Genomic DNA, 56,117 nt, shown 5'->3' with positions numbered 1-56,117 from the left:
GAGCGCTCGGCGACCGGTACGGGCGCAAGCGGGTGCTGCTGGCCGGGCTGGCGATCTTCGGCGCCGCGGCCGCGGGAGCGATGTTCGTGTCCTCCCCGGAGCCTCTCATCGTGCTGCGCGCGGTGATGGGGATCGGCGCGGCCGGTGTCATGCCCGTGACCCTGTCGATCATCACGACGACCTTCCCGCCGGACGAGCGCGGCCGCGCTGTCGGGGTCTGGGTCGGTGTTGCGGGCGGTGGCGCCGTGCTCGGCCTGTTCGCGTCCGGCGTCCTGCTCGAGCTCTTCGCCTGGAGCTCCTTCTTCGCGCTCAACGTCACCCTCGCTGTGCTGGCGATCATCGGCACCCTTGTCGTCGTGCCGTCGTCGCGGGATGCCCACCCGCCCCGGATGGACGTTCGCGGCTCCCTCGCGTCCCTGGTCGGTCTGGTCGCTCTGGTGTTCGCGATCATCGAGGGACCAGACCGGGGCTGGACCAGTGCCATCACCCTGGGCACGTTCGCGCTCAGCGCCGTCTCGCTCGTCGGCTTCGTCCGCTGGGAGCTGAGGAACCCTGAGCCGATGCTCGACATGCGGCTCTTTCGCCTGCCGGGCTTCAGGACGGGGACTCTCGCCATCACCACGCAGTTCTTCGCCAGCTTCGGGTTCTTCTACATCGTCCTGCAGTACCTGCAGTACATCGCCGGACGGTCGCCGCTCGGGGCTGCCGTCGCCCTCCTGCCGCTCCCGGCCGTCCTGATCCCGGTGGCTCGCACCGCCCCGCGCCTCGCGGACCGGTTCGGCCTCAACAGGGTCGTCGCCCTCGGTCTGACGCTCAGCGCATCGGGGATGCTGGTGATGACCACCCTGGACCTCGAGCTCGTCTACTGGCACCTCGCCGTCGGTCTGGTGCTCTTCGCGGCCGGCATGGGGCTGGCCGGGACGCCCTCGACGACCGCCGTCGTCTCGTCGCTGCCGGCGTCGAAGCAGGGCGTGGGCTCGGCGGTGAACGACACCTCGCGCGAGCTCGGCAGCGCGTTGGGCATCGCGATCCTCGGCACGATCCTGAACGGTGCCTACCGCAGCGGCCTCACGGACGCGGTCGCGGGGCTGCCCGCCGCTGTTGCTGACCGCGCGCAGTCGTCCATCGCGTTCACCCGCCTCGGCGCCGACCAGCTTGCCCAGCTCGGCACGGCCGGGCATCGTCTCGTCGTCGCCGCCCAGCATGCCTTCGTCGATGCGACCAGCGCCGCCTTCCTCACCGCTGCTGGCATCCTCGTCGTCGCCGCGGTCTACGTGGCGCTCCGCGGACCGAGGCATGGGTCGCGCGGCGGCCCCGACGACGAGCGGTCCGACCAGGCAGACATGCTGTTGCCCGTGAGCGGGCCGATCCTGCCCTGACGCGGGCCGGCGGCACTGCAGGCCTGGCGTCAGCGCGTCCGCGCGGCTCGCACGACGAGGGCCAGTCCGACGAGCGCGACGACCGGGCCGATGACCGCCCAGAGGGTGACGCCCGTCATCGGGCTCCCCGCGAGGTAGCCGAGGCCCTGGACCGTGAACACCGCACCCGCGACGACGAGCACCGCGCCGAGGGCGATACCGACTGCCTTGCTCACGGGCTCCTCCGGGGGACGACGACGTGCGGCCGAGTCAGGCTGCCGACCCAGTCTCGTGCCGTGCGCGGGCACGCGCCACACGCCGACGACGGCCCGGTCGGATGACCGGGCCGCCGTCGGCGTCAGGGACCTACACGTCGACGGCGGCGAGGTAGCCGGCGTTGACGGCCTCCCCGACCTTCGCGGGAGTGACACAGTCGCCGACCGCGCGCACGCCGGCCCGCCCGGCCAGCCAGGGAGTCGGCGAGGCTCGTCGCCGGCCGCACGCCGAACGCGGCGACGAGGTGTCGGCCTCGACCCGGGTCTCACCGTCGGGGCCGACCGAACCCTCGTGCGCGTCGGGCTCGATCCCGCCCCGACCCCCGCCGGCTGAGTCGCGGAGAGCGGCCGGGTGACCGACCTGTCGGTCGAAATGTAAAAGATCCTTGACTTGATGTCGCCTGTGTCATACGTTCCTCATGTCAAACATCTCTGACATGGGAGCACCGATGACGTTCGACGAGAAGAACACCTGGATCTACGGCGTCGTCGCCCTCGTGGCGTACGGCGGGTACGTCGCGACGGTGCTCCTGCGGGCGCACGGGGCCTCCGTCGTCGACGTCGCCTACATCGCGCCGCTGCTGTGGTCCGTCGGTGCGGCGGTCGTCGCGGCTGTGCTCGGCAAGGTCGTCGTCGCGGCGCGCTGGCCGCAGGAGGCCGACCAGCGGGACGACCGCGACCGGGAGATCGACCGGTTCGGTGAGCACGTCGGCCAGTCGTTCCTGGTCGTCGGCCTCGTCGCGGCCCTCGTCCTGGCGATGCGCGAGCTCGACCCGTTCTGGATCGCCAACGCGGCGTACCTCGCGTTCGTCCTCTCGGCCGCCGTCGGGTCCGCCGCAAAGATCGCCGCCTACCGCGGGGGATTCCAGCCGTGGTGAAGCCGACACGGATCACCAACTCGATCCGGGCGCTGCGGTTCGCGCACGGGGAGATGACGCAGGCCGAGCTGGCCCGTCGCACCGGGGTCACCCGCCAGACGGTCATCGCGATCGAGCAGGGCCGGTACTCGCCGTCCCTCGAGCTGGCCTTTCAGATCGCCAGCGCGTTCGGCGTCCCGCTCGACGCCGTCTTCCGGTACCCCGACGACTCCGAGGAGCACTCATGAAGGCCATCGTCCAGGACACCTACGGATCCGCCGACGTCCTGCGCCTGGACGACGTCGACCCGCCGTCGGTGGGGCCCGACGACGTGCTCATCCGCGTGCGCGCCGCCGGCGTCGACGCGGGGGTCTGGCACCTGATGGCCGGTCGGCCGTTCCTGATGCGGGCTATGGGCTTCGGTCTGCGTGCACCCCGGGCGCGCACGCGGGGCCTCGAGGTCGCCGGCGTCGTCGAGGCCGTCGGCGCCCAGGTGACGGAGCTGCACCCCGGCGACCGCGTGTTCGGCACCTGCAACGGCTCGTTCGCGCAGTACGCGACAGCGCGACCGGGCAGCCTCGCCCTGCTGCCGCCCACGGTCTCCTTCGAGCAGGCGGCCGTCGTCCCCGTGTCGGGCGTCACCGCCCTGCAGGCGCTGCGCGACGCCGGGAAGGTCCAGGCCGGGCAGAGGGTTCTCGTCATCGGTGCCGGCGGAGGAGTCGGGTCGTTCGCCGTCCAGCTCGCCACGGCATTCGGCGCGGAGGTCACCGGCGTGTGCAGCACGGCCAAGGTGGACCTCGTCCGCTCGCTCGGGGCCGACGACGTCATCGACTACACGAGCGAGGAGATCACGGCGACGGGACGCCGCTACGACCTCGTCCTCGACACCGCCGGCAACCGCCCGCTGTCGCTGCTGCGCCAGGTCCTCGCACCGCACGGGACCCTCGTCGTCGTCGGCGGCGAGAACGGTGGGCGGTGGCTCGGCGGGATCCAGCGCTCGCTGGGGGCGGTCCTGCTGTCGCCGTTCGTCCGCCACACGCTCCGAGGGCTGTTCTCGACCGTGCGTCCCGACGACCTGAGCCTGCTCGCCGGTCTCATCGCGAGCGGCCAGGTCACCCCGGTGGTCGGCGCGACCTACCCGCTGGACCGGGCCGCCGATGCCGTGCGGCACCAGCACGAGGGCCACGCCGTGGGCAAGGTCGTGCTGACCGTGCCTGACGACGCGGCCGTCACCGCAGGGGGCGCCTGACGCAGGTGCGACGGGCGCAGGTGCGACCGGCCGAGGTGCGACCGGCACTGCATGCGGACTAGTTCGCCGACAGCCCGGGGATGAAGACGTCGAGGTAGTCGGCCGTGTTCTCCCAGTCGGTGACCGCGTGGCACGGGACGCCGAGAGCCTTGACGGGGTAGTCGTTGCCGACCTCGTCGAGCCGGTCGCCCACGAAGTGCATCTCCTGCAGGTCGATCCCCGTCATCTCGGCGAGCCGCGACATGCCGTAGGCCTTGTCGATGCCCTTGCGCGTGATGTCGACGGACGTCGACCCGCCCGAGCGCACCTCGAGGTCGGGCAGCTGGGCGGCGACCGCCTCGCGCAGCGACGTCTTCTTGGAGCCGGTCGGGTCCCAGGCGGTCTTCGCGGCCACCGGTGCGGCCTGCCCGAGCGCCGAGAACGTGATCTGGCTGCCGCGGTCCTCGAGGATCGGTCCCCAGGTCTCGGACTCCCACAGCCCGAGGGCCTGCGCGGACTCGGTCACGGCGGCCAGCGCCCGGGACTTCTCGTCCTCGGTGAGGTTCTGCGCGTACACCTGGTCCCACGACTCGCCGGTGTGCCGGAAGTACTGCGTGCCGCAGGTGGGCATGAGGTGCAGCCGCGCGAGCTGGGCGGGCGTCGCCGCGCCGAGGCGGTCGACGACCTGCATCTGGAACTGGCCGAACTGACCGCCCGAGATCACGCACACCTCGACGACATCGAGCAGGCGCACCAGCAGGTCCGCCATGCGCGGGTCGAGGGGGGACTTCGAGGGGGCCAGCGTGTCGTCGAGGTCGAACGCGACGAGCCGAGGTGCGGGGGACAGGGCGAGCCTCCAGGAGGTGCGGCGGGCATCCGAGCCGTGCGGTGCAGGGTGGCTCGAGGGTCCGCGCGACGCGGACAGCCCTCTCATTCTCTCAGACGTTGCGCGCGGGGCCGAAGCTTCGGCACGACGAGCACGACAGACCGTGCGGCGACCCAGCCGATGAGACCCGTCGCTCCGGCCACCACGACCCAGCTCCACACGCGGTATCCGGCCGGCTCGGTCAGCACGAGCCACCGCAGGGCGAACGTCGCGCTCGACGCGGCCGTGAAGGTGAGCGCCCAGAAGCTCAGGCCGAAGGTCAGCCGGGCGTAGCGCGGGACGAGGAACACCTGCACGAGCATGAGCACGACGAACGTGCCCAGCAGCAGCTCCTCGACGACGTCCACCGTGCCGCCGTTGAGCGCGAACCAGGCGTTGCCGGCGACCGCGGGCGGGGCGCTGAGGATGGCCAGGGTGGGCACGAGCGCGTCGGGCAGCGGCGGGCGGAACGCGAGGCGCGCGAGGATCACGGTGCCGACGATGATCCAGAAGAGGATGCCGACCGCCCACGCACCGACGGCGATGTGGCGTGCGCCCACGACGGCGAGCGACTGGCCCGAGATGAGCGCGGCCGCCACGGTGGGGAGCAGGTGGCCGCCGTGCACGGCGTCGAGGGCACCGCCGCCCTGGAGGGCCACCGCGAGGAACCAGGCAGCGAAGACGACGGCGACCACGGCCATGGTCCACACGACGATCTCGCCGGCACGGGGTGCCGATGCGACGAGCCGCCCGCCGAGCAGCAGCCCCACGATCGCGAACAGCGCCGCGAACGGGCCGGCGGCAGGGTGGCGCAGGTCGGCGAGGATCGCGCGGGGGCCGCCGGGACGGGCGAGGTACCGGGCCGTCGTCACGACCCACGTCACGGTGGCGACGAGCCACAGTGCCGCGCCGACGGCCGCGGGTGCACCCAGGCTGTGCGCCGCAGCGGTCCACGTGCCGGCGAGCCCCGACAGTCCGAACGCGGGGCCGAAGGCGCTGAGCGGGACGCGCACGGGGCGCAGCGTGCTGGTGGTCACGACAGGAGCCTCGCACAACGGCGGTGGCGGACTTGGCGCGCGCTTACCCCGAGGAGACGGTCCGCGGCTCGGCCTGCGCTTCGGCCTGCTGGTCGGCCTGCGCTTCGGCCTGCGGCTCGACGTGGACGAACGTCTCGGTGCCGGGCAGCACCTCGTCGATGTCCGCCTCGAGCTGCACCGTCAGGTCGTGCGCCGCCTGGACGGTCCAGCCCGCGGGGACCGTCACGACGGCGAACACGAACCGCTGCCGACCGGACTCCACGGTGCGCAGCGGCGCGAACGTCACGCCACGCTCCGTGCGGTACCGCTCCAGCACGGTGTCGATCTGCGCGCGCTCGTGCTCGGGGAGGGTCGCGCTGAGCAGTCCGCTGACGGACCCGCGCAGCAGGCGGTAGCCCGTCCAGAGGATGTTCACCCCGACCGCGAGCGCCACGATGGGGTCGAGCGGCTGCCAGCCCGTCAGGGCGACCAGGGCGATCCCGACGAGCACGCCGACCGACGTCCACACGTCGGTCAGGAGGTGCTTGCCATCCGCGACGAGGGTCGCCGAGCGGTGCGCCCGGCCCACACGGTGCAGCGTCACGCCGACGGCGAGGTTGACCAGAGAGGCGACCGTCGACAGCGCCAGGCCGACCCCGGGCTTGAGCACAGGGGCTGGCGCGAGGAGCCGCTGGATCGACGTCCACACGATCGCGGTCGCGGCGACGAAGATCATCGCCCCCTCGACGAGCGCGGACAGGTACTCGGCCTTGCCGTGGCCGAAGTGGTGGCTCGCGTCGGACGGCCGCGCGGCGACCCGCAGCGCGAAGAGTGCCACGACCGCGGCGACGAGGTTGACGCCGGACTCCATCGCGTCGGACAGGAACCCGACCGACCCGGTGATGACCGCCGCGCCGACCTTGAGGGCGATGGTCACGACCGCAGCCGCCAGCGAGAGCAGCATGAAGCGGAACAGCAGCCTGTCCTCCTGTGGACCGCCCGGTCGGGTCTGACCCGTCATGCGGCACGCTCCTCGGCCAGTGCGCGTCGGTGGCTGAACCGGTCGACCAGGCGCAGGACCAGCTTGCGGAGCTCGCTGACCCAGAGCACGGTGCTCGCCATCGCCACGCACACGAGCCACTGGTTGCCGGTGAGCGGCGCGGTCGTGAACGCGTGGTTGAGGACGGGCAGGTGGACGACGGCGACCTGGAGCGCCGCCGACAGGGCGATCGCCCCCCACAGCCACGCGTTCGCGAACAGCCGGTGGAAGGCCGTCGCGGTCTCGGAGCGCGCGTTGAGGACGTTGAAGAGCTGGGCGAGCACGAGGACGGTGAAGCCGGCGGTCCGCGCGTTGGTCAGCGAATGGGTGCCCTCGATGAGCCCGCCGGCGACGAACAGGTCGATGGTGAGCAGCGTGACCGCCGCCATGACGACACCCAGGAGGATGACGCCGCCCCACATGCGGCCGTCGATGGCTCGGTCCTGGAGCGACCGCGGCGGGCGGCTCATCACGTCCTCGGTCTCGTTGTCGACACCCATCGCCAGCGCGGGTGCGCTGTCGGTGAGCAGGTTGATCCACAGGATCTGGGTCGCGAGCAGGGGGAGGGCGACGGTGCCGTCGACGTGGGCCAGCCCGAGGACCCCGGCGAGGATGACCCCGAAGAAGACCGTGAGGACCTCGCCCATGTTCGAGGACAGCAGGTAGCGCAGGAACTTCTTGATGTTGAGGAAGATGCCGCGGCCCTCGCGGACGGCCTGGACGATGGTCGCGAAGTTGTCGTCGGCGAGGATCATGTTCGCCGCCTCCTTCGTGACCTCGGTGCCGGTCACACCCATCGCGACCCCGATGTCGGCGGACTTCAGCGCCGGGGCGTCGTTGACCCCGTCGCCGGTCATGGCCACGACGTGGTGGTCGGCCTGGAGGGCGTCGACGATGCGCAGCTTGTGCTGCGGGGTCACCCGGGCGTAGACGGACCGGTGGCGCACTGTCTCGCGCAGCTGGTCCGCATCGAGCCGGTCCAGCTCGAGACCGGTCACCGCGACGTGCTCGCGCTCGACGATGCCGAGGTCGCGCGCGATGCGGCTCGCCGTGCGGGGATGGTCGCCGGTGATCATGATGACCCGGACGCCGGCCCGGTGGGCCTCGGCGACGGCGAGGGCTGCCTCGGCGCGGGGCGGGTCGATGATGCCTGCCGTGCCCGCGTAGACCAGTCCTCGTTCCAGGGAGTCGTCGAGGGCCGGCGGCGCCCAGACGTCGAGCGGCCGGTAGGCCACACCGAGGGTGCGGAACGCCTTGTCGGACAGGCGCTCGACATCGCGCAGGATCCGGGCCCTGCCGTCCACGTCGAGCAGCACGTGGCGATCGGCGACCTGCACGTGCGAGCACCGGTCGAGCAGCACGTCCGGGGCGCCCTTGGTCACCACGGCGAGCCGGCCGGCGCGCTGGGCGTCGGCCTCGAGGCTCGTCATCATCTTGCGCTCGGACGTGAACGGGATCTCACCCTGGCGCTGGAACCGTCCGGCGCGGTCGTCCTGCGTGCCCAGCTTGATCTCGGCCACCATGAAGGCGGCCTCCGTCGGGTCGCCCTGGATGACCCACTCGCCGTCCTCCTCGCGCAGCGTGGCGTTGTTCGCGAGGCTGCCGCCGCCGAGCACCAGCGCGGTCTCGGTCCACAGGTCGCTCCCGGCCAGGAGCGCGACGCCGTCGTGGAGCACCTGGCCGTCGGGCCGGTACCCGGCGCCCGTGACCGTGACCTCGCCCGACGCGGTGACGACGCAGCCGATCGTCATCTCGCCCTTGGTCAGGGTCCCGGTCTTGTCCGAGCAGATCACCGACGCCGAGCCCAGGGTCTCGACCGACGACAGGTTCTTGACGATCGCGTGCCGGGTCGCCATCCGCTGCACGCCGAGCGCGAGCACGACGGTGAGGATCGTGGGCAGTCCCTCGGGCACCGCTGCGACGGCGAGCGAGACCCCCAGGAGCAGAGCCGTGACGACGTCGCCCAGCGAGTGGACGCCGAAGACCAGGAAGATCGTCCCGATCACCACGATCGCGATCGCGATCACCGCGAGGCCGAGCACCCGCCCCACGTGGGAGATCTCCCGCTGCAGCGGGGTCGGGCCCTCGTGGGTGGCGTGCAGCAGGTCCGCGATCTGACCCATCTGGGTCGCCATCCCGGTGCCGGTCACGACCGCCCGACCGACACCCTGGGTGACCGCGGTGCCGTTGAAGACCATGTCGAACCGGTCGCCGAGCGCGGCGGGTTCGGTCAGCGTCCGGGCGTCCTTCAGGACGGGTTCGCTCTCCCCGGTGAGCGAGGACTCGGCGATCCTCAGGGTGGCCGCGGAGATGAGCCGGGCGTCCGCGGCGACGGTGTCGCCCTCGGCCAGGACCAGCACGTCCCCGGGCACCAGCTCGCGGGTCGGGAGCCGCACCTGGATGCCGTCGCGCACGACGGTCGCGGTGGTCGCGGTCATCCGCGCCAGCGCTGCGACCGCGTTCTCCGCCCGGGCCTGCTGCACGTAGCCGAGGACCGCGTTCGCCACGACGATGACCGCGATCACCAGGGCGTCGAACGGCAGCCCGTCGGCCCCCTCGACCCACCAGGCGACGACCGAGATGACGATCGCCGCCAGCAGCAGGTAGATCAGCGGGTCGCGGAACTGGGCGACGAGCTTGCGCCACGACGGCACCGGCTTCGCGGTCGCGATCTCGTTCGGGCCCACCGTGGCCAGGCGCTGGGCGGCCTCGTCCGACGACAGGCCCCGGTCGGAGTCGGACCGCACCCGGCGCAGCACCGTCCGCGCGTCCACGAGCGAGGGATCGGTCTCGAGACTGGCGCTCGCCATGCCGACCACTCTGCCACCGGCAGCGTCGACCCGGGCGGCGGTTGCCCGCCGCGACTAACTTGCTGACATGGGGACCTGCTCGCGCCGGGCCGGCATGCCGGGATGAGGGCGCCATGAGCGGGCGACGGAACAGGTACCGGGAGATCGTCGAGACGATGACCCGGTACGGGTGGGGCTTCCTGCTCGGCGCGGTCGGCCCGGGGCTGCGGTCCTCGCTCGGGGCAGGGGCGCACCCGCGTCGCAGCACCTGACGCAGCCCGAGCGGGTGCGCGCCATGGCGGAGGAGCTGGGACCCACGTTCGTCAAGCTCGGGCAGATCCTCTCGACCCGCGCGGACCTGCTGCCGCCCGCGTACGTGGCGGAGCTCGCCAAGCTGCAGGACGCCGCGACGCCCGTGCCGGTCGAGGCGGTGCGCGAGGTGATCCGCGACGAGCTCGGCGAGGACGCTGACCAGGCCTTCGCGGCGTTCGACGACGTCCCCCTCGCGAGCGCGTCCATCGGACAGGCGCACGCCGCGCTGATCGACGACGTCGAGGTCGTCGCGAAGATCCGTCGTCCGGGCGCCGTCGAGAGCGTCACGCAGGACCTCGAGATCCTGCGGGAGCTCGCCGAGATCGCCAGCCGGACCTGGGCGCCGGCGCGCGAGCACGACGTGGTCGAGGAGTTCAGCGAGACGATGCGGGCCGAGCTCGACTACCTCCAGGAGGCGCGCCACGCGGAGCGCTTCGCCGAGCAGCTCGCGGGCGACCCGAGGATCCACATCCCCGTGGTCGCCTGGGAGCGCACGACGTCCCGGGTGCTGACCCTCGAGCGCGTGCGCGGCATCAAGGTCAACGACATCGCCGCGCTCGACGCGGCGGGGATCGACCGCAAGGACCTCGCGGTGCGCTCGGCCGACCTCCTGTGCACGATGATCTTCGAGGCCGGCTACTTCCATGCCGACCCCCACCCGGGGAACCTGTTCGTCGAGGCCGACGGCAGGATCGGGCTCATCGACTTCGGCATGGTCGGTGTCCTCGACGACGCGCTGCGCACCCAGCTGGTCCGCGTGCTGGTCGCCGTGACCCGCAAGGACGCCGACCGGCTGACCCGGGCGGTCCTTGACATGTGCGGGCAGGCGCGCCCCCGTGACCGCGACGCGCTGCGGTCCTCGCTCGACCGGCTTGTCCGGCACCACGCAGCCCGTCCGCTCGCCGAGATCCCGACCGCAGAGCTCGTCGCCGAGGTCATCGCGGTGCTGCGTGCCCACCACCTCCAGCTGCCGCGGGAGATGGCCCTGCTGCTCAAGGTGCTCGTCATGGTCGACGGGCTCGGCCGCCAGCTCGACCCCGAGTTCGACCTGTGGGGCATCCTGACGCCCTTCATCCGCCGCCTCGTGGTCGAGAGCTTCGCGCCGGACGCCCTCGCCCGCTCGCTCAGGGCGATCCTGACCGACGCCCTCCAGCTCGGTGCCGACGCCCCGACCACCTGCGCCGGGCGCTCGCGGTCCTCGAGCAGGGCGGCTTCGACGTGCACCTGCGGACCGACGAGCTCAGGCCCCTGGTCACGCAGCTCGAGCGGATCGGCAACCGGCTCGTCGCGGGCACGATCGCCGCCGCGCTGATCGGGGGGGTCGGCCACGTCGTCAGCGGCCGACTCGCGGCAGTACCGCTCGTGGGAGGAGCCGTTGGTGCGCACCGGGTTCGCGGCGCTCGGCGCGCTCGGCGCCTACCTCGTCGGCTCGAGCCTGCGGAGCAGGGGTGGCCGGACGCTGCGCTGAGGGCCGGTCAGCCCACGATGGGAGGTGCTGACCCGCGCGGCGACCCGTGGTCCGCGGTCGCCTCGAGCATGTCGAGCGCCTCGATCGCCAGGTCGCGACCGAGCTGGATCATCTCGGTGGCCAGGTGGAAGTCCATCGTCCGGCACGCGTCGCTCGGCACGGTGACCAGCACGTCGGGCGGGTAGCCGGAGAGCCGGTACCGCGTCAGGACGCTCTGCATCGCCTCGAGCGACAGGTTCATGACGTCGACCGTCCGCAGCCCGGGCGGGAACGGCGGCACGAGATCCACGGGTTCGATCGGCGGCATGACGACCGGCGGCGAGCCGTGTCCCGGGACCCGATGGCCGGCCTGGAACCGCGGCAGCTCGAACTCGCGGACCTGACCGACGGTGCGGCGGACCCGGCCCAGCAGCTCCTCGGCAGGGCGGAACGCCGCGTACTCGTGCCCCGGGCTACCGGTCCGTTCCCCGCCGAGCGACACCGCCACGGTCAGGTCGGCGTGCGCCGCCGTGAGGGCCGCGACGGGGACGGGGTTGATCATCCCGCCGTCGGCGAGCAGGCGGCCGCCGATCATCACCGGGGTGAAGAAGCCCGGCAGCGCGATCGACGCCCGGATGGCCGCGTCCATGCGGCCATGCTGGAACCAGACCTCCCGGCGGGCGAGCAGGTCGGTCGCCACGGCGGTGAAGGGGATCGCCAGGTTCTCGATCAGCGCCGTGCCGAGCAGCTCGCTGACCCGGGCCAGGATCTTGTCCCCACGGATGGCACCCGGGCCCTTGATCGAGAGGTCAAGCAGGCGCAGGACGTCGCGATGGGTGACGGTGCGAGCCCATTCGGCGTACGGGCCGAGGGTGCCCGCGGCGTGGAGGCCTCCCACGAGGGCCCCCATCGAGGAGCCCGCGACGCTGACGATGTCGTAGCCGCGCTCCTCCAGGACCGCGATGACGCCGATGTGGGCGTACCCGCGCGCACCGCCGCTGCCGAGGGCGAGGGCGACGCGTTGTCCGGGTGCCACGACATCGACACTACGACCCCACGACAACCCGGGCAGGTGTTCCGGTCGCTCCCGGTCGGAGCCCCGAATCACTCACGATCGGCCCCGCGTGGCCGACGGGAAGGACGGTTAACTCATGCAGGTCTCCAGGGAGTACTCATGGCCGGCTCGACACAGCGCGGCTCGCAGCCGACGACGACCTCTCAGCGCAGCGGCGGGTTCGTCGGCTGGCTCTCGGACGCCTCCTTCCTGACGAAGCTCATGCTGACGGTCGGCTGGTCCATCGTGCCGCTGGTCGTCGTGGCCGTGCGGGCGGGCCTCGACGCGATCACGACCTCCGTCGCGGTGTTCGGCGTCGTCATGCCGATCGGCGTGGGCATCTGGATGGCCGGACGGGTCAGCCGCTCGCTCGGGCGCGTCCAGTACGTCGCCGAGGGGCTGGCGTCGGGCGACCTGACCCGGAGCACCGGCCTGGACCGCGACGACGAGATCGGTCAGGCAGCCTCGTCGATCGACCGCGCCACGGAGGCGCTGCGCGACACGATGGCCCAGCTCATGCAGACCGCGCACGGGATGGCGTCGACCGCGCAGGACATGTCGGCGTCGTCGGCGCAGGTGTCGGCGGGGTCGGCGGAGACGAGTGTGCAGGCGGGGGTGGTGGCGGCTGCTGCGGAGCAGGTGAGCCGGAATGTGCAGACGGTGGCGGCGGGGGCGGAGCAGATGGGTGCCTCGATCCGGGAGATCGCGCAGAACGCGAATGAGGCGGCGAAGGTCGCGAATCAGGCGACGGGGGTGGCGGCGGCGACGAATGTGACGGTGATGAAGCTGGGGACGTCGTCGCAGGAGATCGGGAACGTGGTGAAGGTGATCACGGGGATCGCGGCGCAGACGAACTTGTTGGCGTTGAACGCGACGATCGAGGCGGCGCGGGCGGGGGAGGCCGGGAAGGGGTTCGCGGTGGTGGCGGGGGAGGTCAAGGAGCTGGCGTCGGAGACGGCGCGGGCGACGGAGGACATTGCGCGGCGGGTGGAGGCGATCCAGGTGGACACGGCGGGGGCGGTGGCGGCGATCGGGCAGATCTCGGCGATCATCGCGTCGATCAACGACTACCAGCTGACGATTGCTTCGGCGGTGGAGGAGCAGACGGCCACGACGAACGAGATGTCTCGGGGGGTGCAGGAGGCGGCGATGGGGTCCAGTGAGATCGCGTCGAACATCACCGGGGTCGCCACGTCCGCGGACGCCTCCGCACACGTGCTGGGGCAGATGGGGGACTCGGTGACCGAGCTCGCCCGCCTCTCCGCCGACCTCCGCACCCGCGTCGCAGCGTTCACCATCTGATCCCGGCGGCCGCTGCTCTCGGCGGTCGCTGGTCCTGTCAGGCCGGTGGCGGCATCGCCTGCGCGAGGTAGCCGACGGCGCCGTCGACCGTCACGATGCGGTTGTAGTCGCGCTCCGGCACCTCGACCCCGGTCGCCTGGAACAGCCCGATGGCCAGGTTCAGGATGTCCATCGAGTCCAGGTCGAGCTGGTCGCGCAGGTCCTCGCCCGGGTCGACGCTCGTCAGGTCCACCTCCGGCGCGACCTCGCCGAGGACACGCAGGACCGTCGCGTGCAGTGCGTTCTCGTCCATCACAGCTCCTCCGGTGCCTGCAGCAGGCGGTCGAGCGCGGTGAGGAAGACGGCACCGCCACGGTGCGGTCGGCCTGCTGCTGCGCGTCCTCGACCAGCTGCCGGCACGTCTCGACGTCCGCGGCCAGAGCGGCGAAGACGGGCGCCAGCTCGGCCTTGTGCCCTCGTCGACGGCCGGGACGCCGACCGGGCCCGCGGGACCGGGAGCTCCGACCGGCCGGAACCGGTCGAGGATGCTCAGACGCGCCATGGCATCTCCCCGAGTCACGAGTCCCTTCGGACTCTACGCGCGACGCTGCGCGACGCCAGCGGTCCGCCCGGTCGACCGAGCGGACCGCCGGCGCCGCGACCGGGGCGTCAGGCCGGCTGCACCGTGTAGACGACGGTCTGCACGCGGATCATGCCGTCGGCGAAGATGAACGTGTCGACGCCGTTCTCGACCTTGCGGCCACCGCCGGTCGCCTTCCAGCCGAGGTACAGCACGTCGTCGGCGAACACGGTCTCCAGCTCCCACTGCGCCTGCGGGACGTCGCTGAGCAGCTGGATGAAGACCTGCCGTGCGCCGTCCTTGCCGCGGTACACCTTGCCCTGCACGATGAGGATCGCGTCGTCGGCGTAGTCGGAGATGATCCCCTCGAGGTCCTCGCCGCCCAGCGTCTGGCCGTGGTGCGCAAAGACCTCTTCGGGTGTCCTCGTGGTCGTCATGACGTTCCCTTCACTCGATCGGGACTGACGGAGCGGCCGGGCTGCCGGCTGGCTCAAGTTTCCTCCGATTGCCCCCCTTGTCCATGCCAAGTCGGGTCAAATCTCGGTACGGTCTGACGAGTGGACGACGACGGCGTCGTCCCGCTGTCGGGAGGCGTCATGAAGGCGGTTCGGCTGCACCAGTACGAGGTCCGGCCCCTGGTCGAGGACGTCCCTGAGCCCGTCATCACCCATCCCTTCGACGTCGTGGTCCGGGTCGGCGGCGCGGGCCTGTGCCGCACCGACCTGCACATCGTCGAGGGTCAGTGGGCGGCCAAGAGCAACGTGGCGCTCCCGTACACGCTCGGCCACGAGAACGCCGGCTGGGTGCACGCGGTGGGCTCCGCCGTCGAGCACGTGCAGGTCGGCGACGCGGTGATCCTGCACCCGCTGGCCACGTGCGGCTTCTGCCGGGCCTGCCGGGCCGGGGACGACGTGCACTGCGAGGCGCAGGCGTTCCCGGGCATCGACACCGACGGCGGCATGGCCGAGCTGATCAAGACCTCGGCGCGCTCCGTGGTCAAGCTCGGCAAGGGCGTCGAGCCGGCTGCGGTCGCGGCGCTCGCCGACGCGGGCCTGACGGCGTACCACGCGGTCAAGAAGGCGGTCCCGCTGCTCCATCCCGGCACGACGTGCGTCGTGATGGGTGCCGGCGGGCTCGGCCACCTCGGCATCCAGGCGCTGCGGGCCATGAGTGCCACCCGGATCGTCGTGCTCGACCGCAACGAGGAGGCGCTCGCCCTGACGCGCGCCTGGGGGGCGGACGTGACGGTCGTCGCGGACGGCTCGCACGTCGCCACGGTCCTCGAGCTGACCGACGGCAAGGGCGCCGAGGTCGTGCTGGACTTCGTCGGGGAGCGCGGCGCCGAGCACGACAGCTGGGCGATGACGCGGCGGGCCGGCAGCGACTTCGTCATCGGGTACGGGGGGACCGTCGACATCCCGACCATCGACGTCATCTCGACCGAGCGCAACGTCGTCGGGAACCTCGTGGGCAGCTACAACGACCTGGTCGAGCTCATGGTGCTCGCCGCCGACGGCAAGGTCGAGATGCTCACGCAGACCTACCCGCTCGACGCGGTCAACGACGCGATGGACGACCTCGATGCGGGCCGCCTGCGTGGCCGCGGGATCCTGGTCCCCTAGGGCGTGTTGATCAAGAGGTTTCGGGGGTAGTTCGGGGACCCTTGATCGGTGGCGCGTCGCGAGATCTCTGACGAGGTGTGGGTTGTCCTGGAGCCGCTGATGCCGGCGGTGTCGGGGCGGTCGCGTCCGTGGACGGATCACCGTCTGGCGGTCGAGGGCATGGTGTGGAAGTACCGCACCGGTGCGCCGTGGCGGGACGTGCCGGAGCGGTTCGGGAAGTGGAACTCGATCTACAAGCGGTTTACGCGCTGGGCCGCCGACGGCACCTGGGTCGGGCTTGTGGCCGAGGTGCAGCGTCAGTCCGACGCGGCAGGAAGGCTGGAGTGGGTGGTCTCGATCGACTCGACGATCACGCGTGTCCACCAGCACGGCGCGACCCTGGCGCGGGACACAGGGGGCGTCGGCGAATCACAAGAATCCGTGGGCCGAACCGCCTGACCACGCGATCGGTCGCTCCCGCGGCGGCCTGACCTGCAAGGTTCACCTTGTCGCCGACGGCAAGGGCCGCCCGCTGAGCTGGGTGCTCACCGGTGGGAACGTCAACGACACCACGATGATGGCCGCCGTGCTGGACCAGGTCCGCGTCCCACGGGCCGGGGCCGGGCGCCCACGCACCCGCCCGGACCGGGTCCTGGCCGACAAGGGCTACCCCTCCAAGGCGAACCGTGCCTGGCTGCGTTCCCGCGGGATCGCCGCGACGATCCCCGAACGAAACGACCAGATCGCCCACCGCCGCAAAAAGCCCGGACGGCCGATCGACTTCGGCCCAGACCAGCGCCTGCGCTACCGGGGCCGCAACGTCGTCGAACGGTGTTTCAACAAGCTCAAGCAATGGCGCGGGATCGCGATGCGCACCGACAAGAGCGCCCGCAGCTACCGTGCCGCGATCCACCTCGCCGCCACCCTGACCCGAGAATGTCCGGAAGCGGGCGCGCGACCGCTCCGGGCGGAGCCCGGATGGTCGTTGATGGGGAGGGGCTGTCAGGCGACGGGGTCGAGGACGACGGTGTGGCCGAGGGCCTCGAGCTGGTTGACCAGGCGGCGGGTGCGGGCTTGTTCGGCCGCGTGGTCGGTGAGCCAGCCCGGTCCGAGGTCGACGTAGGTCTGGTCACGGACCAGCATCCAGTAAGCCGAGACGAGGATGGAGTGCGCGACCGCGACCGCGGCACGGTTGTGCCCGCGCCGAGAGGTCAGGTGCGCGAACTGGCTGGCGAGATAGGTGTCCTTCGTGTGGGAGGCAGACTGCGCGGCCTCGACGAGCATCGAGGTCAAGAACCTGTTCCCGTGCCGGGTGCCGACCGGTTGGCGACGCCCGGCGGACTCGTGCATCGCGGGTGCGACCCCCGCCCAGGAAGCCAGGTGTCCGGGGCTGGGGAACCGAGACATGTCCCCACCGGTCTCGGCGATGACCGTCCAGGCGACCAACCGCCCGACCCCCGGGATGGTGGTCAGCAGGTCGATCTCGTGCGCCCAGGGAGCCATCGCGACCTCCAGGTGCAAATCCAGGTCGGCGAGGGCTTGCTCGGTCGCGGCGATCCGGGCCAGCAGCTGACCGACGATCAGTGCGTGGTGGTCATCGAAGTGCCCGGTCAGGGCCTCGACCAGGTCGGGGATCTTGCGGCGCAGCTTGGTGCGCGCCAGGTCGGCCATCACCACCGGATCGCGCTGCCCGTCGACCAACGCGGACAGCATCGCCCGTGAGGACGTCCCGGTGATGTTCGACGCGACCGCGGAGATCTTGATCGAGGCGTCCTCCAACAACTTCTCCAGCCGGCCGGCATCACGGGTCCGGTCGCTTTGCAGCTGCAACCGGTAGCGGGTCAGGTTCCGCAGCCGGCGCACCGGGGCCTCGGGGACGAACGACGGGGCGACCAGGCCATGCTCGAGGAGCTGGGCGATCCACTCCGCGTCCCGCACGTCGGACTTGCGTCCCGGCACGGCCTTGATGTGCGCCGCGTTCAGCAGCCAGGTCGTCATCCGCTCTTCGAGGCAGTACAGCACCGGCTTCCAGTACGTCGAGGTCGACTCCATCGCCGCCAGCTCGACCCCGCACTCGACCAGCCAGTCGGCCATCAACCCCAGCGACCGGGTCATCGTGCGGAACGTGCGCGTCTCGGAGACCCGCCTGCCCCCGGGCCCGGGCATGCGCACACAGACCACGACGATCTTCTTGCCGATGTCCAGACCAGCGACCCGCTCAACCAGCACTTCCATCACGACCACCTCCGAGAGCTCGGCGACAGGCGCCGCCCGGAGGGGCCCTTGCGGTCGGAGACAGACCCGCGTGCTCAACGGCAACAATGCGACACACCCCGAGCCCCCGCGTCGTACTCATCTGCGGGCTCAACCGCACCAGAGTCATGCGACGTCGCCGGGCGACCCCACCATTCTCATCTCACCGACCGAACGACCAAGCCCGTGCCCCTTACTCATCTGGATCAAGACCGACTTGATCAACACGCCCTAGGGGCGACGACGGGTCACGGGCTCGGGCCTCCCCTAGCATCGGTGCCATGAGCGCTGACGGACTGGCCCGAGCCCGGCACAAGATGAAGGACGCGGGGGTGCCGCCCACGGCGGTCGACGCGTTCACCCGGTTCTACGGGCTGCTCGAGTCCGGCGAGACGGGCCTCATCGCGGAGCGCGACATCACGCCCCTGACCCGCGTGCCCCACCTCGCGGACCTCGACGTCGACGAGAAGGCCGGTCGCCGGGCGCTGGCGGTCACGGCCGTCATCAAGCTCAACGGCGGGCTCGGCACGTCGATGGGCATGGACCGCGCCAAGTCGCTGCTACGGGTCCGCGGCGAACGGACGTTCCTCGACCTCATCGCCGAGCAGGTGCTCGTCGCGCGCGCGACCACCGGCGCGCGGCTGCCGCTCGTCCTGATGAACAGCTTCCGCACCCGGGACGACACGCTGGCCGCCCTGGCCGCGTACCCGGACCTGCGCGTCGACGGGCTGCCGCTCGACTTCACGCAGAACCAGGAGCCCAAGCTCCGCGCCGACGACCTGACCCCGGTCGAGTGGCCGGCCGACCCGGACCTCGAGTGGTGCCCGCCCGGCCACGGCGACCTGTACACCGCGCTGCACGCGTCGGGCACGCTGACCGCGCTGGTCGAGGCGGGCTTCCGGTACGCGACCGTCTCGAACTCCGACAACCTCGGGGCGGCGCCCGACGCGCGGATCGCCGGCTGGTTCGCCGGCACGGGTGCGCCCTTCGCGGCCGAGGTCGCCCGGCGCACCCCGGCGGACCGCAAGGGTGGCCACCTCGTCGTGCGCGCGGCGGACGGTCGCATCGTGCTGCGCGAGACCGCCCAGACGCGGCCCGAGGACGCCGACGCCGCCGCGGACATCGAGACCCACCCCTTCTTCAACACCAACAACCTGTGGCTCGACCTGCGCGCGCTCGCGGCCGAGCTCGAGCGCAGCGGCGGCGTGCTCGACCTGCCGCTGATCCGCAACGACAAGACCGTCGACCCCACCGACCCGGCCTCGACCCCGGTCGTCCAGATCGAGTCCGCGATGGGTGCGGCCATCGAGGTGTTCGACGGCGCGGTCGTGCTCGAGGTCGACCGGTCGCGGTTCCTCCCGGTCAAGACGACGAACGACCTGCTGGTGCTGCGCTCCGACGTGTACCGGCTGACCGAGGACCAGCGGCTCGTCGCGACCGTCGACGCGCCGTACGTCGACCTCGACCCGGCCCACTTCAAGACGATCGGGGCGTTCGACCAGCGGCTGCCCGCGGCGCCGTCGCTCGTCGGCGCGACGTCGCTGCGCGTGCGGGGCGACTGGACGTTCGGCCGCGACGTGGCCGTCGTGGGCGACGCGGTGCTCACCGACGGCGGGGCGCCGTCGACGGTCCCTGACGGCGCGCGGGTGGGCCCGACCGGCATCGCCTGACGACGCCGACGGACCCACCCGGACCTGCCCGGACCGGCTCAGTTCATGTACGACCCGCCGTTGACGTCCAGCGTCGTGCCCGTGATGTACGCGGCCTCGTCGGACGCGAGGAACGCGATCGCGTACGCGACGTCCTCGACCTCGCCGAGCCGGCCGAGCGGGATGCCCGCCGCCGAGTAGGCGGTGCCCTCGGTCATCTTGGTGCGGATGACGCTCGGTGCGACGGCGTTGACGGTGATCGCGAACGGTCCGCCGAGCTTGGCGAGCGACTTCGTGGCCGCCACGACGCCGCCCTTCGAGGCGGCGTACTCGACGCCCGAGGCGATGCCGCCGATGCGCGCGGCGACCGATGCGACGTTGACGATCCGGCCGTAGCCGCGCGGCTTCATGAGTGTGAACGCCTCGCGGGCGCACAGGAACGTGCCGCGCAGGTTGATGTCGCACGTCAGGTCCCACGCCGCGGCGTCGGACTGCTCGATGGTCGACGTGCGCATGATGCCGGCGCCGTTGACGAGCACGTCGAGGCGACCCATGCGCTCGATGGCGGTCGTGAAGAGCGCTGCGATGGACTCGGGGTCGGAGACGTCGACGCGGGTCGCGGTGACGGCGCACGAGGTCGCTGCGGTGATCTCGGCCGCGGTCTGGGCGGCGAGGTCGGCGTTGATGTCTCCGATGACGATGGCGGCGGCGCCACGCTCGGCCATGAGCTGGGCCGTGCGCTTGCTGATGCCGTCGGCGCCGCCGGTGATGACGATGGTCCGTCCGTCGAACTGGGACATGTCGGGTTACCTCTCAGGTGGGTGGGAAGGGGGAGCGTCAGTGCGTGACGGCGACGGCGTCGGCGTCGGGCAGCTCGACGGGCGCGGCGACGGGGGTGACGGCGAGCGACTCGCGGCGCGCGGCGCGCATGAGGACCACGGTGATGGCGACGCCGAGGAGGCCGATGACGACCGCGCCGATGTAGGCGTTGCGGTACCCGATGGTCTCGTCGAAGAACGACCCGGTCAGCCGCGGCCCGACGAACCCGCCGATCGCGTAGCCCAGGAACATGAGCCCGTAGTTGATCCCCAGGTGGGCGATGCCGAACGAGTGACCCGTGAGCGGCGGGAAGATCACGAGGATGCCGCCGAACGCGAAGCCGAGGGCGACGACGCAGACGACGAACAGCGCCACGCCGTGCGCGACGGTCAGGGTGAGCATCGCGGCGATCGTCACGCCCAGGCTGATCAGCAGCGACGGGTAGCCGCCGAGGCGGTCGAAGATCGCGCCGAAGCTCAGCCGGCCGCAGAAGTTCGCGACGGTCGAGATCGACACGACGAGCGCCCCGAAGGCCGCTGCGGTCATGCCGCCGACAGCGCCGATCTGGAACTGGGCGATGCCGGAGATGGAGGTGACCATCATCGTGCCGGCGGCCGCCGCGCAGGCGAACGCGGCGATCAGGCCCCCGAACCGCGGCGTCGCGACCATCTGGCGCCAGGTCAGCTGGTGGCCCGCGGACGTGACGGCCTGCGCCGGCGTCGGGGTCCAGCCAGCAGGGCGGTAGCCGGCCGGGGGAGCCGTCACGAGCCAGCCGCAGGCCGCGATGGCGACGAAGAACACGATGCCGAGGGTGCGCAGGGTGGTGCCGACGTCGGTCGCGTCGAGCAGCCGGACGGTCGCGGGGGCGAGCAGCGCCGGGCCGATCGCGGCGGCGGCCAGGAGCATCCCGGACGCCTTGCCGCGGATGTCCGGGAACCACTTCAGCGTGGTGGCGAGCGCCGGGTTGTAGACGATGCCGCAGCCGGAGCCGGCGATGACCCCGAAGGTCAGGTACATCATCGCGGGCGTCGTGGCGTAGCCGGTGAGGAACCAGCCGAGCCCGAACAGGGCGCCGCCGAGGTACATGAGCTTCTGGGCGCCGTACGTGTCGGCGAAGCGTCCGGAGAAGATCCCGCAGACCGCGAGGCACAGCGTGTACAGCGAGAACGCCAGCGCCGTCTGGGACGACGTCCAGCCGTTGGCCTTGCCGAGCGGGCCGACGAGGACGCTGAACACGGCGACGGCGGCGATGAAGAAGGTGATGACCCACGCGCCGGCGAAGACGATCCATCGGTTGCGGGGGGCGGGTGCGGACGTGGAGGACATGTGCCACGACTCCTGGGACACGGGGCGGCGACGGCTGCGCCGCAGTCGCCATGGATGGTGAGATTCACTATCTGAAATGCAATAGTGCCATCTGAAGTGTAGGAGGGCATGGTTCGGCCGGGATGGGACCTAGGTACCGTCAGCCGCCGCCCGGGAGCGGGCGGCTCGCGCGTCGTGCCTCGCGCTGCATGATCTCGAGGATGCGCTCGGCGTTCGCGCGGTACCGGTCCACCGGGGCGTGCACCGACAGGCAGGCCACCGCGATGCCGCCGGCCCAGATCGGCACCGAGACGCCGTGCGCGCCCGTGACGAACTCCTCGTCGTCGTGCGCGACGTGGGTCTCGCGGATCGTCGCGAGCTCGGCTTCGAAGACCTGCGGGTCGGTGATGCTGCGCGGGGTGATCGGGGTCAGGGTCATGCCGCGCATCGCGGCCTCGCGCACGTCGGGCCGGGCGAGGGCGAGCATCAGCTTGCCGGTCGCCCGGGCGTGCAGCCCGTCCGACGACCCGAGCGGCGAGGCGACCACCTGCAGGCTGTGGCTGCTCGGTGCGGACGCGACGAGCACGACCCGCCCGGCCCGCCACGTCCCGAGGTAGCTGGTCTCACCGGTCTCGCGCGCGACGGCGTTCATGGCGTCGCGGTAGGCGGCCGGCGGCCGCGATGAGGCAGCCACCCGGTAGGCGATGACGGCGGCGAGCGGGCCGAGCACGTAGCGGTGCGCGTCGTCCTTCTCGAGCAGCCCCTCGGCGGCGAGGGTCCGGAGCAGGTTGTGCGCGGTCGGGACCGTCAGGTCGAAGCGGGCCGCGAGCTCCTTGGCGCTGAGGCCGTCCGGTGCAGCGGCGATCTCCAGGAGCAGGCGGGCAGCACGCTCGACCGACTGGATCGTCGTCCCCGGCCGCTCGCTCGTCACGGCGCCATGCTAGGTCCCGACGCCGGGCGGGCCGCTCCGCCGGGCCGCGTCCGCCTCGACCGACCGACGGCCGGGGCGGACGCGGGGACCGTCAGGGAACGATGACCGCGCGTCCCCGCAGCGTGCCCTCGTGGAGCCGCTCGTACGCGCGAGGGGCGTCGTCGAGCGAGAAGACCTCGGTCTCGACGCGGATGGAGCCGGAGCGGGCGAGCTCGAGCACCTCGAACAGCTCGGACCGCGAGCCCCAGTACGGCGAGCGGACGGAGGCGTCGTACGGCGTGGCGAGCACGCCCGCGTTGGCCCTCCCACCGCCGACGCCCACCAGGACGTGGTCCCCGTCGACCCGGATGACCGACTGACCGAGGTCGATCGTCGGCTGCACGACGACGAAGTCGAAGACCGCGTCGGCGCCCTTGCCACCCGTCAGCGTCCTGATCGTGCTGGCCGCGGCGTCGTCGGACGCCGCGACGTGGTGCGCGCCGACGTCCCGCGCGAGCGCGAGCTTGTCGTCGTTGACGTCGAGCGCGATCACAGTCGCAGACGTCAGGGCCCGCAGGATCTGGATCGCCACGTGACCGAGTCCGCCGGCCCCGATGACGACGGCGGTCGACCCGGGCACGAGCTTGCTGAGCGAGCCCTTGATCGCGTGGTACGGCGTCAGGCCCGCATCGGTCAACGACACGTTGGCCACGGGGTCGAGGTCACCCAGGGGCACCAGGTGGCGGGCATCGTCCACGATCATGTACTCGGCCATCGAGCCTGGGGCGCCGAGCCCGGGAGGGGCGATGCCCTCGGCGGCGGCGTTCTCGCAGTAGTTCTCCTTGCCCTGCGCGCACGCGTAGCAGTGGCCGCAGCCCCAGGGTCCGTACACCGCGACCGACTCGCCGACCTGCAGGCCGTGCGCGCCGTCGCCGAGCTTGTCGACGATGCCGGCGCCCTCGTGGCCGAGGGTCAGCGGCAGGCCGTAGATGTACTGCTCCGCGGTCAGCCCCATGATGAATGCGTCCGAGTGGCACACGCCGGCGGCGGTGACCTTGAGCCTGATCTCACCCGGTCCGGGCTCGGGGTGTCGACGGTGACGACCTCGGGGGGCGATCCGATCGTGCGGTACTGCAGCGCCTTCATGGTCTTCCCTTCCTTGAGGGATGCGACTCCTGTGCCGGCGTCCCGGCTCTGCCCACTCTGCTCCGTCTCGGTCGCCGAACCCGTCTGGACCGGCGACTTCGCCCGAACGGCTCCCGCCCGCGGCAGGGTGCACCGGCGGCAGGGGGCACCGGCGGCGGGGGTCACCGGCGGCGCCGAAGCGGCTCAGTGAGAAGGCGCCGCGGCCTCCATGGCCGCCTGGGCCTCGACCGCGATCGCTCGCATCGCCTGCTCGGCGCGCGCGGCGTCGCCCGCGGCCACGGCCTCGGCGACGTCGCCGTGGAGGCGGATCGCGCCGGGTTCGGGGTGCGCCGGCATGAGGTCGTGATGCGTCCGGCCGGCGAGGACCTCGCTGACGACCGAGGACAGAGCGGCGAACATGTCGTTCCCTGAGGCGGCGAGCAGGATGCAGTGGAAGCGGATGTCGTGCTGGAGGTAGGCCTCGAGGTCGCCCTGACGGCCGGTCATCGACATCCCGATGACGGCCGCCGTGAGCTCGCCGCACTGCGCGGGGGTCGCATGGGCGGCGGCCAGGGCGGCCGCGACGGGTTCGACCCCTCGGCGCAGCTCGCTCAGGGTGCGCAGCTGGCTCGCCCGGTCGGGCCCCGCGAGCCGCCACCGGACGAGGCGCGGGTCGAACGCGTTCCACGAGGAGCGGGGCCTGACGGTGACGCCGACGTGTCGCCGGGTCGTGACGACCTGCAGCGACTCGAGCACCTTGACGACGTCGCGGGCCACCGTCCTCGAGACGCCGAACTGCTGCGAGATCTGGTCGATCGTGATCACGTCGCCCTCGGCGAGCTCACCCGCCACCAGGGCTGGACCGAGCTGTGAGAGCACGCGCTCGTGCAGGCCGCTCGCCGTCTCCGTCGCCGTCACGTGCTCATTCTGCCGGACGCGCGCGTCGACTTCGACCACAGATCACATCTTTGACCGGACTGATTTGATTTCGTAGTACCAATGACGCATCCTCCATCGGAGGGCGCTGGGATCAGCGCCAAGACCTCAGAGCTGAGGAGAGCGAGCATGGACGAAGAAGCCACCAGGCGGCCGCCGCTGGTCGTGGTCATGGGCGTGGCGGGCTCGGGCAAGACGACCGTCGGCCAGGCTCTCGCCGAGAGGCTCGGAGTGGAGTTCGCCGACGCCGACGCCTTCCACAGCGAGGCCAACATCGCGAAGATGGCCTCGGGCCACCCTCTCAATGACAGCGACCGCGCGCCGTGGCTCGTCGCCATCGGCGCCTGGCTCGCCGACCACGACGAGCAGGGGGGCGTCGTGGGCTGCTCCGCCCTGCGCCGTCGTTACCGCGACGTGCTCCGCACCGCAGCACCTCGTCTGCAGCTGCTGCACCTCGACGGCGACCCGGCCGTGCTGACGCAGCGCATCTCCGAACGGCCCGGGCACTTCATGCCCGCCTCGCTCATCGCGTCCCAGCTCGAGACGCTCGAGCCGCTCGAGGCGGACGAGCCCGGCCGCGCGGCCGACCTGACCGCTCCCGTCGACGACATCGTCAACGACTTCATCACCCGCCTCGACCCCACAGGAGCACGCCCATGAGATCGACCGCCCTGGCCGCAGCCGCCCAGGCGCTGACGGACGCCGGCAGCACCCAGCTCATTCTTGCTGCGCTGCTCGGCATCGCCGTCATCGTCGTGCTCATCACGAAGTTCAAGCTCCACCCGTTCCTGTCCCTGACGATCGGCTCGATCAGCGTCGGGGCGCTCGCGGGGATGCAGCTCAAGGACACCCTGACCAGCTTCGGCACCGGTGTCGGAGCCACCGTCGCGGGCGTCGGCACGCTGATCGCCCTGGGCGCGATGTTCGGCCGGCTGCTCGCCGACTCGGGCGGTGCGGACCAGATCGTCGACACGATCATCCGGCGTGCCACGACGCGGACGCTGCCCTGGGCGATGGCCCTGGTCGGCGCCCTGATCGGCCTGCCGATGTTCTTCGAGATCGGGCTCGTCCTGCTGATCCCGGTCATCCTGCTCGTCTCCCGCCGGTCGGGCCTGCCCCTCATGAAGATCGGCATCCCGGCCCTCGCAGGTCTGTCGGTGATGCACGGGCTCGTGCCGCCGCACCCCGGTCCGCTCGTGGCAATCGCGGCGCTCAACGCCAACCTGGGCATCACCATGGCGCTCGGCGTGCTCGTCGCGATCCCCGTCGTCGTCCTCGCCGGCCCGGTTCTCGCGAGGTACGTGGCCCGCTGGGTCCCCGTCGCCGCGCCGGCCCTGTTCGTCACGAGCGGCGCTCCCGCCTCGGCTGCGGTGCGTGCGGACGGTCGGACGGGCGGCAGCGCGGGCACCGGCACGGCCGTCGAGACCCTCGCCCCGGAGGCCGAGGTCGTCACCCGCCGACCGAGCTTCGCGACGACCCTGTCCACGGTTCTGCTCCCCGTCGTCCTGATGATGGGCAAGGCGCTCGTCGACATCTTCCTGCCCGACACGAGCAGCCTGCGCATGGCTCTCGACTTCATCGGGACGCCGCTCGTCGCGCTGCTGCTGGCCGTGCTGGTCGCGATGTTCACCTTCGGTGTCGGGTCGGGCATGGACCGCAAGGAGATCGCCGCCTCGCTCGAGAAGTCCCTGCCGCCGATCGCCGGGATCCTCCTGATCGTCGGTGCGGGTGGCGGGTTCAAGCAGACCCTGATCGACACCGGGATCGGCGGGGTGCTGGCCAAGGCCATCGCCGGCAGCAGCGTGTCGCCGCTCATCCTGGCCTGGGTGGTCGCCGTGCTGATCCGCCTCGCGACGGGGTCGGCCACCGTCGCCACCGTCACGGCGTCCGGGATCCTCGCGCCCGTCGCCCTGACCCTCTCGACCGGGGAGACCTCGCTGCTCGTGCTCGCCATCGGCTCGGGGTCGCTGTTCTTCAGCCACGTCAACGACGCGGGCTTCTGGCTCGTCAAGGAGTACTTCGGCCTGAGCGTCGGGGAGACGATCCGCAGCTGGTCGGTCATGGAGACGGTCATCTCGGTGGCCGGCCTCGTGCTGGTGCTGCTGCTCGGCATCGTCGTCTGAGCCCTCCGATCGCCTGAGAGGCCCGCGTCCGGCAGCACGCCGGACGCGGGCCTCTCCGCTCGGAGCCCCAGCCGACAGATGCGGCGGAGGCAAGGGCCGAACGTCCCTGGCTGCGACCTCGCCGCGGATTAGCGTGAAGAGCGTGTGACGCCGGCAACGCCGGCTCGACAAGCGAGTCGAGCGCCCGACGCGCGTCCTTCGGAGGTCAACGATGACCGTGTATGCACCCCCCGGAACCGCCGACAGCATCGTCGACGTGCATCCCCGCTACGAGAACTTCATCGGGGGCAAGTGGGTGGCGCCTCGCGCCGGCGAGTACATGGACGACCTCACGCCCGTGACCGGCAAGCTCATCTGCCAGGTGCCGAAGTCCGACGCGTCCGACGTCGAGGACGCCCTCGACGCCGCGCACGAGGCCTTCGTGACCTGGGGCAAGACCACGCTGACCGAGCGGGCAGCGGTCCTCAACAAGATCGCCGACCTGATCGACATGCACCGCGAGGAGCTGGCCGTCGCGGAGACGTGGGAGAACGGCAAGCCCGTCCGCGAGACCCTCGGGGCCGACATCCCGCTCGCCGCCGACCACTTCCGGTACTTCGCCGCCGCGACCCGCGCGTGGGAGGGCACGAGCACCGAGATCGACGCCAAGACCGTCTCGTACGAGTTCCACGAGCCGCTCGGCGTCGTCGCCCAGATCATCCCGTTCAACTTCCCGCTGCTCATGGCCGCGTGGAAGATCGCCCCGGCGCTCGCGGCCGGCAACTGCACGATCGTCAAGCCTGCGTCGCCGACCCCGTGGTCGATCCTCAAGCTCATGGAGATCATCGGCGACGCCGTCCCGGCGGGCGTGATCAACATCCTCACGGGTCCCGGCGCCTCGATGGGCAAGGCGCTCGCGACGAGCCCGCGGATCGCGAAGATCGGGTTCACCGGTGAGACCACGACCGGCAAGCTGATGATGCAGTACGCGGCCGAGAACATCATCCCGGTCACCGCCGAGCTCGGTGGCAAGAGCCCGAACATCTTCTTCAGCGACGTCATGGCGCGCGACGACGCGTTCCTCGACAAGGCCGTCGAGGGCCTCGTGCTCTTCGCGTTCAACAAGGGCGAGGTCTGCACGTGCCCGTCCCGCGCGCTCGTCCAGGCCGACATCTACGACGCGTTCATGGAGCGGGTCCTGGGGCGCATGAAGGCGATCAAGCAGGGCAACCCGCTCGACACCGAGACGATGGTCGGCCCGCAGGTGTCGATCACGCAGCTCACGAAGATCGCGGGCTACGTCGACATCGGCCGCGGCGAGGGCTGCGAGGTCCTCGCGGGTGGGGCGCCGGCCACGATGGACGCGCCGTACGACGGCGGGTACTACTACCAGCCGACGATCCTCAAGGGTGAGAACTCGATGCGGGTCTTCCAGGAGGAGATCTTCGGGCCGGTGCTCGCGGTCACGACGTTCACCGACGAGGCGGACGCGCTCCGGATCGCCAACGACACGAAGTACGGCCTCGGCGCCGGTGTGTGGACGCGCGACGGCAACCGCGCGTACCGCATGGGCCGCGGGATCCAGGCCGGTCGCGTGTGGACCAACTGCTACCACAACTACCCGGCCGGAGCGGCGTTCGGCGGGTACAAGATGTCGGGCATCGGCCGCGAGAACCACAAGATGATGCTCGAGGAGTACAGCCAGAACAAGAACCTGCTCGTCAGCTACGACGAGGAGGCGATGGGTCTGTTCTGACCCCGTTCGCACGGCGTGGGCCCTTCCGCAGCACGTCGCGGGAGGGCCCACGCCCACGTGCCGCTCCATGTCCCTGCCGGTAAGGTCAGGCGATCCGCTGAACGACGAGGAGTCGCCCATGTGCAGTCCTGCCCGCTGCCCGCGTTGCGGCAAGGTCACCTGGACGGGCTGCGGCCTGCACGTCGACGAGGTGATGGCGAGCGTCCCGCCCGCGGAGCGGTGCACCTGCCGCTGACCGACGCGCGGGCATACCCGGCGCCGCGACGCCGGAGCCCCGATTCGCACACTGGCCGATTCACACACGGGCCGGCGCGCGACCCCGCCGACGCCTGACGGCTGTCGGTCGTGAGAATCTGGTCCCGCCTCGCCGCGAGGTCCACCCGGCCCGGGTGGTGCGGCCTGGCTCGGAACGGAAGGCTTCGCCATGCCCCTGCGCGCGTCGAGCTCATCGTCGGTCGACAAGCCGAGCGCACCGTGAGGGCGGCGCGGCTGCACGGACCGGGCGACGTCCGCGTCGCCGACGAGCCGGCCCCGGTGCCGACCGCCGGTGAGACGCTCGTCCGCGTGACGGCGGTGGGCCTGTGCGGGTCCGACCTGCACTGGTTCAGCGAGGGCAACATCGGTGACGCCACGCTGTCGTCGCCGCTCGTGCTCGGTCACGAGTTCGCGGGAGTGATCCAGGGAGGTCCGCACGACGGTGTCCGCGTCGCCGTGGACCCTGCCTGGCCGTGCGGCGAGTGCGAGGAGTGCCTCGAGGGCAACCGCAACCTGTGCCCGTCGGTGGTCTTCGCGGGGCACGGGACGAACGACGGCGGGCTTCGGGAGCTGGTCGCGTGGCCGACCTCCCTGCTCCACCGGGTGCCGGACTCCCTCAGTGACGCGGACGCGGCCATGCTCGAGCCGCTCGGCGTCGCGATGCATGCGATGGACCTCGCGGGCCTGCGCCTCGGGGGCACCGTCGCGGTCGTCGGCTGCGGGCCGATCGGGCTGTGCGTCGTCCAGCTCGCACGCGCGGCGGGAGCCACGCAGGTGATCGCCGTCGAGCCGCTCGAGCACCGGCGCCAGGCGGCCGCCGCGGTGGGCGCCGACCTGGTCCTGGACCCGGGGGCCGACGACGTCCTCGACCGCATCGACCGGGCGACGAACGGGCGCGGCGTCGACGTCGCGCTCGAGGTGGCCGGCAACGACGACGCCGTCCGCCTCGCGGTCGTCGCGGCCCGGCCCGGCGGGACGGTCGTCCTGGCGGGGATCCCGGCCACGGAGAGCACGTCGTTCCCCGCGGCCGTCGCGCGGCGCAAGGGCCTCACGATCAAGATGTCCCGCCGCATGAAGGAGATGTACCCGCGGGCGACCGCCGTCGTCGTGCGCGGTCTGGTGGACGTCCGGTCCCTCGTGTCGCACACGCTGCCGCTCGAGCAGAGCCTCGAGGCGTTCCGCGCCGCCGACGAGCGGGTCGGTCTCAAGGTGATCGTGACACCGTCCGCATGACGCGCGACGCCGGCCTGGTCGTCGCGGTCGACTGCTCGACGACGGCAGCCAAGGCAGTCATCCACGACCCCGCGGGCCAGGTCGTCGCCCAGGCCGCGCGACCTCTGCAGCTGCAGCAGCCGCGCGCGTCGTGGCACGAGCAGGACGCCGAGGAGTGGTGGTCGGCGACCCGGGACGCCGTGGCCGCGGCCGTCGCCGCCCTGCCGGACCCGGCACTGGTGCGGGCCGTCTGCCTGACGCACCAGCGCGAGTCGTTCGTGTGCCTCGACGCCGCGGGCCGACCGCTGCGCCCGGCGATCCTGTGGCTCGACGGGCGTGCCCACGAGGAGATCGCCGCGCTCGGCACCGCGCGCGTGCACGAGCTGTCCGGCAAGCCGCCGGACACGACCCCCGCGATCTACAAGCTCGCGTGGCTGGCCCGGCACGAGCCCGACGTGCTGCGCGACGCCGACCGGGTCGGCGACGTGCAGGCGTACCTGTCGTGGCGGCTCAGCGGGCGCTGGGCCACGAGCCCCGGGTCGGCCGACACCCTCGGCCTGTTCGACCTCCAACGCCTCGACTACTCGCCCGAGCTGCTCGAGCTGGCCGGGGTGCGCCCGGGTCAGCTGCCCGAGCTGGTGCCGGCCGGTCAGCCGATCGGGATGATCACGGCGGACGTCGCGGCGGCACTCGGCCTGCCCGGACCCGTGCCGCTCGTCGCGGGCATCGGCGACGGTCAGGCCGCGGGCCTCGCGCTGGGCGCGACGGTCCCCGGGGTCGCCTACCTCAACCTCGGCACGTCGATGGTGCTCGGGGTGCACTCGGCGACCTACCGGTGGGACCCGGCGTTCCGCACGCTCGCCGGTGCGCAGCCGGGTGCGTACACGCTCGAGACCGTCCTCAACGCGGCGGCGTACGTCGCCACGTGGTGCCGCGAGCAGTTCGGCGAGACGGGGGTCGACGGCGTCGTCGGCAGCGGTCTCGAGGCCGCCGCGGCGGACCTGCCGTGCGGGGCCGAGGGGCTGCTCACGCTGCCGTACTGGAACGCGGCGCAGACCCCGTACTGGGACCCGCTCGCCCGCGGCGCGGTCGTCGGCTGGCACGGCCGGCACACCCGGGCGCACCTGTACCGCTCGATCCTCGAGGGGGTCGGTTTCGAGCTGCGCCTGCACCTCGAGCGGCTCGAGGAGGTCACCGGGCAGCCGGTCACGACGATCCGGATGGTCGGGGGCGGCGCGCGCAGCCCGCTGTGGGTGCGCCTCGTCAGCGACATCACGGGTCGCCCGGTGCGGGTCTGCTCCGACGGCGAGGTGAGCGCGGCCGGTGCGGCCCTGCTGGCGCGCGGCTACCTGGACGGTCGGGGTCGCGCGCCCGACGACCGGCCCGCGGCGGAGGTGATCGCCGAGCCCGCCGGCTACGACGTGACGCCCGACGCGTCGACGGCCACGGCGTACGGCGCGCTCTACGCCGTGTACCGCACGCTGTACCCCCAGCTGAAGTCCGTCTTCGCGGACCTGGCCGGGGCGGCGGCCGTCAGCGCCGCGGGTGGTCCCGGTAGTAGTCCCGCCAGATCAGCCGGTGCACCGGGACCCAGCGAGGGATCGAGCGCAGACCGGGGATGAACGGGACGAGGACGAGCCCGAGGGTCAGCAGCATCATCAGGCCCCAGACGAGGGCGTCGGCGTTCTCGGACGTCGAGAACGGCGGGACCTGGTACCAGAACGTGTACAGCCACATCCAGGGCTGACCGGGGTAGTTGCCGGTCTCGTTCATCATTCCCCACTGGTCGCCGCCGAGGTTCCGGGCCCGGGCCTGGTCCTCGAGGTACGCACCGTCGGCGAGCAGCAGGAGCGACCTCGTCTGGTCGCCCCCGTAGAAGTTGCCGGACGACGTGAGCGCGCCCTCGAGCCCCCCGGTCTGGGCGAACGTGAGGAAGCTCGCGGTGATGACCGGCACAGGACCGTAGTCACCGGTCGCCACGGCGGAGGGGTCGCCGTCGGGTGCCTGGGCGAGCGCGTCGCTGTAGTCGGTGGCCCACTGCGTGCGCTGGTCGGCGTCGGCGGACTGCCACGTGGCGAGCGCGTCGGTGAGCGTGCTGTTGTCGGTGACGCCCCCGAGAGGGGTCAGCACCAGGTCCTGGGCCGAGTCCAGCGGGATCGTGACGCCGGCCCACTTCTGAAGGGTGAGGGGTCCGAGCGAGGCGCCGTCCGCCGCCGTGTTGTACGGCGGTCCGAAGCCCGCGCTCGTCGTCGTGCCCGCGAGCTCGCCCGCGGCCGTCGCGACGACGTCGTTCGGGGCAGCGTTCGCCCAGTCGCGCATCGTGATGGCCTTCTCGTCCGGGGAGGAGAAGGCCGCGGCGAGGCCGACGGTGAGCAGCGTCACGACGATCAGCGCGACGACGAACTCCTTGACCAGGTCGTAGGGGCGCGCGGCGAAGCCGTGGGAGTCGGGGGTGCTGCGTCGGCCCGTGCGGGTGACGCGGCGGGGTTCGGTCGACGTCGTCATGGTGCGACCTCCTCCTCGTCGGCGTCGATCGGCGGCACGATGCCGTGGCGGCGGACGAGGACGACGTGCAGGACGACGATCACGCCGAGCACCAGCGGCAGCAGCACGACGTGCCACAGCAGCATCTGGGCCGGGTTCAGCACGTTGAAGAACGCGCCGACCCCCACCGAGTTGAGTCCGTCCTTGGCCTGCGTGCTGATCCATTGCGAGGCGAAGTTCGACTGCGACAGGTATCCGGTGAAAGCGGTCCCGATGGATCCGACGAACGCGACGACGCCGGTCATCCACGTCAGGGCCCGGTTGCCGCGCCACGCGGCCATCCAGAACTTGCCCCACAGGTGGATGACCATGAATGCGAAGAACAGCTCGACGCTCCACAGGTGGAGCGAGTTCACGAACCGGCCCAGGCTCGAGACGTGCCACCACGTGACTCCGCCGAGGGTGAGCAGGACGCCCGAGGCGACGACCACCACCAGCGCGGCGAGAGTCAGGACGCCGAAGACGTAGATCCACGACGACATGTAGGCGGGCTGCCGGTCGGGCAGCGCCTGCCCGGGCGGGACGACGTGCGAGAGGCGCTCCCGGAGGCGCGCCGTCCAGCTCGTCGGCGTCGCGGCGGGCGGCCGGCCCGCGTGCACGGCGGTCATGAGTCGCGGCCCGAGGAGTCGTGGTGGCGCCGCCCGGGGAAGGGCAGGACGAGGGCGAGGACGAACACCAGGACCATCGCCGCGATGATGATCAGGTTGGTGACGGAGATCTGGATGGCACCCGAGCTGACGTACCGCCCGGCGCCGTCGGCGAGCAGGATCGTGGGACGCATGGGTCACCTCTCGGAAGGACGATCCGCCCTCTGCGGGCGCGGCATCGAAAACCGAACAATGTGACGGTAACCCCGTTATCGGGAATACGCTCGGGCGGGTCTCGTCCGCGGAAGAAGAATGCTGTGAGCCGCGCGTGAGGCGGCTGTGAAATGCGGCGGAGCGACGCGGCGGTAGCGTCGTCCTGTGAGGTCAGCCGAGTACGACGCGTTCGGTCCGTGGATCATGCCCGTGACGGTCCGCGAGGAGATTCCGCCGCTGTACCGGGCGCACGGGTTCGACCTCGCCGGCGCGCGGCTCGTGCTCAAGCTCCCGCGCAACGTCGCTCGCCGCGACGCGACGCCGTCGATGGACCTCTACGACCACCTCGTGATCGTGGACGACGCAGCGCTGACAGTCCTCAGCCGCCGACCCGGCGGGTACGACGAGCGGGTGATCCCGCACGACGCGATCTGCGCGATCGACTACGGCACCGACCTGCTCGACGGGTGGATCACGGTGCAGAGCGTGGGTGCGGGCGGACCGGCGGCGCTGACGCTCTCCTATGTGGGGACGTCGCAGGACGTCGTCGAGGGGCTCGTGTCGCTGGTCCGCTCGCTGTACCGGTCCGAGCCCGACCCCGACGGCGACGGGTCGACGGGCCGTGCCGCGGGCGGCGCCGCTGCCCTGCCGCCGCTCGGGCAGCGCGACCTGGGGGACAAGGACATCGCGCTCGTGACGCACCAGCTCGCGGTGCTCCGTGCCGAGCCCAGCATGCGGCTGCTCGGCTACCACCGCCGACAGCTCCTCGCGGCCCGCGAGGGCGGGGGACTGCGCCGGCTCATCCGCCTCGTGCGCCCGGTCGTGCTCCACGCCGTGGTCGTGTGCGGCGACGACTCCGAGCTGCAGGTCCTGCACCGCCGGGACTGGGTGACCCGCGGCCGACACCCCGAGTACTCGCTCGCGTGCACGGTGCTGCTGCTCGCCCGCGTCGACCGCGCGGTGCTCGCCGATGACCCGCGCAACGCAGGGGTCCGGGTGCTCACGCTGCACTGCGGCCGCTCCGCCCTCGAGCTCGTCGTCCCCGCCGGGTCGTCGACCGAGAACGCCCTGGTCGCGCAGCTCGGGGACCGGCTGGCGCGCTGACGGTCCGAGCGTGGGGCCGGTCACCACGACCGTCCGAAGGAACATCGGCGGCGGCACGGGGGTTGGGCACGGCATGACAACACTGGGACTCATCGGCAGCGGACACATCGGCAGCGCCCTGGCGCGCCTCGCCGTCGCGCACGGATATGACGTGATCGTGTCCAACTCACGCGGACCGGAGACCCTCACGGATCTTGTGGACGAGCTCGGCGACCGGGCGCGCGCCGGCACCGCGCACGAGGCGGCCGACGGTGGCGACGTCGTCGTGGTGACGGTCCCGCTCAAGGCGTACCTGCAGGTCCCGGTCGAGCCGCTCGCGGGCAAGATCGTGATCGACACCAACAACTACTACTCGCAGCGCGACGGGCACCTGCCCGAGCTCGACGCGAACTCCACGACCTCGGCCGAGCTGCTGCAGACGCACCTGCCGACCTCCCGCGTGGTCAAGGCGTTCAACAACATCCGCTTCGACGACCTCGCGGTCGACGGCACCCCCGCCGGGACCCCCGGGCGCCGCGCGCTGCCGGTCGCGGGCGACGACGTCGAGGCCAAGGACCGGGTCGTCGCTCTGCTCGACCAGTTCGGGTACGACGTCGTGGACGCCGGACCCCTCGCGGAGGGCTGGCGCTTCCAGCCGGACACGCCCGCGTACGTCCAGCGGTACGACGCGGACACGCTGCGCGAGGCACTCGCGGCCGCCGCGCGCGCCTGACACCTGCGCATCTGCCCCGCACGGCGACGTTCGCCGTGCGGGGCAGATGGCAGAATCCGCGGCATGCCACCCGACGAGCTCTGGTTCGACCGCCCGGCGACGGAGTGGCTCGAGGCGCTGCCGCTGGGCAACGGCCGCACCGGGCTCATGGTGCACGGCGGCGTCGCGGTCGAGCACCTGCAGGTGAACGACGCGACGGCGTGGTCGGGGAGCCCGCGCAGCGAGCACGCGGGCCACGTCGTCGAACGGTCCGCGGCCGCCGCGGCGATCGCCGCAGCCCGGGCCGCGGTGCTCGCCGCGGACTTCGACGAGGCGGCCCGCCAGGTGCAGCTGCTGCAGCACCGGCACACCCAGTCGTACCTGCCGCTCGCCGACGTGCGCGTGACGTCGAAGGTCAGCGGCAGCGCAGGAGTCGCGGACGGTGCCGAGGGGAGCGAGCCCGTCGTCACCGGGTATCGGCGCAGCCTGGACCTGGCCACAGCGACGTGCACGGTGACCTACCAGGTCGACGGCCACGACGTCAGCCGTCGGGTCATCGTGAGCCACCGCCACGGGGTCGCGGTGCTCGAGATCACGACCGACCACCCTGCCGGGCTCGACCTGACCATCGCGGCGACCTCGCTGCTGCGCGTCACCGGCACCGGGGCCGACCCGGGCGGGGCCTGGATGACGCTGCGCATGCCCTCGGACGTGTCGACCGACTCGGGTGACGCCGAGCCCCTGACGTACTCGGACGAGCCGGGGTCGTGCCTCGAGGGTGCCCTCGCGGTCGGGTGGACGCACGACGGCAGCCTCGACGCGCGGACGAACGGTGCGACGGGCGTCCACGCGGCGACCGTCGTGCTGGCGACCCGGACGACGTTCGCGGGGATCGCCCGCGAGCCCCAGGGGTCCGGGTCCGACGCGCTCGCCGCGGCGCGGGCCGCTGTCGCGCGGGCGCTCGACGACGGCGTCGGGACGGTCCGCCGCGCGCACGTCGCCGACCACGGGGCCCTGTTCGCGCGGGCCCGGGTCACCACCGCCCCGCCGTCGGGCACCGACACGGCGACCACCGACGTGCCGACCGACGAACGACTGCGCCGCGCCAATGCCGACGCCCGTGGCGTGCTCGCCGCCGACCCCGGGCTCGTCGGGCTGCTGTACTCCTACGGGCGCTACCTGCTCATCGCGAGCTCGCGCCCGGGCGGGGTGCCGGCCAACCTGCAGGGTCTCTGGAACGACCAGCTGCAGGCGCCGTGGAGCGCCAACTACACGACGAACATCAACGTCGAGATGAACTACTGGCCCGCCGAGGTCGCGAACCTCGCCGAGCTGGCCGAGCCGCTGTTCGACCTGGTCGACGGGCTCACGGTCACCGGGGCCGCCACCGCCGCGCGGCTGTACGGCGCGCCGGGGTGGGTCGCGCACCACAACACCGATCCCTGGGCGTACAGCCTCCCCGTGGGCGAGGGCAGCCACGACCCTCGGTGGGCGTTCTGGCCGCTCGCGGGCGCGTGGCTCGTCCGCCACCTGTGGGAGCACCTGCTGTTCGGCGCCGACGACGCGTTCGCCCGGCGCGCGTGGGTGCCGATCCGGTCGGCGGCGGAGTTCTTCCTGTCGTGGCTCGTCGAGCTGCCCGACGGCACCCTCGGGACCGTGCCGTCGACGTCCCCGGAGAACGTGTTCCGCACGCCCGACGGTCGCGAGGCAGCGGTCGATGCGTCGTCCACCCTGGACCTCGTCCTGGTCGCCGACCTGTTCGCCATGGTCGGGGCGCTCGCCGCCCGGCTCGGGGTGACCGACGACGCCGTCGTCCACCGGGCTGCCGCCGCGGCCGACCGGATCCCTCGGCCGCGACCGGGCCACGGCGGGCTGGTCCCCGAGTGGCTCGCGGACCGGCCCCAGGTCGACCCGGCGCACCGGCACGTCTCCCACCTGTACTTCGCGTTCCCGGGCGACCACGCGCTCACGCCCGAGCTCGGCGCTGCTGTCGGGGCGAGCCTCGACGCGCGCGGCGACGAGTCGACGGGCTGGTCGCTGGCCTGGAAGACGGCGCTGCGAGCGCGGCTGCGTCAGCCCGAGAAGGTGAGCGACCCGCTGCGGCTCGCGCTACGGGACATGGGTTCGGAGCACGGCGAGTGGAGCGGCGGGCTGTACCCGAACCTGTTCGCCGCGCACCCGCCGTTCCAGATCGACGGCAACTTCGGGTTCGTCGCGGCGCTCACCGAGTGCCTCGTGCAGAGCCATGCCGGGGTGATCGAGCTGCTGCCTGCGGTGCCGCGTGAGCTCAGCAGGGGCTCGGCCGCCGGGCTGGTCGCGCGACCCGGCGTCGAGGTCGCGCTGCGGTGGGCCCCGGACGGCGGGGGAGTCCCCACGCTCGTCGAGGCGACGTTCGCGCCGTTGCGGGCTCCTGGTCGCGCGCGCCACCGGGTGGTGTGGGGCGACCGGGAGGTCCTGGTCGACCTGACGGACGGTGCGGCCGTGATGGTGCGGGCCGTCGACTTCGCCGGGTAGGTCACAAACCGGTCACGGCTGCCCGACGAGCCTTGACGACGAGTATGTAAGGAAGGTCTACTAACAAATGTGATGAACGGGATCGGTCGCAGGCTCCGCCCGGTGGCCAAGGTGCTGCCGGAGGACGGCCGCGCCCACAACCGGTCCCTCATCCTCCAGCAGCTCTTCCACGCCGGACCCGTCTCGCGCGCCGACCTGGCCCGCACCACGGGGCTCACGCGGGTCACCATCTCCGACCTCGTCGCGTCGCTCATGAGCGAGGGACTGGTCGCGGAGATGGGAGTGCGGTCCGAGGGCCGGGTCGGCAAGCCCGCGACGCTCGTCGGCATCCGTCCCGACGCCTTCGAGATCGTCGCGGTCGACCTCACCGACGACGAGTCGATGCACGGCGCCGTCCTGGACGTCTCCGGCGCCGTCGTGCACCGACGGTCGACAGCGCTGGGCGGCCGGACCGGCGAGGACGCCGTCGACGCGCTGCTCGGCCTGTGCCGCGAGCTCGTCGCCCTCGCCACCTGCCCGGTTCTCGGCGTCGGCGTCGGGTCGCCCGGCGTCATCGACGCCGACGGGACCGTCGTCGAGGCGCCCAACCGCGGCTGGTACGACGTCCCGCTCGCCAAGCAGCTCTCCGCGGAGCTCGACCTCCCGGTGCACGTCGCCAACGACGCGAACGTCGCGGTGCTCGGCGAGTACACGTACGGGGGAGCGTCGGGCAGCGGGCTCCTCGTGCTCTCCGTCGGGCAGGGCGTCGGCGCAGGGATCGTGCTCGACGGCGCCCTCGTCCAGGGTCACCGGCACGCCGCCGGGGAGATCGGGCACGTGACCGCCGTCGACGAGCGCGACGCCGCCGAGGGCACCGGGTTCGGGAGCGCCGAGCTGTGCGCGTGCGGCCGCCGCGGCTGCCTCGAGACCTTGCTGTCCGTCCCGGCGCTGCGCCGACGCGTCGCCGGCCTGGACCGCGCCGCCGCCGATGCCGCCCTCGCGGCGGTCGGCCGCCGGCTCGGGATCGTGCTGGCGCCGGTCGCGAGCGCGCTCAACCTCTTCGAGGTGGTCCTGGTGGGCCCCCCGATCTCCTCGACGGACCGCTGCGCGACGCTGCGCTGCAGACCATCCAGGAGCGAACGATGCCGGTCATCGGCAGCGAGCTGCGGCTGCGCATGACCGCTCTCGGCGAGGACGGCGCCCTCTCGGGGGCTGCCGTGCTCGTCCTCTCCGGCCAGCTGGGGGTCTCGTGACCACCGGACGGTCGATCCGCACCCCCGACGACCCACACCTCGTGACGGTGCCTCTGGTGCACCGCACACCCCCGGGAAGGACCGCAACGTGAGAACTGCACGACTTGGAACTGTCGCTGTCGCAGGCATGCTCGCGCTCGCCGCGTGCAGCAGCACGGGAGCGACCGGCACGACCGCCACGACCACGGGACCCGGGAGCGCGGCGACCCCCGACGCGGCCCAGATCCGGCTCTGGCTCAACGGCACGGACACGCCGCAGGAGCTGCGCGACTACCTGACGACCACCTTCGCGGCCGAGAACCCCGGCTCCACGCTCGTGATCGAGGAGCAGGACTGGAACGGTCTGGTGCCCCGCCTGCAGACGGCGCTGGCCTCCGAGTCCCAGACCCCTGACCTCGTCGAGATCGGCAACACCCAGGCCCCGACGTTCACCTACGCGGGCGCCTTCAGCGACATCTCGAGCATGTACGACGAGCTCGGTGGCGACAAGCTGCTCCCCGGCTTCGTGGCGGCCGGCTCGGCGGACGGCAAGCTCTACGCCGTCCCGTACTACTCCGGTGCGCGCGCGGTCTTCTACCGCAAGGACCTCTTCGCCGCCGCGAACGTCACCGTCCCGACGACGCTCGACGAGTTCACCGCCGCGGCGATCGCGCTGCAGACGGCGAACCCGGCCGGCACCCCGAACTTCTCGGGCTTCTGGCTCCCCGGCCAGGACTGGTACAACGGCACCGCGTGGATCTACACGTACGGCGGCGACCTGGCCGTCAAGGACGGCTCGTCCTGGAAGGGCGCGCTGTCCAGCCCGAAGTCCCAGGAGGCGCTCGCCCAGGTGCAGAAGCTGTTCACCGAGGGCACCAAGGCACCGAAGGACGCCGACTCGAACGAGCCGTGGGTCCCGTTCAACAACGGTGAGGCCGCGATGTTCTCCGCGCCGACCTGGGCACGGTGGAGCATCGACCTGCCCGAGTGCAACAAGGGTGTCGCCGCCGACGACAAGTCCGACGCCGCCAAGGCGCTCCTGGCCGACCAGCAGAAGTGCAACGAGGACAAGACCGGCATCTTCCCGCTGCCGGGCCTGACCAAGGGCACGTCCGCGACCGTCTTCGCCGGCGGCTCGAACATCGCCATCCCGGCGAAGTCCTCGCACCAGGAGCTCGCCAAGAACCTGCTGCGGATCATGTTCGGCACGGACTACCAGACCATGCTCGCCAAGAACGGCCTGATCCCGGCGAACAGCGACGACGCGGCAGCCATGGGCACCGACGTGTACGCGACCACCGCGATCTCGGCGGCTCTCGGGGCAAAGCTGACGCCCGCGGCCGAGAAGTGGGCCGACGTCGAGGGCGCCCGGATCCTGGAGGACTTCTTCCAGAAGATCGCCGGCGGGGCGGACCTCGCCTCGACGGCCGCCGACGCCGACAAGCTGATCGCCGACACGCTCAACTGACCGGCCCGCTCGACTGACCGACACGCTCGACCGACCGTCGGGCTCGACCTACCGTCCAGCCCGACCGACCGTACGGAAGGGTGGGGTGCCTCGCCTGTGCGACGCACCCCACCCCCGGCCAGCCCGCGACCGCACCCTGGAGCAGCCATGACCCGGCCACGCGCCGCCGCGGTGCCCGCACCACCCGTCCCGCTCACCGGGACCGCCGCCGACCAGGTCCCGCGTCGGCGACGCCGACCCGTCGGCGTGTACCTCTTGCTCGTCCCCGCGACCGTCGCGATGGTGGTCGGCCTCGGCTACCCGCTCGCCCGCCAGCTGGTCATCTCGTTCCAGGAGTACGGCCTGGCCCAGCAGTTCGGCCGACCGGCCGAGTGGGTCGGGCTGCGCAACTACACCGAGCTGCTGACCGACCCGTACGTGTGGGGCGTGATAGCCCGGTCGCTCGCGTTCTGCCTGGTCAATGCCGTCGTGACGATGGCGATCGGGATGGCGCTCGCGGTGCTCATGGCCAAGGTGGGCAGGGCCGCGCGCATCACGCTCCAGGTGGGGATGCTGCTGGCGTGGGGGACGCCGGTGCTGGCCACGATGACGGTCTGGCAGTGGCTGTTCGACTCGCAGTACGGCGTCGTCAACTGGCTGCTCGCGGAGCCGTTCGGCATGGACGGCATGCGGTACCACTCGTGGCTCATCCAGCCGCTGTCGTTCTACTTCGTCGCAACCGTCATCGTCGTGTGGATGAGCGTGCCGTTCGTCGTCTTCACCGTGTTCGCGGGGCTGCTCCAGGTGCCCGAGGAGACGATGGAGGCCGCGGAGCTCGACGGTGCGGGCGGCTGGCAGCGGTTCTGGCTCATAACCGTGCCGATGGTCAAGCCCGTGCTGTTCGTCGTCGCGCTGCTGCAGGTCATCTGGGACCTGCGCGTCTTCACCCAGATCTACGTCCTGCAACGGGCCGGGGCGCCCACCCGTGAGACGCACCTGCTGGGCACCTACATCTACTCGCTCGCCAAGGAGTTCTCGATGGCCGGAGCCATGGCGACGATCATGCTCGTCCTGACCCTCGCGCTCACGGGGCTCTACATCCGCCGCATGCTGCGCGAGGAGGAGCTGTGAACCGCGTCGGGCGCTGGCTGCTCGGCAGCCTCGCGGTGGTCGTCGCGCTCGCGTGGTCGTTCCCGATCTACTGGATGGTCTCCAGCGCGTTCCTGCCGACCAACAAGCTGCAGACCCCGACCCCGACGTTCTTCCCCCTGCACGGCACGCTGTCGAACTTCCGGCGCGTGCTCGCGGACTCGACGTTCGTCACGTCGTTCCGGGTGTCGCTCGCGGTGACGGCGCTGTCCGTCGTCGCCTCGATCCTCTTCGCGTTCGTCGCGGCCCTGGCGGTGAGCCGGTTCCGCTTCCGCGGTCGCAAGGGCTTCATCGTCGCGATCCTCGTCGTGCAGATGATCCCGGCCGAGGGGCTGTTCATCTCGCAGTACAAGATGCTCGACAGCTGGCGGCTGGTGAACTCCGTGCTCGGGCTGACGATCGTCTACGTCGCAGCGATCCTGCCGTTCACGATCTGGATGCTGCGCGGGTTCGTCGCTGGCGTCCCGATCGAGCTCGAGGAGGCGGGCATGGTCGACGGGCTCTCGCGCACCGGCGCCTTCTTCCGCATCACGTTCCCCCTGCTCGCGCCGGGCCTCGTGGCTGCCGGGGTCTACGGGTTCCTGCAGGCGTGGAACGAGTACACCCTCGCGCTCGTCGTCATGACCGACCCGGCCCAGCGCACGCTGCCGCTCTGGCTGCAGGGTCTGGTCGAGGCGGACCGGGCCACCGACTGGGGCGTCGTGATGGCGGGTGCGACACTCATCGCCGTGCCCGTGATCCTCTTCTTCCTCGTCGTGCAGAACCGCATGACCTCCGGGCTCGTGGCGGGGGCGGTGAAGGGATGAGCAGCGGCTGGTCCGTCGGCCTCGACATCGGGGGCACCAAGGTGGACGGGGTGCTGCTCGACGCCACGTCCTCGGTGCGCGGCACGTTGCGGGCAGCGACCGTGCGCGGCACCGACGGCGTCGTGGCTTGCGCCTCGCAGGTGGTCCGTGAGCTGGCCGCCGCGGCGGGGATCGACACCGCCGACCTCACGGGCGTGGGCGTCGGGGTTCCGGGTCTGGTCGACCCGCGCACGGGCAGCGTGTCGCATGCCGTGAACCTCGGCATGGACCTGAGTGACGTGCCGCTGGGTGCGTTTCTTGCGACCGCGCTGGACGGGGTCACGGTGCGGGTCGAGAACGACGTCAACGCTGCGGCCCTCGGTGCGGCGCACCTGCTCGGGCTCGGCGCGGACCTCGCCTACCTCGCCCTCGGGACGGGCGTCGCGGTCGGGGTCGTGCTCGACGGGCGGCTCCGGCGCGGCTATCGGGGCGGCGCGGGCGAGATCGGCCACGTGCCCTACGAGCCGGCCGGGCCGCTGTGCGCCTGCGGTCAGCGCGGCTGCCTCGAGCTCTACGCGTCGGGTTCGACGCTCGACGCGGCCTGGCCGGTCGGTCCCGGGCTGCGGGCCTCGCACGAGGTCTTCGAGGCCGCGGCAGCGGGCGACCCCCGGGCCGTCGGCGTCCGGGACGCGTTCGTCGAGGCGGTCGCGGCGGCCGTGCGGCTGGTCGTCCTCACGTACGACGTCGAGCGGGTCGTGCTCGGCGGCGGCGTCGCTGAGGTCGGGGAGCCGCTGCTCGACGCGGTCCGCGCCGTGCTGCGCCGGCAGGCCGACGTCTCCGGGCTGCTGCGCAGCCTGGCGATCGCCGACCGGGTGCTGCTCGCGCCAACCGGCGCCCCGGTCGCGGCGGTCGGGGCCGCACTCGCTGTGCGGAGCTCGGTGTAGCGAACCGCTGGTTCGATCACTCGTCGGTCGGCGCCTCATGCGGGTCGCGGGCGGGGGCGTGCAGGTCGAAGTGCACCCCGACCATCCTGATCGCGAAGCACAGCACAGCACCGAGGACGGCTGCGGGCGCGGCTGCGGCCGTCGACGTGCCGGCGAGGGCTGCGACCGTGGCGCCCGCCAGGGCGGGGATGGCGTACAGCTCGCTGGTCAGGACCGACGGCACGTCGCCCACCAGGACGTCGCGCAGGGTGCCGCCGCCCACCGCGGTGATCGCTCCCAGGAGGATCGCGGGAGCAGGCTGGAGGCCGAGCTCGATCGCCTTGTGCGCCCCGGTGACGCAGAAGACCGACAAGCCGATCGCGTCCAGCACGACGATCGCCCGGTGCAGTCCCCGGGGCGGTCGGGCGATCACCCAGGCTGCGGCAGCGCCGGCGCCGGCAGCCGCGAGGTAGTACCAGTGCTCGAACGCCGCCGGTGGGGTCGCGCCGAGCAGGACGTCGCGGACCAGGCCACCGCCGACGGCCGTGATCACCCCGAGCGACAGGACGCCGACGATGTCGAGCCGGACCCGTCGGGACGCGGTCAACGCGCCGTTGAGCGCGAAGGTCACCGTCCCGAGCAGGTCGAGCGCTAGGACGACCTGAGTACCGGTCATGTCGGGGGCCTCCTGTGCACACCGTGCGGACGGCGGGGGCGCGGCCGTCGAGCCGCGCCCCTGGACGAGCGGTCAGTCGTTGTTGTACGTGCGGCCCTTGGGCACCGTCGCCAGGATCGAGATGACCGCGATGAGGGCCAGGACGAGGTTGAACAGGAACGTCACCATCCCGGCCTGCCGTACGGCGGCGTTCTCCTGGATGCCCTGGGTCACGAGCAGCTCGCCGACGATCGAGACGCCGGACCCGAGGAACGAGCTGAAGATCGTCAGCGAGAGAGCCGCACCGATCGCCCCGCCGAGAGAGGACGCCATCTTGTAGATGCCGGCGCCCGACCCGGCCTGGGCCGGCGGGAGGTTGGCCAGCGCCGCATCCGTGGACGGAGTCGCGTAGAACGCGAGCCCGATGCCGAACAGCGTGTACGCGATCACGGCCAGGACCTCGTACTGCCCGACGAGCAGGTTGGTCGGGACGAGCGCGACGCAGGCGAGGGCGACGATGCTCGCGCCCCAGACCATCGGCTTGCGCGGGCCGAACCGGCGCAGCAGCTTCTCGCCGACACGGATGAAGCCGATGATCGCCACGGCGTAGCCGATGGTGAGCAGGCCGGCCTTCCACGGGTCGAACAGCTCGGGCCGGGCGATCTGCAGCATCTGCTGGCTCACGATGAGCAACCCGATGGTGGCGTTGAGCAGGAAGTTCGACAGGGTCGCGCCGGTGAAGGTCGTGTTCTTGAACAGCCCGAAGTCGATGAACGGCCCGGACCGCGAGCGCTCGACCAGGAAGAACACCACGGCGCCGACGACGGCGACCGCGACGAGGGCGAGCGTGCTGGGGCTCGACCAGCCGATCTGGCGCCCGAAGATGAGCACGACCATGAGGGCGAGGACCGTCACCATGAAGATCAGCAGACCGGGCGCGTCGAAGCGCCGGTGGGCCGTGGCCTCGGCCTTGCTCTCGGGGGTGCCCCACATGAGCGCGATCGCCGCCAACGACACGACGATCGACACGTAGAAGATCGCCCGCCAGTTGTAGTTCGACGCGACGAAGCCGCCGAAGAGCGCCGCGACGCCCGAGCCGCCCCACGACCCGATCGACCACATCGAGACCGCGCGCTGGCGTTCTGCGCCGTCCCAGTAGCTCTTCAGCAGGGCCATGGTCGCCGGCATGATGCACGCTGCCGAGAGGCCCTGCAGGGCGCGACCGGTGAGAAGCATGGGCAGCGCCGCACCGCCGGCCGCGAAGACGAGGAGGAGCGACCCCGCGATCCCCAGCACGTTCCCGGCGATCGCGATCCGCACGCGGCCGATCCGGTCGGCCAGGCCGCCCATGAAGACGATGAACAGGCCGGAGAACAGCGCGGTGATCGACACCGCGAGGTTCATCTGGTTGAGGCTGACCGTCGGGTGGGTGATCTGGTCGATCGGCCCTCCGTTGAGGTCGGTCAGCATGGTGCGTGCGACCGTGCCGACGGTCCCGGCAAACATCCAGAACGTGAGGACGCCGAGGACGATGCCGACCAGGAGCTTGTCGTTGCCCTGGTAGGTGGGCTTGGCCGGCGTGGTGACGGCCTGCGAGGCGTTCACGAGAGGTCCTTTCCGAGGTAGGCCATCGCGGCGACGACGACGGCTTCGGTACCGGCGTCGAGCGTGGGCTGGAGGAGTGGTGCGAAGAACGGCGAGTGGTTGGGCACGGCGGTCCCGGGCGCGAAGCCGCCGACTCCCCAGTAGGTGTAGGGCGCGTCGAACGCGTCGGGGATCCGGCTGAAGTCCTCGCTCGCGGGCACCCGGCCCAGCGGCACGACGCGGTCGGCGCCGAAGTGGGCCCGGAACGCGTCGGTGACCTTGCTGGTCACGTCAGGATCGTTGTCGGTCAGGGGGAACTGGTCGTAGTAGTCGAACGTCGGCTCCTGGGGCGAGCCGGCGGCGGCGCACTCGCCGCGGACCACCCGCTCGACGGCCGCGACCACACGCGCCCTGGTCTCGGTGTCGTAGGTGCGCAGGTTGACCAGCAGCGTGGCCCGGTCGGGGATGACGTTGCTCTTGGTCCCCGCGTTGAGCGCACCGACCGTCACCACGGCGAACTCCCCGGGCGGGACCTCGCGCGACACGATCGCCTGCAGGCGCAGGACGATGGCCGAGGCCAGCACGACGGGGTCGACGCCCAGGTGCGGCATGGACCCGTGCGAGCCCTTGCCGAACACGGTGACCTTCACGCTGTCGCCGGCGGACAGGACCGGTCCGGCCTGGGTGGCCAGCACGCCTGCGGTGTGACCGAGGACGTGCTGGCCGAACACCACGTCCGGGCGCGGGACGGCATCGACCAGGCCGCCGTCCACCATCGCCCGCGCACCCGCCGCGATCTCCTCGGCCGGCTGGAAGAGCGCGACGAACGTCCCCGACCATGCGCCGGGCTCCGCGGCGAGCAGCGCGGCGGCACCGAGCAGGCTCGTGATGTGCACGTCGTGACCGCACGCGTGCATCAGACCGACGGTGTCGCCCGACTCGTCGACCGTGGTGTCGGTCGAGGCGTAGGGCAGTCCCGTCTGCTCGGTGACGGGAAGCCCGTCGATGTCCGCGCGGCTGAGGACCACCGGCCCGGGGCCGTTGGCGAGGACCCCCACGACGCCGCCGCCGAGGGTGCGGACCTCGTAGCCGAGCTCGCCCAGGCGGGTGGCGACAAGAGCTCGGGTCTTCTCCTCGTGAAGGCTCAGCTCGGGATGGGCGTGCAGGTGCAGGTAGAGCTCCTCCTGCCAGGCGCGCGTGGCACCCAGGCGGCTGAGCACCTGGTCCAGTGAGGGCACGGTGACTCCTCTCGAAGGACGGATCTGGCGGTCTCGGACGATTCCAGGCTAGGGAGAGCGTTACGATCGGGAACATGGACGATGGAAGTGGTCGGAAGTGACCGCACTTCCGATGGATTCCGTCCTGGACGACGACGATCGACGTCTGATCGCCGCTCTGCAGGTCCGACCGCGCGCGTCCTGGACCGAGCTCGGCGCCGTCCTGGGACCGAGCCCGCTCACCCTCGCGCGGCGCTGGGCCCGGCTGTCGGGGAGCGGGGTGGCCTGGTTGACCGCCGCGCCCAACCTCCAGGCCGGGACGGCGGCACTGGGGCACGGGGTCGCGCTCGTCGAGATGCGCATCCCGCCCGGCCAGGTGCTGCCGATCGCGGCTGAGCTCGCCAAGGTTCCCGAGATCGCCACGATCGACGTGACGGCCGGCAGCCGGGAGCTGGTCCTCACGGTCATCGCCGGCGACGAGGACTCCCTCGCGCAGCTCCTGCTCGAGCGGCTGCACCCCGTCGGAACGGTCATGTCGGTGCACTCGCACCCCGTCACGCGCACCTACGTCGACGGCAGCGGCTGGCGTCTGCCCGGCCTCACGGAACCCGAACGCGCGCGTCTCGGCACGCACCACCCGACCCCGTCCCACCGCGCGCGGGTGACCCCGCTCATGGAAGACGTCGCCCGCGAGCTCGCCCGCGACGGCAGGGTGACCGCACCGCAGCTGGCCGAGGTGCTGGGAGTGCGTCCACGGCGCGCCCGCGAGCTCATCGCCGAGGTGGTCGGGACCGGGCGGCTCCGGTTCCGGGCCGAGCTCGCACGCCGCCACTCCGGGTACCCGATGTCCGCGTGGTACTTCCTGCGGACCCCGGCGTCGCAGCGCGACAAGGCGGCCCAGCGGATCGCCACGCTCTCCGAGGCCCGCGCCGTGGTCGCGATCATCGGCCGGTACGACCTGGCCGTCGACGTGTGGACCCGGACGCTCGACGACGTCCAGCGGCTCGAGGCGACGCTCGAGGAGCGGATGCCCGGCGTCGAGATCGCCGACCGCGCCGTCGTGCTGCGCACCGTCAAGCTGATGGGCCGCCTGCTCGACGACACCGGCGCGGCCCGCGGGTTCGTCCCTCTGCCGTCCTACCTCAAGGGCGGGCCGATCTAGCGCCCGACCCCCAGCGTCAGCGCGAGCAGCACCACGTTGAGCGCGACGATGAGGAAGGCGCTCGTCCAGCTCGCGACCCGCAGCGCGGGGGAGTCCACGTTCTCGCCCATGACCTCGCGGTTGCCCGTGAGCCGGATCAGCGGGATGAGCGCGAACGGGATCCCGAAGCTCAGGAGGACCTGGCTGAGCACGAGCGCCGACGTCGGCTCGACGCCGACGGCGAGCACCGCGAGGGCCGGGATGAGGGTGACGAGGCGGCGGAGCAGCAGCGGCACGCGCTTGTGCAGCAGGCCGCTCATGATCGCCGCGCCCGCGTAGGAGCCCACCGACGTCGACGCGAGCCCCGAGGCCAGCAGGCCGAGCGCGAACACGACGCCGATGGTCGGTCCGAGGGCGGCGGTGATCGCCGCGTGCGTGCCCGCGATCGTGTCGGTGCCCGCGGTCCCGGCCAGGCTCGACGCCGCGACGAGCAGCATGCCGATGTTGACCGCGCCGGCGACGAGCAGCGCGAGGGCGACGTCCCAGCGCGTGACGCGGATGAGCCGCCTGCGGATCTCGGCCGCGGGGTGGTACCCGTGCCGGTCGCGAGCGAGCGCCGAGTGCAGGTAGATCGCGTGCGGCATCACCGTCGCGCCGAGCATCGACGCCGCGAGCAGCACCATGTCGGCGCTGTGCATCCGCGGGACCAGCCCGGCCAGGGCGCCCCGCAGGTCGAACGGGCTGACCACCAGCGGCGCGAGGAAGCCCGCGGCGATGATCACGAGGAGCGTCATGACGATGACCTCGAAGCGTCGCTGACCGCGCGTCGACTGCACCGCGAGGAGGAGCATCGACGCGATCCCGATGATGACGCCACCCGCCAGCAGCGGAAGCCCGAGCAGCAGGTGGAGCGCGACCGCCCCGCCGATGACCTCCGCGAGGTCGGTCGCGCCCGCGACGACCTCGGCCTGCACCCAGTACAGCCGCCGAGGCGTCGTCCGCAGGCGCTGCCCGAGCAGCTCGGGCAGGCTGTGCCCGGTCGCGAGGCCGAGCTTGGCCGACTGGTACTGGACAATGACGGCCATGGCGTTGGCCATGACCAGGACCCAGACGAGCGTGTAGCCGTACCGCGACCCGGCCGTGATGTTCGCCGCGACGTTGCCCGGGTCGACGTAGGCCACCGAGGCGACGAACGCGGGCCCGAGCAGAACGAGGCGTGACCGCCAGGGTCGGACCGGGCGGCCGGCTGCGAGCGAGCTGCTGGTCACACCGTCCCCTTCGGGCGGCCGGGCACGGGCGGGCACAGGCGGGCACGAGCGCGCCGAAGCGCGGGCACGGGCGTGCGGAGACCTTACGTGCGCAATTGCCCGACCTCCAAGACCGTGCGGGCGCAAGGTTCGACCGGACCGGTTAGCGTGCAGGTCATGAGCGCTCTCAAGGTCTTGTTCATCGGCGGCAGCGGTGTCATCAGCTCGGCGAGCACGCGGCTCGCGGTGGAGCGGGGCATCGACCTGCACGTCCTCAACCGCGGGTCGAGCAACGCCCACCCGCTGCCCGACGGCGTCACCGCCCTGCACGGTGACATCCGCGACGCGGCGTCGGTCCGGGCGGCACTGGGCGACAGCGAGTTCGACGCCGTCGTCGACTGGGTCGCGTTCACCCCCGAGCACGTCCGCGCCGACGTCGAGCTCTTCACGGGCCGGACCGCGCAGTACGTGTTCATCAGCTCCGCCTCGGCATACCAGACGCCGCCCGCGCGCATCCCGGTCGTCGAGTCGACGCCTCTGCGCAACCCGTTCTGGCAGTACTCGCGCGACAAGATCGCGTGCGAGGACGTGCTCGTGACGGCCTACCGCGACGCGGGGTTCCCCGCGACGATCGTGCGCCCCTCGCACACCTACGACCGCACGCTCGTCCCGTTCGACGGGGGCTGGACGGCTGTCGAGCGCATGCGGCAGGGCAAGGAGGTCGTCGTGCACGGCGACGGCACGTCGCTGTGGACGCTGACCCACCATGACGACTTCGCGAAGGGGTTCGTGCCGCTGCTCGGCCATGCGCGCACGATCGGCGACACGTTCCACATCACGTCGGACGACGCGCTGACCTGGAACCAGATCGCCGACGCGCTCGCGTTCGCGGCCGGGGTCGAGGTGAGGATCGTGCACGTCCCGTCGGACGCGATCGCCGCGGCCGACCCCGAGTGGGGCGCGGGACTGCTCGGCGACAAGGCGCACTCGATGGTGTTCGACAACTCCAAGCTGCGCAGCGTCGTCCCCGAGTTCACCGCGACGATCCCGTTCGAGCAGGGTGCTCGCGAGATCGTCGCGTGGCACGACGAGGACCCGACCCGCAAGCGGGTCGACCCGCGGCTGGACGCGCTCATGGACCAGCTCGTCGACACCTACCGCGTGGGCTGACCCCCTCAGGGGTGCTTGAGCACCACGACGGGGATCTCACGCGTCGTCTTGCGCTGGTAGCCGGCGTAGTCCGGGAACGCCGCGACCGCGCGCTCCCACCACAGCGCCTTCTCCTCGCCATGGACCTCGCGCGCGACCAGGTCCCACTTCTGCGGGCCGTCCTGCAGCTCGACCGCGGGGTGGGCCTTGACGTTGGCGAACCACACGGGGTTGGCCGGAGCGCCGCCGAGTGAGGCGATGACGGCGTAGGTGCCCTCGTGCGCGACGCGCATGAGGGCGGCCTTGCGCAGCTTGCCGGACTTCGCGCCGACCGTCGTGAGGATGACCACCGGCATCCCGCGCAGGGTCAGCCCCTGCGTGCCGCCCGAGCTCTCGTAGAGGTCGACCTGGTCGCGGACCCACTTCTGCGGGCTGGGCTCGTACTCACCGACAAGAGGCATGGGGACAGTCAACACCGGGCCCGTCGTTCGCGTGGGCCGGGTTGCGGCGAAAACACGCGACATGTCGGGTATGACGTAGGTCCCTGGTACCTCACGGCTGCGCGCGCCACGGTGAAGTGATTCCCGAGAGGTGAGGTCCAATGGCGGACGACGTGCGGGTTCTCGGTATGGACGGCCTTCAGCAGCTCATCGACGTGCTCGCCGGGCACGGGTACTCGGTCGTCGGGCCGACGGTCCGTGACGGGGCGATCGTCCCCGGTCCGGTCCGCACGGTCGACGACCTGCCTCGGGGCTGGGGTGACGAGCAGGACGCCGCGCACTACCGCCTCACGCGACGCGACGACGACGCGGTGTTCGGCTTCGCGGCGGGCGCCCAGTCGCCCAAGCCCGTGTTCTTCCCCGCCTCCGAGCTGTTCTGGCGCGGGCGGCGGACCGGCGAGGAGTTCACCGTCAACGAGGAGGGACCGGAGGCCGACGGCCACGGTCTCGGTCCGTACGCGCTGCTCGGGGTGCGCTCGTGCGACCTGCACGCGCTCGCCATCCACGACGTCGTCCTGCTCGGCCGGAACCATGTCGACGTCCGCTACGCCGCCCGCCGCGAGGGCACCTTCGTGGTCGCGGCGACCTGCAGCAGCCCGAGCGGCACGTGCTTCTGCGCGTCGATGGGCACCGGACCGCGACCCGACGCCGGGTACGACCTGGCGCTCACCGAGCTGCTGGTCGGAGGGCCGCACCGGTTCCTCGTCGAGGTCGGGACCCCGCGCGGGGCCGAGGTCCTCGAGGAGGTGGAGTCGGCCGAGGCGCTCCCGGTCGACGTGCAGGGTGCGGACGACGTCGCCGCCTGGGCGGCCGCGCACATGGGACGGACCCTCGACACGGAGGGCATCAAGGACGTGCTGTACGCGAACGCCGAGAGCCCGCGCTGGGACGACGTCGCGTCGCGGTGCCTCGCGTGCACCAACTGCACGCTCGTCTGCCCCACGTGCTTCTGCACGTCGGTCGAGGACGTCGCCGACCTCACGGGCGACGTGGCCGAGCGGCGCCGGGTCTGGGACTCGTGCTTCACCCAGGACTTCTCCTACATCCACGGCGGCAGCATCCGGCCCGAGATCCGGTCGCGGTACCGCCAGTGGATGACCCACAAGCTCGCCGCCTGGATCGACCAGTTCGGCACGTCGGGGTGCGTCGGCTGCGGCCGGTGCATCACGTGGTGCCCCGCGGCGATCGACATCACCGCCGAGGCCGCAGCGCTGAGCTGGACCCCGCAACCCGCCGTCACCACCTGAGACCACCCGGACCCGCAGGAGCGTGGACACGATGAGCATGGTCGACAGCCGAGAGCCCGGCGGAAGCCCCGTCGCCGTCCTCGACCCGATGCTGCCGCGGCGGTTCCGGATCGGGCGGACCCGCCAGGACACGCGGGACACCTACACGTTCGAGCTCGAACCCGTCGAGGGGGAACCGCTCGTCTACGCCGCCGGGCAGTTCACGATGCTCGACGCGTTCGGGGTCGGTGAGGCGCCGATCTCGATCAGCGGCAACCCGCTCGCGCTGGGCCCTGTCGAGCACACGATCCGCGACGTGGGGGTCGTCACGCATGCGCTGATCACCGCCCCGACGGGCGCCGTGCTGGGCGTGCGGGGGCCCTTCGGGACGTCGTGGGACGTGACGGACGCTGCGGGCGGCGATGTCGTCTTCGTCGCCGGCGGCATCGGGCTGGCGCCGCTGCGCGGGGCGATCCTCGAGCTGATCGCCCAGCGGGACCGGTACGAGCGCGTCGTGCTGCTGTACGGCGTGCGCACGCCCGAGGACATCCTGTTCGGGGACGAGCTGCGCACCTGGGCCAAGGACAACGGCATCGTCGTCGAGGTCACGGTCGACAACGCGCAGCACGCGTGGCGGGGCCGGGTCGGCCTGGTCACCCAGCTCGTGCCGCGCGCGGGCTTCGACGCCCGCCGCACGACGGCCTTCGTGTGCGGGCCCGAGGTGATGATGCGGTACGTGGCCTCCGCGCTCGTGGACCGCGGTGTTCGGGAGAACCGGATCCGCCTGTCCATGGAACGCAACATGAAGTGCGGCGTCGGGCTCTGCGGGCACTGCCAGCTCCGCGAGCTCTTCGTGTGCGTCGACGGGCCGGTGCTCACCTACGACCGGCTCGCCCCCCTGCTGTCGAGCCGGGAGCTGTGAGATGACCACCGGTGCGTTGCCCACGTTGGCCGTGTGGAAGTTCGCGTCGTGCGACGGGTGCCAGCTGACCCTGCTCAACTGCGAGGACGAGCTCATGGCGCTCGCGGGCCAGGTCCAGATCGCGTACTTCCCCGAGGCGACGCGCGCCGTCGTCGAGGGGCCGTACGACGTGTCGCTCGTCGAGGGCTCGGTGACCACGCCGGACGAGATCGAGCGCATCGGGCAGGTGCGGGCGATGTCGCGCACCCTCGTGACGATCGGGGCGTGCGCCACGAGCGGCGGGATCCAGGCGCTGCGCAACTTCGGTGACATCGCGGAGTTCCGGTCCGTCGTCTACGCGCACCCCGAGTACCTGTCGACCCTGGCGCGGTCGACGCCGATCTCGGCGCACGTGAGCGTCGACTTCGAGCTGCGTGGCTGCCCGATCGACAAGCACCAGCTGCTCGAGGTCCTGTCCGCCTACATCCAGCGCCGCCGCCCCCGCATCCCGACCACCAGCGTGTGCGTCGAGTGCAAGCGGCGGGGAGCGGTGTGCGTCGCGGTCGCGCACGGCACACCGTGCCTCGGCCCGGTGACCCAGGCGGGGTGCGGCGCGCTCTGCCCGGCGTTCGCGCGCGGCTGCTACGGCTGCTTCGGACCGCAGGACACCCCCAACACGTCGTCCCTCGCCGACCGGCTGCTGGCCCTCGGGATGGACGACGACCAGGTCATGCGCATCTACCGGACCTTCAACGCCGCCTCCGAGCCGTTCCGCCGCGAGAGCGAACGGCACGAGGCCCCCCAGCCCGAGGAGGTGGGCTCATGAGCCACAAGCTGACCGACGGCGGCCAGGTGCTGCACGTGGGGACCCTCGCCCGGGTCGAGGGCGAGGGCGCGATGCACATCGAGATCAAGGACGGGCGCGTCAAGCAGGTCCAGCTGCGGATCTTCGAGCCGCCGCGGTTCTACGAGGCGTTCCTGCGCGGACGGGCCTGGACCGAGCCGCCGGACATCACCGCGCGGATCTGCGGGATCTGCCCGGTCGCCTACCAGTTCAGCTCGTGTCTCGCGATCGAGGACGCGTGCGGGGTCGTCGTGCCCGACGCGATCCGGACCATGCGCCGGCTGCTGTACTGCGGGGAGTGGATCGAGAGCCACGCGCTGCACATCTACCTGCTGCACGCCCCCGACTTCCTCGGCTACCCCGGCGCCATCGAGATGGCGAAGGACTTCGGCCCGGTCGTCGAGCGCGGACTGCGGCTCAAGAAGGTCGGCAACCAGCTCATGACGCTCGTCGGCGGTCGGTCCGTCCACCCCGTCAACGTCCGGCTCGGCGGGTTCTACCGGATGCCGACCGTCGCCGAGCTGCACGGGCTGCGGCCGGCGCTCGAGCGCGGGCTCGAGGACGCGCTCGAGACCGTGCGGCTGGTGTCGACGTTCGACTTCCCGGACATGGAGCAGCCCTGGACCTACCTCTCGCTGCGGCCCGAGCACGGCTACCCGATCGAGTCCGGCGACGTCGTGACCTCCGACGGCACGGCGTTCGACGTGCGCGACTTCACCGCGCACATCAAGGAGTTCCACGTCCCCCACTCGAACGCGTTGCACGCGAGCCTCGACGGCGGCGGGCCCTATGTCGTCGGCCCGCTCGCGCGGTACACGCTCAACCACGACCGGCTCTCGCCGCTCGCGCGGGAGGCCGCCCGCGAGGGCGGGCTCGACGTGACCTGCCGCAACCCGTTCAAGTCGATCATCGTGCGGGCCGTCGAGCTCGTCGAGATCTTCGTCGAGGCGATCCGGATCATCGACGCCTGGCAGGACGGCGTCGCGCCGTCGGTGCCCGTGCCCGCGCGGGCCGGCGAGGGGTTCGGGGCGACCGAGGCGCCGCGCGGCGTCCTGTTCCACCGCTACCGCCTGGACGCCGACGGGACGATCCTCGACGCGCAGATCGTGCCGCCGACCTCCCAGAACCAGCCGAGCATCGAGGCCGACCTGCGCACCCTCGTCGAGCAGTGGATCGAGCTGTCCGACCACGACCTGTCCCACCGCTGCGAGCACGCCATCCGCAACTACGACCCGTGCATCTCGTGCGCGACCCACTTCCTCGACCTCACGGTGGAGCGGTCGTGACGCCGAGCCGGATCGTCATCGGGCTCGGCAGCCCCGACCGCGGCGACGACGCCGTCGGTCCCGAGGTCGCGCGCCGTGTGGCCGCCCTGCACCTGCCCGGGGTCATGCTCGTCGAGCACGAGGACCCGACGGGCCTGATCGATCTGTGGGACACCGTCGACCTGGCCGTCGTCGTCGACGCGGTCCGGTCGGGTTCCGCAGCCGGCTCGCTGCTCGTCGTGGAGGCGGGGGCGGACGCCGGGCCGCTCGCTGACCAGGCCTGGGCGCGTACCGGACGCGGCGGCACGCACGCGTTCGGGCTCGCGGCCGCGGTCGAGCTCGCTCGGGCCCTGAACCGGCTGCCGCGCCGGCTCGTGCTCGTCGGGGTCGAGGCGACGGCGTTCGAGCACGGCACCGCGCTCGGCGCTCCCGTCGTGGCGGCGCTCGACGCCGTCGTGGCGACGGTCGTCGGGCTCGTGGGCACGGCGACGCCGCCGACGGCCTCGCCGCAGGTCGAGGGGGTCTGCCGTGTGCCTGGGTGAGGTCGTGCAGGTCGTCGAGGTCACACCTGACGGCGTCGTGCTCGCCAGCGCAGAGACTCGGACGCTGCAGATCTCGCTCCTGGCCCTCGACGGACCGGTCGCGCCCGGCGACTGGGTCCTCGCGCACTCCGGGTTCGCGCTGGCCCGGCTCAGCGCCGCCGAGGCGCTCGAGGCCCGCACGCTCCGCGGCAGCGTCCCGGCTCAGCCCGACCCCCGCTCGTCCGACCCCCGCCCGTCCAGCCCCGTCCCGATGGAGGCAGCACCATGACGAAGACCCGACGAGCGGGACTGCTCCTCGCCCTCAGCACCGCCGGCATCAGCGGCGTGGCTGTGTTCCTCAACGGCAACGGCGTGCGCGCGTTCGGCAACGCGTCGCTGTACACGACGGCCAAGAACATCGTCGCGGCCCTCGTGCTGCTCGTCGTCGTCGCGGTGGGCTCCCGCGGTGGGGCGCGCCTGGACCGGCCGACGGGGCCGCGGCAGTGGCTCGGGCTCGCAGCGGTGGCGGTCATCGGGGGGAGCGTTCCGTTCCTGCTCTTCTTCGAGGGACTCGCCCGGGCGTCGTCGACCCAGTCGGCCTTCATCCACAAGACCCTCGTGGTCTGGGTCGCAATGCTCGCCGTCCCGCTCCTCGGCGAGCGGCTGACCTGGGCC

52 protein-coding genes and 2 pseudogenes (2 of these 54 only partly in view) are annotated in these 56,117 nt (G+C 72.0%); 32 read left to right on the top strand and 22 right to left on the bottom strand.

The window, feature by feature from the left end; genetic code table 11:
* Nucleotides 1–1,379, top strand: partial view of an MFS transporter gene (locus tag DDP54_RS03480; RefSeq protein WP_109130570.1) — the 3' portion only. It extends 211 nt beyond the left edge of the window; the window shows 1,379 of its 1,590 coding nt (coding positions 212–1,590); its start codon lies off the left edge, out of view; its stop codon occupies nucleotides 1,377–1,379.
* 29 nt (nucleotides 1,380–1,408) lie between these two features.
* Here the strand turns inward: DDP54_RS03480 and DDP54_RS03475 are convergent, their stop codons facing one another.
* Nucleotides 1,409–1,594: a hypothetical protein gene (locus tag DDP54_RS03475; RefSeq protein ID WP_109130569.1), complete on the bottom strand. Its 186-nt coding sequence runs from the start codon at nucleotides 1,592–1,594 to the stop codon at nucleotides 1,409–1,411.
* A gap of 476 nt (nucleotides 1,595–2,070) precedes the next feature.
* Between DDP54_RS03475 and DDP54_RS03470 the strand changes: the two genes are divergently transcribed.
* From DDP54_RS03470 to DDP54_RS03460, 3 genes are read left to right on the top strand one after another with little or no spacing between them, the layout of a single operon-like run.
* Nucleotides 2,071–2,511 carry a hypothetical protein gene (locus tag DDP54_RS03470; protein WP_242448197.1) on the top strand — a complete coding sequence of 147 codons (441 nt, stop codon included), beginning with the start codon at nucleotides 2,071–2,073 and terminating at the stop codon, nucleotides 2,509–2,511.
* Entirely contained in the window at nucleotides 2,505–2,738 is a 234-nt protein-coding gene (locus DDP54_RS03465; RefSeq protein ID WP_109130567.1) for a helix-turn-helix transcriptional regulator, read from the top strand. Before DDP54_RS03470 ends, DDP54_RS03465 begins: the two co-directional genes overlap by 7 nt.
* Nucleotides 2,735–3,739 (top strand): NAD(P)-dependent alcohol dehydrogenase, encoded by a 1,005-nt coding sequence (locus DDP54_RS03460; protein ID WP_109130566.1) that lies wholly within the window; start codon nucleotides 2,735–2,737, stop codon nucleotides 3,737–3,739. Before DDP54_RS03465 ends, DDP54_RS03460 begins: the two co-directional genes overlap by 4 nt.
* 58 nt (nucleotides 3,740–3,797) lie before the next feature.
* Here DDP54_RS03460 and DDP54_RS03455 read toward each other — a convergent pair whose 3' ends face one another.
* The 4 genes from DDP54_RS03455 to DDP54_RS03440 are packed head-to-tail and all read right to left on the bottom strand — an operon-like array spanning nucleotide 3,798 to nucleotide 9,448.
* On the bottom strand, nucleotides 3,798–4,652 hold the full coding sequence (locus tag DDP54_RS03455) for an HAD-IIB family hydrolase (RefSeq protein WP_109130565.1): 855 nt from the start codon (nucleotides 4,650–4,652) through the stop codon (nucleotides 3,798–3,800).
* Nucleotides 4,649–5,620 carry a C4-dicarboxylate transporter gene (locus tag DDP54_RS03450; RefSeq protein ID WP_158274439.1) on the bottom strand — a complete coding sequence of 324 codons (972 nt, stop codon included), beginning with the start codon at nucleotides 5,618–5,620 and terminating at the stop codon, nucleotides 4,649–4,651. The genes DDP54_RS03455 and DDP54_RS03450 overlap by 4 nt, the downstream gene beginning before the upstream one ends.
* 43 nt (nucleotides 5,621–5,663) lie before the next feature.
* Complete coding sequence (locus DDP54_RS03445) at nucleotides 5,664–6,620, bottom strand: cation diffusion facilitator family transporter (protein ID WP_197711302.1); 957 nt, start codon at nucleotides 6,618–6,620, stop codon at nucleotides 5,664–5,666.
* A complete protein-coding gene (locus tag DDP54_RS03440; RefSeq protein WP_109132322.1) occupies nucleotides 6,617–9,448 on the bottom strand; it encodes a cation-translocating P-type ATPase in 2,832 nt (943 codons plus the stop codon). The genes DDP54_RS03445 and DDP54_RS03440 overlap by 4 nt, the downstream gene beginning before the upstream one ends.
* A 113-nt stretch (nucleotides 9,449–9,561) precedes the next feature.
* Here DDP54_RS03440 and DDP54_RS18330 point away from each other — a divergent pair, with 113 nt between their 5' ends.
* Complete coding sequence (locus tag DDP54_RS18330) at nucleotides 9,562–9,699, top strand: hypothetical protein (protein ID WP_197711301.1); 138 nt, start codon at nucleotides 9,562–9,564, stop codon at nucleotides 9,697–9,699.
* 23 nt (nucleotides 9,700–9,722) lie between these two features.
* Nucleotides 9,723–11,051, top strand: coding sequence for an AarF/ABC1/UbiB kinase family protein (locus tag DDP54_RS03435; RefSeq protein WP_197711300.1), 1,329 nt, complete (start codon nucleotides 9,723–9,725; stop codon nucleotides 11,049–11,051).
* Between the two features lie 163 nt (nucleotides 11,052–11,214).
* Here DDP54_RS03435 and DDP54_RS03430 read toward each other — a convergent pair whose 3' ends face one another.
* Entirely contained in the window at nucleotides 11,215–12,222 is a 1,008-nt protein-coding gene (locus tag DDP54_RS03430) for a patatin-like phospholipase family protein (RefSeq protein ID WP_109130563.1), read from the bottom strand.
* Between the two features lie 138 nt (nucleotides 12,223–12,360).
* Between DDP54_RS03430 and DDP54_RS03425 the strand changes: the two genes are divergently transcribed.
* A complete protein-coding gene (locus DDP54_RS03425) occupies nucleotides 12,361–13,542 on the top strand; it encodes a methyl-accepting chemotaxis protein (protein ID WP_109130562.1) in 1,182 nt (393 codons plus the stop codon).
* Nucleotides 13,543–13,579: 37 nt separating this feature from the next.
* On the opposite strand, the gene DDP54_RS03420 is transcribed toward DDP54_RS03425, so the two are convergent.
* Together DDP54_RS03420 and DDP54_RS03415 are read right to left on the bottom strand one after the other, a co-directional pair.
* Nucleotides 13,580–13,834 carry a phosphopantetheine-binding protein gene (locus DDP54_RS03420; protein ID WP_109130561.1) on the bottom strand — a complete coding sequence of 85 codons (255 nt, stop codon included), beginning with the start codon at nucleotides 13,832–13,834 and terminating at the stop codon, nucleotides 13,580–13,582.
* A gap of 356 nt (nucleotides 13,835–14,190) precedes the next feature.
* Nucleotides 14,191–14,538 carry a nuclear transport factor 2 family protein gene (locus DDP54_RS03415; protein WP_109130560.1) on the bottom strand — a complete coding sequence of 116 codons (348 nt, stop codon included), beginning with the start codon at nucleotides 14,536–14,538 and terminating at the stop codon, nucleotides 14,191–14,193.
* 120 nt (nucleotides 14,539–14,658) lie between these two features.
* On the opposite strand from DDP54_RS03415, the gene DDP54_RS03410 reads away from it, so the two are divergent.
* Both DDP54_RS03410 and DDP54_RS03405 read left to right on the top strand, forming a co-directional pair.
* Nucleotides 14,659–15,723: an NAD(P)-dependent alcohol dehydrogenase gene (locus tag DDP54_RS03410; protein ID WP_242448196.1), complete on the top strand. Its 1,065-nt coding sequence runs from the start codon at nucleotides 14,659–14,661 to the stop codon at nucleotides 15,721–15,723.
* A gap of 48 nt (nucleotides 15,724–15,771) precedes the next feature.
* A pseudogene (locus DDP54_RS03405) lies at nucleotides 15,772–16,621 on the top strand (IS5 family transposase); the annotation flags it as partial.
* A gap of 83 nt (nucleotides 16,622–16,704) precedes the next feature.
* Here the strand turns inward: DDP54_RS03405 and DDP54_RS03400 are convergent.
* Nucleotides 16,705–17,937 carry an IS110 family transposase gene (locus DDP54_RS03400; RefSeq protein WP_109130559.1) on the bottom strand — a complete coding sequence of 411 codons (1,233 nt, stop codon included), beginning with the start codon at nucleotides 17,935–17,937 and terminating at the stop codon, nucleotides 16,705–16,707.
* A gap of 299 nt (nucleotides 17,938–18,236) precedes the next feature.
* Between DDP54_RS03400 and DDP54_RS03395 the strand changes: the two genes are divergently transcribed.
* Nucleotides 18,237–19,625, top strand: a complete 1,389-nt coding sequence (locus DDP54_RS03395; RefSeq protein WP_109130558.1) for a UTP--glucose-1-phosphate uridylyltransferase — start codon at nucleotides 18,237–18,239, stop codon at nucleotides 19,623–19,625.
* A gap of 38 nt (nucleotides 19,626–19,663) precedes the next feature.
* Here the strand turns inward: DDP54_RS03395 and DDP54_RS03390 are convergent, their stop codons facing one another.
* From DDP54_RS03390 to DDP54_RS03370, 5 genes and pseudogenes are all read right to left on the bottom strand, one after another.
* Nucleotides 19,664–20,404, bottom strand: coding sequence for an SDR family NAD(P)-dependent oxidoreductase (locus DDP54_RS03390; protein ID WP_109130557.1), 741 nt, complete (start codon nucleotides 20,402–20,404; stop codon nucleotides 19,664–19,666).
* A 37-nt stretch (nucleotides 20,405–20,441) separates the two neighbouring features.
* Nucleotides 20,442–21,749 (bottom strand): OFA family MFS transporter, encoded by a 1,308-nt coding sequence (locus DDP54_RS03385; RefSeq protein WP_109130556.1) that lies wholly within the window; start codon nucleotides 21,747–21,749, stop codon nucleotides 20,442–20,444.
* 139 nt (nucleotides 21,750–21,888) lie between these two features.
* A complete protein-coding gene (locus tag DDP54_RS03380) occupies nucleotides 21,889–22,659 on the bottom strand; it encodes an IclR family transcriptional regulator (RefSeq protein ID WP_109130555.1) in 771 nt (256 codons plus the stop codon).
* Between the two features lie 91 nt (nucleotides 22,660–22,750).
* Nucleotides 22,751–23,784 (bottom strand): annotated as a pseudogene (locus tag DDP54_RS03375) (NAD(P)-dependent alcohol dehydrogenase).
* A gap of 183 nt (nucleotides 23,785–23,967) precedes the next feature.
* The gene (locus tag DDP54_RS03370) at nucleotides 23,968–24,681 is read right to left on the bottom strand and encodes an FCD domain-containing protein (protein WP_109132320.1); all 714 of its coding nucleotides are present in this window, start codon (nucleotides 24,679–24,681) and stop codon (nucleotides 23,968–23,970) included.
* 147 nt (nucleotides 24,682–24,828) lie between these two features.
* Between DDP54_RS03370 and DDP54_RS03365 the strand changes: the two genes are divergently transcribed.
* From DDP54_RS03365 to DDP54_RS03345, 5 genes are all read left to right on the top strand, one after another.
* A complete protein-coding gene (locus DDP54_RS03365; RefSeq protein WP_109130554.1) occupies nucleotides 24,829–25,359 on the top strand; it encodes a gluconokinase in 531 nt (176 codons plus the stop codon).
* Nucleotides 25,356–26,822 (top strand): gluconate:H+ symporter, encoded by a 1,467-nt coding sequence (locus DDP54_RS03360; RefSeq protein ID WP_109130553.1) that lies wholly within the window; start codon nucleotides 25,356–25,358, stop codon nucleotides 26,820–26,822. Before DDP54_RS03365 ends, DDP54_RS03360 begins: the two co-directional genes overlap by 4 nt.
* 211 nt (nucleotides 26,823–27,033) lie before the next feature.
* Nucleotides 27,034–28,557, top strand: a complete 1,524-nt coding sequence (locus tag DDP54_RS03355; protein ID WP_109130552.1) for an aldehyde dehydrogenase family protein — start codon at nucleotides 27,034–27,036, stop codon at nucleotides 28,555–28,557.
* Nucleotides 28,558–29,031: 474 nt separating this feature from the next.
* Complete coding sequence (locus tag DDP54_RS03350) at nucleotides 29,032–30,045, top strand: zinc-binding dehydrogenase (RefSeq protein WP_109130551.1); 1,014 nt, start codon at nucleotides 29,032–29,034, stop codon at nucleotides 30,043–30,045.
* On the top strand, nucleotides 30,042–31,646 hold the full coding sequence (locus DDP54_RS03345) for an FGGY family carbohydrate kinase (protein WP_109130550.1): 1,605 nt from the start codon (nucleotides 30,042–30,044) through the stop codon (nucleotides 31,644–31,646). Before DDP54_RS03350 ends, DDP54_RS03345 begins: the two co-directional genes overlap by 4 nt.
* Here DDP54_RS03345 and DDP54_RS03340 read toward each other — a convergent pair.
* From DDP54_RS03340 to DDP54_RS18060, 3 genes are read right to left on the bottom strand one after another with little or no spacing between them, the layout of a single operon-like run.
* Nucleotides 31,558–32,529 (bottom strand): hypothetical protein, encoded by a 972-nt coding sequence (locus DDP54_RS03340; protein WP_109130549.1) that lies wholly within the window; start codon nucleotides 32,527–32,529, stop codon nucleotides 31,558–31,560. The genes DDP54_RS03345 and DDP54_RS03340 overlap by 89 nt on opposite strands.
* A complete protein-coding gene (locus DDP54_RS03335) occupies nucleotides 32,526–33,176 on the bottom strand; it encodes a cytochrome b N-terminal domain-containing protein (protein WP_109130548.1) in 651 nt (216 codons plus the stop codon). The genes DDP54_RS03340 and DDP54_RS03335 overlap by 4 nt, the downstream gene beginning before the upstream one ends.
* Nucleotides 33,173–33,349: a hypothetical protein gene (locus DDP54_RS18060; protein ID WP_158274438.1), complete on the bottom strand. Its 177-nt coding sequence runs from the start codon at nucleotides 33,347–33,349 to the stop codon at nucleotides 33,173–33,175. Before DDP54_RS18060 ends, DDP54_RS03335 begins: the two co-directional genes overlap by 4 nt.
* A 184-nt stretch (nucleotides 33,350–33,533) precedes the next feature.
* On the opposite strand from DDP54_RS18060, the gene DDP54_RS03330 reads away from it, so the two are divergent.
* The 8 genes from DDP54_RS03330 to DDP54_RS03295 all read left to right on the top strand — a co-directional run bounded on the left by DDP54_RS03330 (nucleotide 33,534) and on the right by DDP54_RS03295 (nucleotide 43,213).
* Complete coding sequence (locus DDP54_RS03330) at nucleotides 33,534–34,472, top strand: hypothetical protein (protein ID WP_109130547.1); 939 nt, start codon at nucleotides 33,534–33,536, stop codon at nucleotides 34,470–34,472.
* A gap of 73 nt (nucleotides 34,473–34,545) precedes the next feature.
* Nucleotides 34,546–35,184 (top strand): NADPH-dependent F420 reductase, encoded by a 639-nt coding sequence (locus DDP54_RS03325; protein WP_109130546.1) that lies wholly within the window; start codon nucleotides 34,546–34,548, stop codon nucleotides 35,182–35,184.
* Between the two features lie 63 nt (nucleotides 35,185–35,247).
* Nucleotides 35,248–37,677, top strand: a complete 2,430-nt coding sequence (locus tag DDP54_RS03320; protein ID WP_109130545.1) for a glycoside hydrolase N-terminal domain-containing protein — start codon at nucleotides 35,248–35,250, stop codon at nucleotides 37,675–37,677.
* Between the two features lie 72 nt (nucleotides 37,678–37,749).
* Nucleotides 37,750–38,835 carry an ROK family transcriptional regulator gene (locus tag DDP54_RS03315; RefSeq protein WP_347338528.1) on the top strand — a complete coding sequence of 362 codons (1,086 nt, stop codon included), beginning with the start codon at nucleotides 37,750–37,752 and terminating at the stop codon, nucleotides 38,833–38,835.
* A gap of 162 nt (nucleotides 38,836–38,997) precedes the next feature.
* Nucleotides 38,998–40,356, top strand: a complete 1,359-nt coding sequence (locus DDP54_RS03310; RefSeq protein ID WP_242448195.1) for an extracellular solute-binding protein — start codon at nucleotides 38,998–39,000, stop codon at nucleotides 40,354–40,356.
* A 147-nt stretch (nucleotides 40,357–40,503) separates the two neighbouring features.
* Complete coding sequence (locus DDP54_RS03305) at nucleotides 40,504–41,466, top strand: sugar ABC transporter permease (protein WP_109130543.1); 963 nt, start codon at nucleotides 40,504–40,506, stop codon at nucleotides 41,464–41,466.
* Nucleotides 41,463–42,290 (top strand): carbohydrate ABC transporter permease, encoded by an 828-nt coding sequence (locus DDP54_RS03300; protein WP_242448194.1) that lies wholly within the window; start codon nucleotides 41,463–41,465, stop codon nucleotides 42,288–42,290. Before DDP54_RS03305 ends, DDP54_RS03300 begins: the two co-directional genes overlap by 4 nt.
* Nucleotides 42,287–43,213, top strand: coding sequence for an ROK family protein (locus DDP54_RS03295; RefSeq protein WP_109130542.1), 927 nt, complete (start codon nucleotides 42,287–42,289; stop codon nucleotides 43,211–43,213). Before DDP54_RS03300 ends, DDP54_RS03295 begins: the two co-directional genes overlap by 4 nt.
* Before the next feature lie 16 nt (nucleotides 43,214–43,229).
* Here DDP54_RS03295 and DDP54_RS03290 read toward each other — a convergent pair whose 3' ends face one another.
* The 3 genes from DDP54_RS03290 to DDP54_RS03280 form a co-directional block, all read right to left on the bottom strand.
* A complete protein-coding gene (locus tag DDP54_RS03290) occupies nucleotides 43,230–43,868 on the bottom strand; it encodes a trimeric intracellular cation channel family protein (RefSeq protein WP_109130541.1) in 639 nt (212 codons plus the stop codon).
* A gap of 72 nt (nucleotides 43,869–43,940) precedes the next feature.
* Nucleotides 43,941–45,452: an MFS transporter gene (locus tag DDP54_RS03285; RefSeq protein ID WP_109130540.1), complete on the bottom strand. Its 1,512-nt coding sequence runs from the start codon at nucleotides 45,450–45,452 to the stop codon at nucleotides 43,941–43,943.
* Nucleotides 45,449–46,669, bottom strand: a complete 1,221-nt coding sequence (locus DDP54_RS03280) for an amidohydrolase (RefSeq protein WP_109130539.1) — start codon at nucleotides 46,667–46,669, stop codon at nucleotides 45,449–45,451. Before DDP54_RS03280 ends, DDP54_RS03285 begins: the two co-directional genes overlap by 4 nt.
* Before the next feature lie 112 nt (nucleotides 46,670–46,781).
* On the opposite strand from DDP54_RS03280, the gene DDP54_RS03275 reads away from it, so the two are divergent.
* Nucleotides 46,782–47,810, top strand: coding sequence for an Lrp/AsnC family transcriptional regulator (locus tag DDP54_RS03275; protein ID WP_109130538.1), 1,029 nt, complete (start codon nucleotides 46,782–46,784; stop codon nucleotides 47,808–47,810).
* Here the strand turns inward: DDP54_RS03275 and DDP54_RS03270 are convergent.
* Nucleotides 47,807–49,057, bottom strand: coding sequence for an Nramp family divalent metal transporter (locus DDP54_RS03270; protein WP_109130537.1), 1,251 nt, complete (start codon nucleotides 49,055–49,057; stop codon nucleotides 47,807–47,809). The two genes, DDP54_RS03275 and DDP54_RS03270, sit on opposite strands and share 4 nt — an antisense overlap.
* A gap of 156 nt (nucleotides 49,058–49,213) precedes the next feature.
* On the opposite strand from DDP54_RS03270, the gene DDP54_RS03265 reads away from it, so the two are divergent.
* Complete coding sequence (locus DDP54_RS03265) at nucleotides 49,214–50,206, top strand: SDR family oxidoreductase (protein WP_109132318.1); 993 nt, start codon at nucleotides 49,214–49,216, stop codon at nucleotides 50,204–50,206.
* Between the two features lie 5 nt (nucleotides 50,207–50,211).
* Here DDP54_RS03265 and DDP54_RS03260 read toward each other — a convergent pair whose 3' ends face one another.
* Nucleotides 50,212–50,646 carry a nitroreductase family deazaflavin-dependent oxidoreductase gene (locus DDP54_RS03260; protein WP_109130536.1) on the bottom strand — a complete coding sequence of 145 codons (435 nt, stop codon included), beginning with the start codon at nucleotides 50,644–50,646 and terminating at the stop codon, nucleotides 50,212–50,214.
* Nucleotides 50,647–50,786: 140 nt separating this feature from the next.
* On the opposite strand from DDP54_RS03260, the gene DDP54_RS03255 reads away from it, so the two are divergent.
* The 7 genes in view from DDP54_RS03255 to DDP54_RS03225 are tightly spaced (at most 31 nt apart) and all read left to right on the top strand, a layout consistent with a single transcriptional unit that may run on beyond the window.
* Entirely contained in the window at nucleotides 50,787–51,932 is a 1,146-nt protein-coding gene (locus tag DDP54_RS03255) for a 4Fe-4S dicluster domain-containing protein (protein WP_109130535.1), read from the top strand.
* 31 nt (nucleotides 51,933–51,963) lie between these two features.
* Nucleotides 51,964–52,833, top strand: coding sequence for an FAD/NAD(P)-binding protein (locus DDP54_RS03250; protein ID WP_197711299.1), 870 nt, complete (start codon nucleotides 51,964–51,966; stop codon nucleotides 52,831–52,833).
* Nucleotide 52,834: 1 nt separating this feature from the next.
* The gene (locus DDP54_RS03245) at nucleotides 52,835–53,638 is read left to right on the top strand and encodes an oxidoreductase (protein ID WP_109130534.1); all 804 of its coding nucleotides are present in this window, start codon (nucleotides 52,835–52,837) and stop codon (nucleotides 53,636–53,638) included.
* A complete protein-coding gene (locus DDP54_RS03240) occupies nucleotides 53,635–54,942 on the top strand; it encodes a Ni/Fe hydrogenase subunit alpha (protein ID WP_109130533.1) in 1,308 nt (435 codons plus the stop codon). The genes DDP54_RS03245 and DDP54_RS03240 overlap by 4 nt, the downstream gene beginning before the upstream one ends.
* Nucleotides 54,939–55,463, top strand: coding sequence for a hydrogenase maturation protease (locus DDP54_RS03235; protein WP_158274437.1), 525 nt, complete (start codon nucleotides 54,939–54,941; stop codon nucleotides 55,461–55,463). The genes DDP54_RS03240 and DDP54_RS03235 overlap by 4 nt, the downstream gene beginning before the upstream one ends.
* Nucleotides 55,450–55,731 (top strand): HypC/HybG/HupF family hydrogenase formation chaperone, encoded by a 282-nt coding sequence (locus tag DDP54_RS03230; protein ID WP_109130531.1) that lies wholly within the window; start codon nucleotides 55,450–55,452, stop codon nucleotides 55,729–55,731. The genes DDP54_RS03235 and DDP54_RS03230 overlap by 14 nt, the downstream gene beginning before the upstream one ends.
* A protein-coding gene (locus DDP54_RS03225; RefSeq protein WP_109130530.1) for a DMT family transporter crosses the window boundary here: on the top strand, nucleotides 55,728–56,117 show its start. Its footprint extends 528 nt past the window's final position; 390 of the gene's 918 nt are visible here — the first part of the coding sequence; it begins with the start codon at nucleotides 55,728–55,730; its stop codon lies off the right edge, out of view. The genes DDP54_RS03230 and DDP54_RS03225 overlap by 4 nt, the downstream gene beginning before the upstream one ends.

The sequence above is a fragment of the Cellulomonas sp. WB94 genome (genome assembly GCF_003115775.1).
Lineage (GTDB): Bacteria > Actinomycetota > Actinomycetes > Actinomycetales > Cellulomonadaceae > Cellulomonas_A.
Note: the sequence above shows the minus strand (reverse complement) of the source record. Positions and strands in the feature narration are given on the sequence as shown.

Excerpts from the sequence above, each read along its gene's own strand:
- DDP54_RS03470 (WP_242448197.1), top strand. The coding sequence starts at position 2,071 with ATGGGAGCACCGATGACGTTCGACGAGAAGAACACCTGGATCTACGGC.
- DDP54_RS03460 (WP_109130566.1), top strand. The coding sequence starts at position 2,735 with ATGAAGGCCATCGTCCAGGACACCTACGGATCCGCCGACGTCCTGCGC.
- DDP54_RS03455 (WP_109130565.1), bottom strand. The coding sequence starts at position 4,652 with ATGAGAGGGCTGTCCGCGTCGCGCGGACCCTCGAGCCACCCTGCACCG.
- DDP54_RS03445 (WP_197711302.1), bottom strand. The coding sequence starts at position 6,620 with ATGACGGGTCAGACCCGACCGGGCGGTCCACAGGAGGACAGGCTGCTG.
- DDP54_RS03440 (WP_109132322.1), bottom strand. The coding sequence starts at position 9,448 with ATGGCGAGCGCCAGTCTCGAGACCGATCCCTCGCTCGTGGACGCGCGG.
- DDP54_RS18330 (WP_197711301.1), top strand. The coding sequence starts at position 9,562 with ATGAGCGGGCGACGGAACAGGTACCGGGAGATCGTCGAGACGATGACC.
- DDP54_RS03435 (WP_197711300.1), top strand. The coding sequence starts at position 9,723 with ATGGCGGAGGAGCTGGGACCCACGTTCGTCAAGCTCGGGCAGATCCTC.
- DDP54_RS03425 (WP_109130562.1), top strand. The coding sequence starts at position 12,361 with ATGGCCGGCTCGACACAGCGCGGCTCGCAGCCGACGACGACCTCTCAG.
- DDP54_RS03420 (WP_109130561.1), bottom strand. The coding sequence starts at position 13,834 with ATGGACGAGAACGCACTGCACGCGACGGTCCTGCGTGTCCTCGGCGAG.
- DDP54_RS03415 (WP_109130560.1), bottom strand. The coding sequence starts at position 14,538 with ATGACGACCACGAGGACACCCGAAGAGGTCTTTGCGCACCACGGCCAG.
- DDP54_RS03400 (WP_109130559.1), bottom strand. The coding sequence starts at position 17,937 with ATGGAAGTGCTGGTTGAGCGGGTCGCTGGTCTGGACATCGGCAAGAAG.
- DDP54_RS03395 (WP_109130558.1), top strand. The coding sequence starts at position 18,237 with ATGAGCGCTGACGGACTGGCCCGAGCCCGGCACAAGATGAAGGACGCG.
- DDP54_RS03390 (WP_109130557.1), bottom strand. The coding sequence starts at position 20,404 with ATGTCCCAGTTCGACGGACGGACCATCGTCATCACCGGCGGCGCCGAC.
- DDP54_RS03385 (WP_109130556.1), bottom strand. The coding sequence starts at position 21,749 with ATGTCCTCCACGTCCGCACCCGCCCCCCGCAACCGATGGATCGTCTTC.
- DDP54_RS03365 (WP_109130554.1), top strand. The coding sequence starts at position 24,829 with ATGGACGAAGAAGCCACCAGGCGGCCGCCGCTGGTCGTGGTCATGGGC.
- DDP54_RS03360 (WP_109130553.1), top strand. The coding sequence starts at position 25,356 with ATGAGATCGACCGCCCTGGCCGCAGCCGCCCAGGCGCTGACGGACGCC.
- DDP54_RS03355 (WP_109130552.1), top strand. The coding sequence starts at position 27,034 with ATGACCGTGTATGCACCCCCCGGAACCGCCGACAGCATCGTCGACGTG.
- DDP54_RS03345 (WP_109130550.1), top strand. The coding sequence starts at position 30,042 with ATGACGCGCGACGCCGGCCTGGTCGTCGCGGTCGACTGCTCGACGACG.
- DDP54_RS03340 (WP_109130549.1), bottom strand. The coding sequence starts at position 32,529 with ATGACGACGTCGACCGAACCCCGCCGCGTCACCCGCACGGGCCGACGC.
- DDP54_RS03335 (WP_109130548.1), bottom strand. The coding sequence starts at position 33,176 with ATGACCGCCGTGCACGCGGGCCGGCCGCCCGCCGCGACGCCGACGAGC.
- DDP54_RS18060 (WP_158274438.1), bottom strand. The coding sequence starts at position 33,349 with ATGCGTCCCACGATCCTGCTCGCCGACGGCGCCGGGCGGTACGTCAGC.
- DDP54_RS03325 (WP_109130546.1), top strand. The coding sequence starts at position 34,546 with ATGACAACACTGGGACTCATCGGCAGCGGACACATCGGCAGCGCCCTG.
- DDP54_RS03320 (WP_109130545.1), top strand. The coding sequence starts at position 35,248 with ATGCCACCCGACGAGCTCTGGTTCGACCGCCCGGCGACGGAGTGGCTC.
- DDP54_RS03315 (WP_347338528.1), top strand. The coding sequence starts at position 37,750 with ATGAACGGGATCGGTCGCAGGCTCCGCCCGGTGGCCAAGGTGCTGCCG.
- DDP54_RS03305 (WP_109130543.1), top strand. The coding sequence starts at position 40,504 with ATGACCCGGCCACGCGCCGCCGCGGTGCCCGCACCACCCGTCCCGCTC.
- DDP54_RS03295 (WP_109130542.1), top strand. The coding sequence starts at position 42,287 with ATGAGCAGCGGCTGGTCCGTCGGCCTCGACATCGGGGGCACCAAGGTG.
- DDP54_RS03290 (WP_109130541.1), bottom strand. The coding sequence starts at position 43,868 with ATGACCGGTACTCAGGTCGTCCTAGCGCTCGACCTGCTCGGGACGGTG.
- DDP54_RS03275 (WP_109130538.1), top strand. The coding sequence starts at position 46,782 with ATGGATTCCGTCCTGGACGACGACGATCGACGTCTGATCGCCGCTCTG.
- DDP54_RS03265 (WP_109132318.1), top strand. The coding sequence starts at position 49,214 with ATGAGCGCTCTCAAGGTCTTGTTCATCGGCGGCAGCGGTGTCATCAGC.
- DDP54_RS03260 (WP_109130536.1), bottom strand. The coding sequence starts at position 50,646 with ATGCCTCTTGTCGGTGAGTACGAGCCCAGCCCGCAGAAGTGGGTCCGC.
- DDP54_RS03255 (WP_109130535.1), top strand. The coding sequence starts at position 50,787 with ATGGCGGACGACGTGCGGGTTCTCGGTATGGACGGCCTTCAGCAGCTC.
- DDP54_RS03250 (WP_197711299.1), top strand. The coding sequence starts at position 51,964 with ATGAGCATGGTCGACAGCCGAGAGCCCGGCGGAAGCCCCGTCGCCGTC.
- DDP54_RS03245 (WP_109130534.1), top strand. The coding sequence starts at position 52,835 with ATGACCACCGGTGCGTTGCCCACGTTGGCCGTGTGGAAGTTCGCGTCG.
- DDP54_RS03240 (WP_109130533.1), top strand. The coding sequence starts at position 53,635 with ATGAGCCACAAGCTGACCGACGGCGGCCAGGTGCTGCACGTGGGGACC.